The 56,703-nt window shown below is 71.3% G+C and carries 51 protein-coding genes (1 of these 51 only partly in view); 23 read left to right on the top strand and 28 right to left on the bottom strand.

Annotated elements, in window-relative coordinates; genetic code table 11:
- The 4 genes in view from ACTOQ1_RS05280 to ACTOQ1_RS05265 are tightly spaced (each overlapping or abutting the next) and all read right to left on the bottom strand, a layout consistent with a single transcriptional unit that may run on beyond the window.
- Window positions 1-388 carry the start of a branched-chain amino acid ABC transporter permease gene (locus ACTOQ1_RS05280; RefSeq protein WP_440064875.1) on the bottom strand. 749 nt of this gene lie to the left of the window's left edge, so 388 of the gene's 1,137 nt are visible here — the first part of the coding sequence; its start codon is at window positions 386-388; its stop codon lies beyond the left edge, outside the window.
- Window positions 381-1,271 carry a branched-chain amino acid ABC transporter permease gene (locus ACTOQ1_RS05275; RefSeq protein WP_440064874.1) on the bottom strand — a complete coding sequence of 297 codons (891 nt, stop codon included), beginning with the start codon at window positions 1,269-1,271 and terminating at the stop codon, window positions 381-383. The genes ACTOQ1_RS05280 and ACTOQ1_RS05275 overlap by 8 nt, the downstream gene beginning before the upstream one ends.
- Window positions 1,268-2,287 carry an ABC transporter ATP-binding protein gene (locus ACTOQ1_RS05270; protein WP_440064873.1) on the bottom strand — a complete coding sequence of 340 codons (1,020 nt, stop codon included), beginning with the start codon at window positions 2,285-2,287 and terminating at the stop codon, window positions 1,268-1,270. The genes ACTOQ1_RS05275 and ACTOQ1_RS05270 overlap by 4 nt, the downstream gene beginning before the upstream one ends.
- The gene (locus ACTOQ1_RS05265; RefSeq protein ID WP_440064871.1) at window positions 2,284-3,117 is read right to left on the bottom strand and encodes an ABC transporter ATP-binding protein; all 834 of its coding nucleotides are present in this window, start codon (window positions 3,115-3,117) and stop codon (window positions 2,284-2,286) included. The genes ACTOQ1_RS05270 and ACTOQ1_RS05265 overlap by 4 nt, the downstream gene beginning before the upstream one ends.
- A 225-nt stretch (window positions 3,118-3,342) precedes the next feature.
- Between ACTOQ1_RS05265 and ACTOQ1_RS05260 the strand changes: the two genes are divergently transcribed.
- Together ACTOQ1_RS05260 and ACTOQ1_RS05255 are read left to right on the top strand one after the other, a co-directional pair.
- Window positions 3,343-4,500: a PucR family transcriptional regulator gene (locus ACTOQ1_RS05260; protein ID WP_440064870.1), complete on the top strand. Its 1,158-nt coding sequence runs from the start codon at window positions 3,343-3,345 to the stop codon at window positions 4,498-4,500.
- A gap of 94 nt (window positions 4,501-4,594) precedes the next feature.
- Window positions 4,595-5,023 carry a CBS domain-containing protein gene (locus tag ACTOQ1_RS05255; RefSeq protein WP_440064869.1) on the top strand — a complete coding sequence of 143 codons (429 nt, stop codon included), beginning with the start codon at window positions 4,595-4,597 and terminating at the stop codon, window positions 5,021-5,023.
- A gap of 84 nt (window positions 5,024-5,107) precedes the next feature.
- On the opposite strand, the gene ACTOQ1_RS05250 is transcribed toward ACTOQ1_RS05255, so the two are convergent.
- Window positions 5,108-8,452, bottom strand: coding sequence for a S8 family serine peptidase (locus ACTOQ1_RS05250; RefSeq protein ID WP_440064868.1), 3,345 nt, complete (start codon window positions 8,450-8,452; stop codon window positions 5,108-5,110).
- Between the two features lie 417 nt (window positions 8,453-8,869).
- On the opposite strand from ACTOQ1_RS05250, the gene ACTOQ1_RS05245 reads away from it, so the two are divergent.
- Complete coding sequence (locus tag ACTOQ1_RS05245; RefSeq protein ID WP_329093428.1) at window positions 8,870-9,124, top strand: Smr/MutS family protein; 255 nt, start codon at window positions 8,870-8,872, stop codon at window positions 9,122-9,124.
- Window positions 9,125-9,188: 64 nt separating this feature from the next.
- A complete protein-coding gene (locus tag ACTOQ1_RS05240; protein ID WP_440064867.1) occupies window positions 9,189-9,470 on the top strand; it encodes a hypothetical protein in 282 nt (93 codons plus the stop codon).
- A 349-nt stretch (window positions 9,471-9,819) separates the two neighbouring features.
- Here ACTOQ1_RS05240 and ACTOQ1_RS05235 read toward each other — a convergent pair whose 3' ends face one another.
- The 5 genes from ACTOQ1_RS05235 to arfA form a co-directional block, all read right to left on the bottom strand.
- Window positions 9,820-10,608 carry a glycoside hydrolase family 16 protein gene (locus ACTOQ1_RS05235; protein WP_440064865.1) on the bottom strand — a complete coding sequence of 263 codons (789 nt, stop codon included), beginning with the start codon at window positions 10,606-10,608 and terminating at the stop codon, window positions 9,820-9,822.
- A 232-nt stretch (window positions 10,609-10,840) separates the two neighbouring features.
- Window positions 10,841-11,677 carry a carbohydrate ABC transporter permease gene (locus ACTOQ1_RS05230; RefSeq protein WP_440064864.1) on the bottom strand — a complete coding sequence of 279 codons (837 nt, stop codon included), beginning with the start codon at window positions 11,675-11,677 and terminating at the stop codon, window positions 10,841-10,843.
- Entirely contained in the window at window positions 11,674-12,537 is an 864-nt protein-coding gene (locus ACTOQ1_RS05225) for a carbohydrate ABC transporter permease (RefSeq protein WP_440064863.1), read from the bottom strand. Before ACTOQ1_RS05225 ends, ACTOQ1_RS05230 begins: the two co-directional genes overlap by 4 nt.
- A gap of 74 nt (window positions 12,538-12,611) precedes the next feature.
- Window positions 12,612-13,952, bottom strand: coding sequence for an extracellular solute-binding protein (locus ACTOQ1_RS05220; protein ID WP_440064862.1), 1,341 nt, complete (start codon window positions 13,950-13,952; stop codon window positions 12,612-12,614).
- Between the two features lie 4 nt (window positions 13,953-13,956).
- Complete coding sequence (arfA, locus tag ACTOQ1_RS05215; RefSeq protein WP_440064860.1) at window positions 13,957-15,471, bottom strand: arabinosylfuranosidase ArfA; 1,515 nt, start codon at window positions 15,469-15,471, stop codon at window positions 13,957-13,959.
- Window positions 15,472-15,603: 132 nt separating this feature from the next.
- Between arfA and ACTOQ1_RS05210 the strand changes: the two genes are divergently transcribed.
- The 3 genes from ACTOQ1_RS05210 to ACTOQ1_RS05200 all read left to right on the top strand — a co-directional run bounded on the left by ACTOQ1_RS05210 (window position 15,604) and on the right by ACTOQ1_RS05200 (window position 19,113).
- Window positions 15,604-16,659, top strand: coding sequence for a LacI family DNA-binding transcriptional regulator (locus ACTOQ1_RS05210; RefSeq protein WP_440064859.1), 1,056 nt, complete (start codon window positions 15,604-15,606; stop codon window positions 16,657-16,659).
- 384 nt (window positions 16,660-17,043) lie between these two features.
- On the top strand, window positions 17,044-18,171 hold the full coding sequence (locus tag ACTOQ1_RS05205) for a cellulose binding domain-containing protein (RefSeq protein WP_440064858.1): 1,128 nt from the start codon (window positions 17,044-17,046) through the stop codon (window positions 18,169-18,171).
- Window positions 18,172-18,420: 249 nt separating this feature from the next.
- Entirely contained in the window at window positions 18,421-19,113 is a 693-nt protein-coding gene (locus ACTOQ1_RS05200; protein ID WP_440064856.1) for an RraA family protein, read from the top strand.
- A gap of 157 nt (window positions 19,114-19,270) precedes the next feature.
- Here the strand turns inward: ACTOQ1_RS05200 and ACTOQ1_RS05195 are convergent, their stop codons facing one another.
- Window positions 19,271-20,461: a serine hydrolase domain-containing protein gene (locus tag ACTOQ1_RS05195; RefSeq protein ID WP_440064854.1), complete on the bottom strand. Its 1,191-nt coding sequence runs from the start codon at window positions 20,459-20,461 to the stop codon at window positions 19,271-19,273.
- Window positions 20,462-20,500: 39 nt separating this feature from the next.
- On the bottom strand, window positions 20,501-20,878 hold the full coding sequence (locus ACTOQ1_RS05190; protein WP_440064852.1) for a hypothetical protein: 378 nt from the start codon (window positions 20,876-20,878) through the stop codon (window positions 20,501-20,503).
- A 284-nt stretch (window positions 20,879-21,162) separates the two neighbouring features.
- Between ACTOQ1_RS05190 and ACTOQ1_RS05185 the strand changes: the two genes are divergently transcribed.
- Together ACTOQ1_RS05185 and ACTOQ1_RS05180 are read left to right on the top strand one after the other, a co-directional pair.
- The gene (locus ACTOQ1_RS05185; protein ID WP_440064850.1) at window positions 21,163-22,536 is read left to right on the top strand and encodes a hypothetical protein; all 1,374 of its coding nucleotides are present in this window, start codon (window positions 21,163-21,165) and stop codon (window positions 22,534-22,536) included.
- Window positions 22,537-22,841: 305 nt separating this feature from the next.
- The gene (locus ACTOQ1_RS05180) at window positions 22,842-23,204 is read left to right on the top strand and encodes a hypothetical protein (RefSeq protein WP_440064848.1); all 363 of its coding nucleotides are present in this window, start codon (window positions 22,842-22,844) and stop codon (window positions 23,202-23,204) included.
- Between the two features lie 161 nt (window positions 23,205-23,365).
- Here the strand turns inward: ACTOQ1_RS05180 and ACTOQ1_RS05175 are convergent, their stop codons facing one another.
- The 3 genes from ACTOQ1_RS05175 to dhaK form a co-directional block, all read right to left on the bottom strand.
- Window positions 23,366-23,737 carry a PTS-dependent dihydroxyacetone kinase phosphotransferase subunit DhaM gene (locus tag ACTOQ1_RS05175; RefSeq protein WP_440064846.1) on the bottom strand — a complete coding sequence of 124 codons (372 nt, stop codon included), beginning with the start codon at window positions 23,735-23,737 and terminating at the stop codon, window positions 23,366-23,368.
- Between the two features lie 108 nt (window positions 23,738-23,845).
- Entirely contained in the window at window positions 23,846-24,571 is a 726-nt protein-coding gene (dhaL, locus tag ACTOQ1_RS05170) for a dihydroxyacetone kinase subunit DhaL (RefSeq protein ID WP_440064844.1), read from the bottom strand.
- Window positions 24,571-25,563 (bottom strand): dihydroxyacetone kinase subunit DhaK, encoded by a 993-nt coding sequence (gene dhaK / locus ACTOQ1_RS05165; protein WP_440064842.1) that lies wholly within the window; start codon window positions 25,561-25,563, stop codon window positions 24,571-24,573. The genes dhaL and dhaK overlap by 1 nt, the downstream gene beginning before the upstream one ends.
- A 230-nt stretch (window positions 25,564-25,793) precedes the next feature.
- Here dhaK and ACTOQ1_RS05160 point away from each other — a divergent pair, with 230 nt between their 5' ends.
- The 8 genes from ACTOQ1_RS05160 (at window position 25,794) to ACTOQ1_RS05125 (ending at window position 36,920) form a co-directional block, all read left to right on the top strand.
- The gene (locus ACTOQ1_RS05160; RefSeq protein ID WP_440064840.1) at window positions 25,794-26,567 is read left to right on the top strand and encodes a cyclase family protein; all 774 of its coding nucleotides are present in this window, start codon (window positions 25,794-25,796) and stop codon (window positions 26,565-26,567) included.
- Window positions 26,564-28,402, top strand: a complete 1,839-nt coding sequence (locus ACTOQ1_RS05155) for a thiamine pyrophosphate-binding protein (RefSeq protein WP_440064838.1) — start codon at window positions 26,564-26,566, stop codon at window positions 28,400-28,402. The genes ACTOQ1_RS05160 and ACTOQ1_RS05155 overlap by 4 nt, the downstream gene beginning before the upstream one ends.
- Window positions 28,403-28,479: 77 nt before the next feature.
- Entirely contained in the window at window positions 28,480-29,232 is a 753-nt protein-coding gene (locus ACTOQ1_RS05150; RefSeq protein ID WP_440064836.1) for a lysophospholipid acyltransferase family protein, read from the top strand.
- 38 nt (window positions 29,233-29,270) lie between these two features.
- Window positions 29,271-29,822 (top strand): hypothetical protein, encoded by a 552-nt coding sequence (locus tag ACTOQ1_RS05145; RefSeq protein WP_440064834.1) that lies wholly within the window; start codon window positions 29,271-29,273, stop codon window positions 29,820-29,822.
- A gap of 75 nt (window positions 29,823-29,897) precedes the next feature.
- The gene (locus tag ACTOQ1_RS05140; protein WP_440064832.1) at window positions 29,898-30,323 is read left to right on the top strand and encodes a PPOX class F420-dependent oxidoreductase; all 426 of its coding nucleotides are present in this window, start codon (window positions 29,898-29,900) and stop codon (window positions 30,321-30,323) included.
- 310 nt (window positions 30,324-30,633) lie between these two features.
- A complete protein-coding gene (locus ACTOQ1_RS05135) occupies window positions 30,634-31,683 on the top strand; it encodes a hypothetical protein (protein ID WP_440064830.1) in 1,050 nt (349 codons plus the stop codon).
- A 358-nt stretch (window positions 31,684-32,041) separates the two neighbouring features.
- Window positions 32,042-33,013, top strand: a complete 972-nt coding sequence (locus tag ACTOQ1_RS05130) for a glutathione S-transferase family protein (protein WP_440065444.1) — start codon at window positions 32,042-32,044, stop codon at window positions 33,011-33,013.
- 355 nt (window positions 33,014-33,368) lie between these two features.
- A complete protein-coding gene (locus tag ACTOQ1_RS05125; RefSeq protein WP_440064828.1) occupies window positions 33,369-36,920 on the top strand; it encodes a S8 family serine peptidase in 3,552 nt (1,183 codons plus the stop codon).
- A gap of 447 nt (window positions 36,921-37,367) precedes the next feature.
- On the opposite strand, the gene ACTOQ1_RS05120 is transcribed toward ACTOQ1_RS05125, so the two are convergent.
- The 6 genes from ACTOQ1_RS05120 to ACTOQ1_RS05095 form a co-directional block, all read right to left on the bottom strand.
- Window positions 37,368-38,132, bottom strand: coding sequence for an SDR family NAD(P)-dependent oxidoreductase (locus tag ACTOQ1_RS05120; protein WP_440064826.1), 765 nt, complete (start codon window positions 38,130-38,132; stop codon window positions 37,368-37,370).
- A 21-nt stretch (window positions 38,133-38,153) separates the two neighbouring features.
- Window positions 38,154-38,594 carry a MarR family winged helix-turn-helix transcriptional regulator gene (locus ACTOQ1_RS05115; protein WP_440064824.1) on the bottom strand — a complete coding sequence of 147 codons (441 nt, stop codon included), beginning with the start codon at window positions 38,592-38,594 and terminating at the stop codon, window positions 38,154-38,156.
- A complete protein-coding gene (locus tag ACTOQ1_RS05110; protein WP_440064822.1) occupies window positions 38,591-39,160 on the bottom strand; it encodes an NADPH-dependent FMN reductase in 570 nt (189 codons plus the stop codon). The genes ACTOQ1_RS05115 and ACTOQ1_RS05110 overlap by 4 nt, the downstream gene beginning before the upstream one ends.
- Before the next feature lie 330 nt (window positions 39,161-39,490).
- On the bottom strand, window positions 39,491-40,768 hold the full coding sequence (locus tag ACTOQ1_RS05105) for an MFS transporter (RefSeq protein WP_440064820.1): 1,278 nt from the start codon (window positions 40,766-40,768) through the stop codon (window positions 39,491-39,493).
- A gap of 355 nt (window positions 40,769-41,123) precedes the next feature.
- A complete protein-coding gene (locus ACTOQ1_RS05100) occupies window positions 41,124-41,648 on the bottom strand; it encodes a nitroreductase/quinone reductase family protein (RefSeq protein WP_440064818.1) in 525 nt (174 codons plus the stop codon).
- Window positions 41,649-41,787: 139 nt separating this feature from the next.
- A complete protein-coding gene (locus ACTOQ1_RS05095; protein ID WP_440064816.1) occupies window positions 41,788-42,255 on the bottom strand; it encodes a hypothetical protein in 468 nt (155 codons plus the stop codon).
- 216 nt (window positions 42,256-42,471) lie between these two features.
- Here ACTOQ1_RS05095 and ACTOQ1_RS05090 point away from each other — a divergent pair, with 216 nt between their 5' ends.
- Window positions 42,472-43,074: a TetR/AcrR family transcriptional regulator gene (locus ACTOQ1_RS05090; RefSeq protein WP_440064814.1), complete on the top strand. Its 603-nt coding sequence runs from the start codon at window positions 42,472-42,474 to the stop codon at window positions 43,072-43,074.
- 152 nt (window positions 43,075-43,226) lie between these two features.
- On the opposite strand, the gene pruA is transcribed toward ACTOQ1_RS05090, so the two are convergent.
- Entirely contained in the window at window positions 43,227-44,852 is a 1,626-nt protein-coding gene (gene pruA / locus ACTOQ1_RS05085) for an L-glutamate gamma-semialdehyde dehydrogenase (RefSeq protein WP_440064812.1), read from the bottom strand.
- Complete coding sequence (locus ACTOQ1_RS05080) at window positions 44,852-45,778, bottom strand: proline dehydrogenase family protein (RefSeq protein WP_440064811.1); 927 nt, start codon at window positions 45,776-45,778, stop codon at window positions 44,852-44,854. Before ACTOQ1_RS05080 ends, pruA begins: the two co-directional genes overlap by 1 nt.
- A gap of 94 nt (window positions 45,779-45,872) precedes the next feature.
- Between ACTOQ1_RS05080 and ACTOQ1_RS05075 the strand changes: the two genes are divergently transcribed.
- Window positions 45,873-46,943 carry a PucR family transcriptional regulator gene (locus tag ACTOQ1_RS05075; protein ID WP_440064809.1) on the top strand — a complete coding sequence of 357 codons (1,071 nt, stop codon included), beginning with the start codon at window positions 45,873-45,875 and terminating at the stop codon, window positions 46,941-46,943.
- A gap of 80 nt (window positions 46,944-47,023) precedes the next feature.
- Here ACTOQ1_RS05075 and ACTOQ1_RS05070 read toward each other — a convergent pair whose 3' ends face one another.
- Window positions 47,024-47,773 carry a glycoside hydrolase family 16 protein gene (locus ACTOQ1_RS05070; protein ID WP_440064808.1) on the bottom strand — a complete coding sequence of 250 codons (750 nt, stop codon included), beginning with the start codon at window positions 47,771-47,773 and terminating at the stop codon, window positions 47,024-47,026.
- A 112-nt stretch (window positions 47,774-47,885) separates the two neighbouring features.
- Between ACTOQ1_RS05070 and ACTOQ1_RS05065 the strand changes: the two genes are divergently transcribed.
- A complete protein-coding gene (locus tag ACTOQ1_RS05065; RefSeq protein WP_440064806.1) occupies window positions 47,886-48,836 on the top strand; it encodes a hypothetical protein in 951 nt (316 codons plus the stop codon).
- Between the two features lie 284 nt (window positions 48,837-49,120).
- Here ACTOQ1_RS05065 and ACTOQ1_RS05060 read toward each other — a convergent pair whose 3' ends face one another.
- From ACTOQ1_RS05060 to ACTOQ1_RS05050, 3 genes are all read right to left on the bottom strand, one after another.
- Complete coding sequence (locus tag ACTOQ1_RS05060) at window positions 49,121-50,275, bottom strand: glycosyltransferase (protein WP_440064804.1); 1,155 nt, start codon at window positions 50,273-50,275, stop codon at window positions 49,121-49,123.
- 140 nt (window positions 50,276-50,415) lie between these two features.
- Window positions 50,416-51,369: an anti-sigma factor RsbA family regulatory protein gene (locus ACTOQ1_RS05055; RefSeq protein WP_440064803.1), complete on the bottom strand. Its 954-nt coding sequence runs from the start codon at window positions 51,367-51,369 to the stop codon at window positions 50,416-50,418.
- Window positions 51,370-51,556: 187 nt separating this feature from the next.
- Complete coding sequence (locus tag ACTOQ1_RS05050; RefSeq protein ID WP_440064801.1) at window positions 51,557-53,416, bottom strand: SpoIIE family protein phosphatase; 1,860 nt, start codon at window positions 53,414-53,416, stop codon at window positions 51,557-51,559.
- A gap of 125 nt (window positions 53,417-53,541) precedes the next feature.
- On the opposite strand from ACTOQ1_RS05050, the gene ACTOQ1_RS05045 reads away from it, so the two are divergent.
- Entirely contained in the window at window positions 53,542-54,270 is a 729-nt protein-coding gene (locus tag ACTOQ1_RS05045; RefSeq protein WP_440064800.1) for an ANTAR domain-containing protein, read from the top strand.
- Window positions 54,271-54,360: 90 nt separating this feature from the next.
- On the opposite strand, the gene ACTOQ1_RS05040 is transcribed toward ACTOQ1_RS05045, so the two are convergent.
- The gene (locus ACTOQ1_RS05040; RefSeq protein WP_329093567.1) at window positions 54,361-54,732 is read right to left on the bottom strand and encodes an STAS domain-containing protein; all 372 of its coding nucleotides are present in this window, start codon (window positions 54,730-54,732) and stop codon (window positions 54,361-54,363) included.
- Window positions 54,733-54,927: 195 nt separating this feature from the next.
- Between ACTOQ1_RS05040 and ACTOQ1_RS05035 the strand changes: the two genes are divergently transcribed.
- Both ACTOQ1_RS05035 and ACTOQ1_RS05030 read left to right on the top strand, forming a co-directional pair.
- Window positions 54,928-55,704 carry a SigB/SigF/SigG family RNA polymerase sigma factor gene (locus ACTOQ1_RS05035; RefSeq protein ID WP_440064797.1) on the top strand — a complete coding sequence of 259 codons (777 nt, stop codon included), beginning with the start codon at window positions 54,928-54,930 and terminating at the stop codon, window positions 55,702-55,704.
- 74 nt (window positions 55,705-55,778) lie between these two features.
- The gene (locus tag ACTOQ1_RS05030; protein WP_362675950.1) at window positions 55,779-56,279 is read left to right on the top strand and encodes an ATP-binding protein; all 501 of its coding nucleotides are present in this window, start codon (window positions 55,779-55,781) and stop codon (window positions 56,277-56,279) included.
- The last annotated feature ends 424 nt before the right edge of the window (window positions 56,280-56,703 follow it).

Below are 56,703 nucleotides of genomic sequence, written 5' to 3'. Positions count from 1 at the left end.
CGAAGATCAGCGCGAGGGTGGCGATACCGAGGTAGGCGCCTTTCAGGCGACCCGCGATGGGGCTGAACACCCCGCCCGCGACACCCGCCGTGAGCACCGCGAGCAGTGCCGCGACGGGCGTGGGCAGGCCCAGGCCGCCGAGGGCGTGCGCGCCGCCCTCCGGCTCGGAGCCGAAGTAGACGTAGGCGTACGCGCCGACCGCCAGGAAGAACGCGTGGCCCATGGACAGCTGGCCGGTGGCGCCGGTCAGCAGGTTGATGCCGATCGCCCCGATCGCCGCCGACATCGCGAAGAGCCCGGCCTGCAGCCAGAAGCCCTCCAGGTAGAACGGTACGGCGATCGCCGCCGCGACCAGCGCGACGCAGGAGAGGATGACCTTCTTAGACACGTGCCAGCTCCCTCGTCCCGAACAGCCCCGCGGGGCGGATGAGCAGGACAACGATCATCACGAGGAACGGGGCGACGTCGCCGATGCCCCGGCCGAGGAAGGCCAGGTCGTTCTGGTAGCCGCTCATCATGGCCTCGGTGACGCCGATGATCAGCCCTCCGGCCAGCGCACCCGTGGTGGAGTCGAGGCCGCCGAGGATCGCCGCGGGGAACGCCTTCATCGCCGCGAACGTGGTGCTGCGGTCCAGCCCCGGGGTGGGGAAGACGCACAGGAAGAGCGCGGCGACGGCGGCGAGCGCCCCGGCGACCGCCCAGGCCCCCATGGAGACCCGCCCGCGCCGCACGCCCATCAGCGCGGCGGTCTCCGCGTCCTCCGCGGTGGCGCGCATGGCGATGCCCCAGCTCGTGTACTTGAACGCCAGCAGGAACGCGGCGATCAGGGCCGCCGCGACGGCGAACGCGACCACCCGGGTCTGGGCGACGCTGACGGCTCCCAGATGCAGCACCCGGTCGTGCCACGGATCGCCCAGGGCGAGCACGTCGGTGCCGATCTGCCTGGTCAGCTCGGTCGTCAGCACGATGTCGACGCCGATCGTCACGATCGCCAGCACGCTGTGCGAGGCGACGTTCGCCCTGCGGATGATCAGGAACTCGATCAGGGCGCCCACCACGGCCGCCCCGGCGACGCCCAGCAGCAGGGCGGTCCAGAAGCCGACCGACGGGTGCGTCTTGGCCACGATGAAGCCGCCGACCAGCAGCAGCGAGGCGTGCGCGAAGTTCACCACCTCGGTCGCCTTGAAGATGATGACGAAGCCCAGGGCGATCAGCGCGTACACGGCTCCGACGGAGATCCCGTTCACCAGGAGTTCGAGAAAAGTGATCACGAAGCGACCTCCTCGTTCTTGCCGGCCGCGTTCCCGCCCGCGGTGCTCTCGCCCGCGGTGCTCTCGCCCGCGGTGCTCTCGCCCGCGGTGCCCCGGGCCGCCGCGCTCCCGGCTTTCCCGGTGCTTTTCGCGTTCCCGTCGTTCTCGTCGTTCCCGTCCTGGGCGTTCTCGGCCGGCACGTCCTCGACCAGGGTGTCCTTGGCCGGTGTGCTCTCCGCCGCCGCGCCCAGGTAGGCGCGGACCACCTCGGGATCGTTCTGCACCTCGCCGGGGGACCCGTCCGCGATGCGCCTGCCGAAGTCCAGGACCGTCACCGCGTCGGCGAGCCGCATGACGATCCCCATGTCGTGCTCGACCAGCAGGATCGAGATGCCGAGGCTCTCCCGCACCGCGACGATCAGCTCGGCCATGTCGCGGCGCTCGCCGCCGTTCATGCCGGCGACCGGTTCGTCCAGCAGCAGCAGCCGGGGCTCCATGCACAGGGCCCGCGCCAGCTCCACGCGCTTCTGCACGCCGTACGGCAGCAGCCCGACGGGCGTGGCCAGCCGTTCGGTGAGCCCGACGAACGCGGCGATCTCGGTCACCCGCTCGCCGTGCGCGGCCGCCTCACGCCGGGCCGACGGCAACCGCAACCCGGCCGAGACGAACCCGGCGCGGGTCAGCCGGTGGCGGCCGAGCATCAGGTTGTCCCGCACCGACAGGCGCGGCGACAGGGCGATGTTCTGGAAGGTGCGCGCCACGCCCAGGGCGGCGATGCGGTGCGGGGCCAGGGAGGTCAGCTCCGCGTCGCCGAACCGCACGCTGCCCGAGGTGGCCCGGTAGACGCCCGACAGGACGTTGAAGCAGGTCGACTTGCCCGCCCCGTTGGGCCCGATCACCGCGTGGACGCTGCCGGGCTCGACGCTGAAGCCGACCGCGTCCAGCGCGGTGAGCCCGGCGAAGCGCACGGTCACGTCACGCACGTCGAGCCGGGGAATGGAAGTATCCGTACCGTCCGGTTGGTATGTGTCACTCACGCGGACCACCTCGCCAGTGCGGGGCGGGCGGGCGCCGCCTTCCCCGCGGATCCCGGGACGACCGGAACCGGGTCCTCGATGCCCAGGTAGCGGCGGCGCACCTCGTCGCTCGCGGCGAGCTCGGCGGCCGGTCCCGACAGCACCACCTCGCCGACCTCCAGCACGTAGGCGTACGAGGCCAGGGACAGGGCCATCGCGGCGTTCTGCTCCACCAGGAGCACCGTGGTGCCCCCGGCGTTGATCTCGCGAACGGTGTCGGCGATCCTGGCGGCCATCATCGGAGCGAGACCGAGGGTGGGCTCGTCCAGCAGCAGCATCCTCGGCCTGGCCATCAGCGCGCGGCCGATGGCGAGCATCTGCTGCTCGCCGCCGGACAGCAGGCCCGCGCGCTGCCCGGCGCGCTCGGCGAGCACGGGGAAGAGCGCGAGCACGCTCTCCCTCGCCTCGGCCGCCGACCGCCGGTCGGGCGCGCCGAGGGCGCCGGCCCGCAGGTTCTCCTCCACCGTCATCCGCGCGAAGACCCTGCGCCCCTCGGGCACCTGGACGACGCCTCTCGCCACCACGGCCGAGGTGGCGGCACCGGACAGCCGCGTACCGCCGAACCCGACCTCGCCCGCGGTGATCCCGCCCCGGTGGAACCTGAGGGTGCCCGACACGGCGCGCAGCAGGGTCGACTTCCCCGCGCCGTTACCGCCGAGCACCGCGACGACCGAACCGCGCGGGACGTCCAGCGAGACACCCCGCAGGGCCAGGACCGGGCCGTAACTCACCGCCAGATCCCTGACGACCAGCCCGGAATCTCCGGGCGGGCGAGGGTCGTGCACGTCCATGTGTGCCTCCTGACAGCCGATGAACGCACCCAACCGAGGCGCTTCACCGGCGTCCAGAGGGCAGGGTGAAGTCGGGGCGGGCGCCCATGCGGGACGGGTGCCGGTTGTGCGCGCGCACAACCCCGCATCACGAAACAGAACAGAACCTTGTTCGGCTAGGCGCCTTGCTGTCACGATCCCCAGATGGGGACCCGCCCGGTTACGGACGAAGAAGTACGCAGGATCATGCGCCTGGCCGCCCGCAGGCTGCTGCTGAGGCTTCCCGAGCTCACCGACGAACTCGTCGCGAAGATCCGCGACACCGACGAGGCGTACCGGCGGATGGTCCCCACCGACGACCACTGGCAGAGCGTCTACGAGGCGATGCGGGACGGCATCGGCGCCATCCTGCTGCCCCGCTCCGAACGGTGTGACCTGCCGCAGGCGGAGAAGACCGCCCGGCGCAGGGCCGAGCAGGGACTGCCCATGGACTCCCTGCTGCGCAGCTACCGGCTCTCCGCGCAGGTGATGTGGGACGGCCTCATCGACGTGGTCGCCGAAGAGGAGTCAGACAGCCTGCCGGTCCTGCTCCGCAGCGCCACGAAGGTGTGGCACGCCATCGACAGGCAGGCGATCGCCGCCGCCGAGGCCTACCGAAGACGGGAGGCCGAGATGTTCGGCCGTACAGCCGAGAGGGTCCAGGCCCTGCTCGACGCGCTCCTGGAGGACCGGGTCGACGCCGCCCTCGTCCGCAGCGCCGCCGCCGGGCTCGACCTGCCGGAACTGGGCCGGTACGCCGTCGTCATCACCCGGCTGCCCGGCCGCCACGACCACGGGGACGACGCCCCCAGGCCGACCGCCCTGGGCGTGATGCGCCTGCTGTGGCGGATGCGCCCCGACTACGAGGTGTCGGTCGTGCTGCTGCACGACGCGAACATGGACGACCTGGCCGAGGAGCTCCGCCCGCACGTCACCGGGTGCGCGGGGATCAGCCCGGTCGTCGAGGGGCTGGCGGAACTGGGCCGCGCCAGGCGGCTCGCCGAGCTGGCCCTGCGGACCTGCGTGGGCGAGGGCCCGGAGATCGCCAGGCTGGAGGACAGGCTGCCCGCCGCGCTGGTGGTCAGCCAGCCCGAGCTCGCCGGTCACCTCAGCGGCGCTGTGCTGCGGCCCATCCTCGCCCTCGACCAGGCCGACCGGGAGGTGCTCCTGGGCACCCTGGAGGCGTGGCTGCGGTGCGAGGGCTCGGCCATGCGCGCCGCGGGGCAGCTGTACTGCCACCGCAACACGGTCTTCAACCGCATCCGCCGCATCGAGCAGCTCACCGGCCGGTCGCTCGCGCGCCCGCTCGACATCGTGGAACTCACGCTGGCCCTTGACGCGGTACGGCTGCTGCCCGTTACCTGACAGTCACACACTTTGCCCATTTCAGCGCTTAGCGTGTGGCGGAAAGGGGCAAAGGAATGGGATACCCGCGCCAGGCTGAACCGAGGTGGTGTCAATGCTGATCGGTACGATTCTGCAAGGCAAGGGAGCGGAGGTGGCGACCGTCCGCCCGGACGCGACGGTCGCCGCGCTGCTGGCCGTTCTGGCCGAGAAGAACATCGGTGCCGTGGTGGTGTCCGAGGACGGCTCGGCCATCGCGGGCATCGTCTCCGAGCGCGACGTCGTGCGGCGGCTGCACGACCGCGGCGCCCGCGTGCTGGACGAGCCGGTGTCGTCGATCATGACGACCGAGGTCCGCACCTGCCCGCCGGACGCCGACGTCGACGACCTCCGCCAGACCATGACCACGCACCGCATCCGGCACGTGCCGGTCGTGAGCGCCGGCCGGCTGGCCGGGATCGTGAGCATCGGCGACGTGGTCAAGAGTTCCATCGAGGCGCTGGAGACCGAGAAGGCACACCTGGTCGACTATCTCCACCGCTGAGCCCGAGCTCGTGAGCCCGGACGGGCCCGGGCTCACGAGCCAGGACGGGCCCGGCGCGCCGCGCCGGGCCCGTCACGTTTCCCGCTACTGCACGGTGATCCTGTCCACCTCGATCGTCAGGCCCTTGACCTGCGGTGTCGACGTGCCCGTCGTCACCGTCCCGATCCCGGGACTGACGCCCTTGATCTTCATCGTGTAGCTCAGGCTGCCTCCCGGGGCGCCGGGCGTGCTGGACACCCGGAGGTCCTCGGCCGGCGGGCCGCTGATCTGGCCGCCCGCGGTGCCGTCCGCGTTCTCGGCGCCCACGGTGAGGCCGTAGCCCGCCGGAGGATCGCCGGGCAGGTTGGCCGAGTCGTAGGTGTAGGTGATGTCCTCGGTCCCGTTCAGGCCGATCCACTGCTGGAAGACCTTGAGGTCACTCGTGCCGTAGAGGTTGACCCGCCACTCGATGACGAGCCAGTCGCTCACGCCGTCGGTCAGCGTGCCGGCGTAGACGCCCGGCGCGCCGGTGCCGTCCAGGTCGGTCCAGTAGGGGGCGAGCACGTTGTTCGGGCGCGCGGGGTCGGGCAGGGTCTGCGGCTCCAACGAGATGTCGGCCGAACCGGAGGTCCCCCCGGCGACCGCGTAGCCGTTGGAGACGATGCCGAGCCTGGTGTAGGTGTTGCCCGCGTACTGGAACGGGGGCACGGTGAAGTTGATCGCCTGCTCGTCGCCGATCGGCGTCGGCGCGATGCCGAAGGCGTCGAGCGGCAGGTACGGGGCCGGACCGGTGCCCGGGGCGATGCCCGGCCTGTCCGGTTGCCTGGCCGCGAGGGTGGTCTTCGTCGTCGCGATCTGGGAACCGACCTTGGTGGCGCCGGTCACCGAGTTCAGGCGCAGCCTGCCGTCGAGTGTGCTGACCGCCGTGACCTCGGCGTTCTCCAGGGTGTCGTTCTGCACGGTGACCGTGCAGGTGGACTCGCCGGTGTCGCGCGGGATGGTGGCCGGTGCGCAGGTCTGGTCCACCGGGATGGCGCCCTCCTTGCGGACGAACGCGACCGGCAGGTGCAGGTTGCGCGAGCCGCCGACCTGCTTGAGGTTCACCTGGCCGAAGTACTGGCCCTCCGGCAGGTCCGGCGCGGTGATGACCACGCTGAGCTTGACGCTCTTGCCCGCCTTCACGCTGAACAGCGGCGGCAGCACCGTGATGTTCGCGCCGCTCACGGTCGTGCCCGTGGCGGTGAAGGTGAGCGTCTTGTTCGTGACGTTGGTGAACGTCCGCTTGGCGGTGATGAGTCCCGGCATGATCGGGGCGTTCACCGACGGCAGGTTCAGGTCGATGCGGTTGAGCGGGTCGTCGGCCGAGGCCGTGAAGTTCTCGCCGGTCTCGTCCAGGGTCAGGCCGGGGTCGCCGGCCTTGGTCAGGTCCACGCGCCCGCCGCCGGTGTCGAACGGGTCGGCCGGGGTGACGCGGTCCTGCTTGGTGACCGAGGTCTTGGCCGTCGTCTCCAGCGCGGACTTCACCTGGCCCGGCGTCCAGTCCGGGTGCAGGGCGAACAGCAGGGCCGCGGAGCCCGCGACGTGCGGCGACGACATCGAGGTGCCCGAGATGGCCTGGTACAGGTTGCCCTGCGGGCCGCCGGCCGGACCCTCGAGCAGCGGGGTCTGACCGGCCAGGATGTGCAGGCCGGGGGCGGTGACGTCCGGCTTGAGGAAGTCGCCGCCGGGGCCGCGCGAGGAGAACGTGGTGATCGCGTCGCCCTGCCAGGTGGTCTTGGTGCCCTGGGTGAACGAGGCCGTCGCGCCGGGGTTGGCCGACAGGAACGCCAGCAGGGCGTCCCCCTCCGGCTTGTCGACGTGGACGGAGGGGATCCAGTGGTTGTCCGTCATCACGTCGAGCGGGGTGGCGTTGTACAGGATCATCCCGGCCGCGCCGCCCTGCCGGACGTTGAAGCCCTTCAGGACCCGGTCGGGACCGCGCTCACAGACGACGATCTTTCCGGTGAACAGGCCCGGGGGCGCGGGCGAGGTGCAGAGCGGGTTGGAGTACGGCGGGGCCGAGGCCCGCACCACCGGCAGCGGGGAGGCGATGCCCGGGGTGATGGAGGCGCCCTTCACCGTGGCCGTCGCGCCGCCGGAACCGGACAGCGTGACCGTCGACTGGAAGGTCCTGGTCTGCGTGGAGGCCGCCACCGTGGTCACCCACGGGCTGACGTGGTTGACGGTCGCCGCGCCGGGACCGGCGTTGCCCGCCGAGGCCGAGACGAGCACGCCCGCCGAGTACGCGTCGAGGAAGGCGAGCTCCACCGGGTCGCTGTAGGGGGAGGTGCCGCCGGAGATCGAGAAGTTGATCACGCGGACGCCGTCGAGGATGGCCCGGCCGACCGCCTGGGCCGAGTCGGAGGGGTAGCAACCCTCCACGCCGCAGACCTTGTAGACCGACACGTGCGCCGCCGGGGCGATGCCGTGGATCGGTCCCCGGCTGATGCCGAGCGGGTTCGCGTCGGCCACCGGGCCGCCCGCCGAGGTCGTCGCGGTGTGGGTGCCATGGCCGTTGGAGTCGCGGGCGCTGTCCGGGAAGGTCTCGCCGCCGATGTTCGCGTTGTAGGTCTCCAGGAACGGGGCGCCGCCGATGACCTTCCGGTTGCAGACGAACGGGTCGGCCGCCGGGGTGAGCGGGTTGTCGCCGAAGTTACAGACGCGCGGCGTGCCGTCCTTGGTCGCCGGTACGGCGGGCAGCGTGCCGGGGTCGGCGAACTGGGGGTGCTCGGGCCAGGCGCCGGAGTCCAGGATGCCGACGATGACGCCCTTGCCCGACGAGGAACTGCCGCCCAGCTTGCTGTAGATCGCGGGCGCTCCGATGAACGCGGGGCTGGAGTCGGTCAGCAGCTGCTCGGGCTTGTCCTCCTGGACGGCGGCGACACCGGGCAGCTTCAGCAGCGCGGCCGCCTTGTTCGCGGGGACGCGCAGCGCGATGCCGCCGTAGACGGTCCGCAGCCTCTGGCCCGCCTTGGCTCCTGGCACGTTCCTGGCCAGCTCGGCGAGGAAGGTGTTCTCGACGTCCTCGATGTGCTTCTGGTATTTCCGCGCGTCGCCGCTCTTGATGTCAAGAGCCTTTCCGGTCTTCGCCGGGCTCGTCGCGGGAAGTCCTTCGAGACCGCCCTGATAGGCGGCGAAAGAGTCGTAGTCGAGCTTGACCATCACGTTGACCGTGGCGCCCGAGGTCGACTTCAGCAGCCCCTCGTCACTCCGGGCGAGTTTGCCGGTGGGGGACTTCGCGCCCTGGACCGGCTCACCCCCGGTCAGGGGAGTCGCCGTCCATTTGGCGGACGGCGTGGGGGTGGGGGTGGGATCCGCGCTCGCCGGCGGCGCCATCGCCGCGACGAGTCCGACGCCGGCGGCGAGCACCGCCACGCGTCTGATCCTCGGTGAGTAGGGCTTTCTGGCCAACGAGACCTCCCTGTAGGCACGCGTGAACCGCCACGCCACAGGGAGGGAGGCCACCCGCGCGCCCGGGGCAGGGCATGCCGGGGAGGCCGTGACCCTCCCCGGTGGGTGACGCGCGATCGGCCACCCGGTAAAGGCGGCCGATCATGACAGGGAGCCTAACTAGAGGGCATTTGTTTGCCTAGATCATTAAATTGACACAATAATCATGGGAATTGGTCAAATTTGATTGCAGACTGGGCCGATATTCCGGTCTCCCCGAGGTCGGTGGCGTCGGGCTTTCTCCGTACCGGCGCGATGTGAGATCACGGACCGGCGTGATCACGGCGGGAGCGTGCCCGCAGCGAAGGTGAGGCGGACGAGAGGGCGGGGCGGCCCGCCCCGCGTAAACTGGCCTCACCTGACACGCGGGAGGCTCGGTTGAAGCTCAAGCTTGATCTACACCCCCTCTACAACAAGGGCGGAGAGATCGACAAGGCGCTGCGGGGCATCATCGACGAGGCCATCAGGAAGAAGGCCACCGAGGTTGAGATCATCCCCGGTAAGGGCTCGGGCCAGCTGAAGAAGAAGGTCCTGCGCTTCCTGGAGCAGAAGGAGATCAAGGCCCTCTACCACCGCATCGACAAGGACGCCAAGAACCACGGCCGCCTCTTCGTCTACTTCCGCTACAAGTAGACCGGCGAGCGAGACGGCGACCGCCGCCGGGCCGCGGATCCTCATCTCCCCCTCCGACCTCACGGTGCCCGAAGGCGGCACGGCGAGCGTCCAGGTACGGCTCAGCCAGCAGCCCCCGGGCAACGTCATCGTGGGCACCGCGCGGGTCTACGGTGACACGGACCTGTCCGCCGGACCGCCGCTGACCTTCACCCCGGACAACTGGGACGTCCCTCAGCCTCTCACCGTGACGGCGGCCGAGGACGACGACGCGGTGAACGGCTCGGCGACGTTCGACTCCCGCAGCAGCCAGATCACCGGCAGCAGCGCCTTCCTGTGGAACGCCGTCGAGCAGGACGACGACTAGCGCACCCGCCGCCCGCAGCGCCGCACCGCCCTACCGTCATCGATTGGTTCCTGACGAGTCGTGGGAGCTGTCTCAGCGCGTGGTTCCGTCGGCGCCCCTCCGTCCGCAGGCCGGTTGCCGCCACACATCACCTTGACGATCAGCTGTCCAGCAGGCAGTGCTGCGGGATGCAGTCGTCAAAACCGCATCACTACCGGTGTGCGGATTTTTGCCCCTGCTCCTCCCCGGCCCCCGGCTCCCGTGGACAATCAGGGGCGTCTCCGGCCGGCCCCTGTACGACACGCCCGACTGTCCAGTGGAAGGAGAAGCCGCGGTGGCGACGGTTGAGGTGGTGGCGACGCCGACCGGCTCAGCCGGAGGCGACGGGACGGTAGCCCCTGACGTAGTCGACCGTGAACCGCTTGGGATAGGCGTGTCCGGGCCTCGGCGGCCCGTCCGGCTCGGGGAACTCGTAGATGTTCAGCATCAGCTGCATCGGATAGCCCGGCGACTGGTGAACCGTCCGGACATGGCACCCGTCGACGAAAAAGGCGACGTGCTCGGACGTCCACTCGGCGGCGTAGACGTGAAACTCCCTTGCGTCGATGGGCAGGGTCTCCATCGTGAAGTCGTCGGTGATCTCCGGGTCCCCGAACGGGTGAAGCCCCATCCCTACCTTCACACTGTCCGGTCCGACGTCCCGGCCGAAGATCTCGCATACGCATATCTCGGCGGAGCGCTCCGGCTCGTCCTCGTAGCCGATCATCCACAGCGCGACCATGCATCCCGGGTCGTCGATCGCCTTGGCCCGCATCTCGATCAGCCCGTACCTCGGGGTGTAGAGCCGGACGTTGCGCTGGGCCTCACGCACGACGGCCCTGGAACCGCGCCCGTGCTGTCCGATCGTGCTTCCCACCGGACCGGCGAAGACGCCGGTCTGCAGCGACGACACGCGGAGCGACCCCTCGAGCTCGGGTGACCAGGGCGGCTGATCCTCCTCGATCAGCAGGTGCAGACGCCCGCCGTCCAGCTCGTACCGGGCGGCGGAGGCCGCGCTGTCGCTCCACTGGGGCAGATATCGGGGAACCCAGCGATCCTCGTCGAGGCGGTCAGCCTCGAAGGTGTCCTCGAACTCCAGCTCGTAGCCGGCCCACGCCATGGGTCCCCACCTTCCTGCCGCCGTCTTTCCGGAAAGGACCATACGCTGGATCCGGCCGCGAGCACGCCCCGCACGGTCTCAGCCACCCCCGCGGGGTTGGGCGGTGAGCGCGACGGCGACCGCCGCCGGGTCCGGGTGGCGGCACGCGCCGGCGGCGCGGCGCCGGTCGTGGAGGGCTCACGCTACGAGCGGGCGGCGGACGGTGGCGAGAGCCCACCGGCGGCGGGTCCGCTCAACCCTTCAGGCCCGAACGGGAGATGCCCTCGATGACCCAGCGCTGGGCGACGAGGTAGATCAGGATCACCGGGATGCTGGCGATCACCGCCCCGGCCATCAGCAGGTCGTAGCGGATGCTGTTGGCGCTCTGGAAGTTGCCCAGGCCCGCCGGGAGGGTCAGGGACTCGGGGCTGAGCAGCACGAAGATCGGCCACAGGAAGTCGTTCCAGTTGGTCAGGAACGACAGCAGGAACAGCGTGACCAGCGCCGGGCGGGCCAGCGGGAGCGCGATGGTGGTGAAGATCTGCCACCGGTTGCAGCCGTCGAGCTCGGCGGCCTCCTCCAGCTCCCCGGGCAGGGTGATGAAGAACTGCCGCAGGAAGAACACGCCGAACGCCCCCGCCGCCGCCGGGACGATCACCGCGGGCAGGCTGTCCACCCAGGCGAGCTCGTTGATGATCAGGAAGTTGGGGATCAGCAGCACCACCGGCGGCACGAACAGCGTCGCCACGACCGTCGCGAAGATCGTGCTCCGGCCGCGGAAGCGGAGCCGGGCCAGCGCGTACGCGGCCGGCGCGGCGGTCACCAGGACCAGGGCCGCGTGGCCGGTGGCGGCGGCGAGGCTGTTGAGGAACCACGTCATGATCGGGCTGTCGGCGCTGCCGAGCAGCTGCCGGTAGGCGTCCAGCGAGATCGGGTCGGGGATCCACTGCGGCTCGGTGGAGCCGGCCGCCTCGCGGGTCTTGAACGAGGTGACGAACATGTAGACCAGCGGGCTCAGGTACAGCGCCGCGATCACCGCCAGGACCAGGTGCAGCAGGGCGCGCCGCAGCCGCCGGGTGTCGAGGGTCATCGCGTGCTCCTGTCTCTGAAGGCGCCGAATACCAGGGCGCTGGCCACCATCAGGAACGCGGCGAGGATGAAGCTCATCGCGGACGCGGTGCCCATGTCGAACTGGCGCAGGCCGGTCTCGGCGATGAGGTAGATCGCGGTCTTCGTCTGGTCGGCGGGCGCCCCGCGGGTGATGATGTAGGACTGGCCGAACATGTTGGCCGAGGCCAGGATCGTGGCGTTGACCACGAACACCGTGACCGGCCGCAGCCCCGGCAGGGTCACCGAGCGGAACCGGTGCCAGGCGGAGGCGCCGTCGACCATCGCGGCCTCGTGCAGCTCGCGCGGGATGTCCTGGAGCCCGGCGAGGAAGATGACCGAGTTCAGGCCGAGCGTCCACCAGACCGTCACGCCCACGAGGGCGACCCAGGCGGGCGGCACGTCGGTGGTCCACTGCACGTCCAGGCCGAGGTAGTGGTTGACCAGGCCGATGTTGCCGTCCAGCAGGAACTGCCAGACGAACCCGACGACCGCCACGCCCAGCACGTACGGCGCGAAGTAGACGGCGCGGTAGACGTTGCGTCCCGCGAAGCGGCCGTTCATCAGCAGCGCGACCAGCAGGGGCAGCACGATGAGCAGCGGCACCGACGCGACGGTGAAGATGCCGGTGGCCCGCATGGCCGTCCAGAACCGCGAGCCGTCCACACTGGCCGGGTCGAACAGCTCGGCGTAGTTCTCCAGCCCGACGAACGGCTTGTCGGGGAGGTTGATGTCCCACTCGTGCAGGCTGGTCCAGAACCCGAAGCCGATCGGCAGCAGCATGAAGACGGTGAACAGCGCGAGGTAGGGGGCGAGGAAGGCGTACGGCGTCCAGGGCCGCATCCTTGGCGTGGTCCCGGCGGCGGGGGGCCGGTCCCCGGCGGCGGGGGACCGGCCCTTCCGCTCGGCGAGCAGGCTCACTTCTCGTACTTCCGCTTGTTGGCGGCGAGCAGCTTGTCGGCGGACGCCACGCCCTCCTTCAGCGCGTCGGCAGGGGACGCCTGCTTCAGCACGGCCTTGGCCACCGCGAGCTCCAGCGCCTTGGACTGCACGTCCCCGACGCCGGGCAGCGGCGGCAGGAAGCGGAAGATGTTCACGTCGGAGGCCAGCCTGATCTGCGGCAGGTCGGCGATCGCGGGGTCCTGGCGGGCGGAGTTGCGCGCCGGGATCATCCCGGCCTTGGCCCACTCGGTGGACTGGCGGCTGATGTGGTCGATGAAGAACTTGGCCGCCTGGACCTTGTTCGGGTCCTTGCCCGCCTGGGAGGTCATCACGAAGTTGTGCGAGGAGGCCCAGGCCGCGGCCGTGCCGCCGATGTTCGGGATCGGGGACATGCCCCACTTCAGCGACCTGGCGTTGGTCTTCAGGTCGTTGATCTGCCAGATGCCGTCCCAGGTGAAGCTGACCTTGTCGTTCTTGAAGGCGGCGTACTGGCTGTCCTGGGCGACCTTGGCCGGGCTGAAGCCCTTGTCGATCTGCTCGACCATCCAGCCCAGGGCCTTGGCGCCCGCCTCGGAGCCCCAGAGCGCGTTCGCGCCGTCCTCGCTGTAGAGCTCGCCGCCGAACTGCCAGAGCAGGCTCATGAACATCAGGTGGGCCGGCCACTTGCTGGGCATCCAGAACGGGTTCTCGATGCCGGCCTCCTTCAGCCTGCCCAGGGCGTCCTCGTACCCGGCCCTGTCGGCGGGGGCGTCGTCGAGGTCGATCTTCTCCAGGTGGGAGGTGTTCCAGTAGTCGGCCAGGCTGTGCACGTCCAGCGGGACGCTGTAGCGCTTGCCCTCGTAGATCCCGGCGTTCCACACCGCGGGGATGAAGTCGGACTCGCTGAGCTCCAGCGCGCCGACCACGTCGTCCAGCGGGATCAGCGTCTTGCGGGTGGCGAAGGTGCCGATCCAGTCGTTGTGGATGACCGCCACGTCCGGGCCCTTGCCCGCGGTGATGGCCGTCGGCATGGCCGGGTAGAGGTCCTCCCAGCGCCGGGTGACGTTGCGGACCTCGATGCGGCCGGCGTACTCCTTGTTGAACGCCTCCAGCATGGTCCGCATGTGCGGGCCGTCGCCGCCGGTGAAACCGTTCCAGTAGTCCAGGGTCACCTTGGGTCCTGAGTACTCCCCGCCGGCGAAGGTCGGCGCGGCCGGTGCCGGGGAGGAGGCACCGGATCCGAGCTTGGTACCGCCGCCGCAGGCGGCCAGCGCGGCGGTCAGACCGGCGGCGCCGGTCAGGCCCATGAACGAGCGACGGGACAGAGGACTGGTCATGTTCCTACTCCTGGGGGGAAAGGGCGGCGAAGCGGACGATGTTCCACGAGACGGGTGAGAGGTTCAGGAAGGCGCGACGGCCCTCCAGGCGCGGGCCCTCGCCCGGCCGGGGGACGACACGGTCGGGCGCGTCGGCGGAGTTGACCGCCGACAGGTCGTCGTCGGTGAGCTCCAGGTGCTCCACGGGCCGCAGCCCCTCGGGCAGCGTGAGCTCCAGCGCGCAGGGGGCGTTCCGGTCGCGGTTGACCACGAACAGCACCAGCTCGCCGGTCGCCTCGTCGTGCGTGGCGGTCGCCCAGATCGCGGGGGCCTCCCCGTATTTGGCGGTGGGGATCACCTCGCACTCCGGCTCCACCCGCAGCACCTGGCCGCGGGCGTGCCGCGCGGTCAGCGCGAACGGGTGGAAGATGCTCTGCCGCCACGCCGGGCCGCCCGGCTCGGTCCTGATCGGGGCGATCACGTTGGCCAGCTGCGCCTGGCAGGCGACGCCGACCCGGTCGGTGTTGCGCAGCAGCGTGATGAGCAGGCTGCCGACCACCACCGCGTCGGTCACGTCGTAGGTGTCCTCGATCAGCCGCGGGCGCTCCTCCCAGTCCAGCGACGACTCGCCGGAGAAGCGGCTCTGGTACCAGACGTTCCACTCGTCGAAGGAGAGCCTGATCCGCTTGTCGCTGCGCAGCTTCGCGCCCACGTGGTCGGCGGTGGCCGTGATCGAGCGGATCATGTGCTCCATGTCGGCGCCGCTGGCGAGGAAGGAGTCGGCGTCGCCGTCGGAGGGGTCGTAGTAGGCGTGCAGCGAGATGTAGTCGACCATCTCGTACGTCGCCTCCAGCACCTCGGCCTCCCAGGCGCCGAACGTCGGCATGCCGCTGTTGGAGCTGCCGCAGGCCACCAGCGACAGGCCGTCGTCGAAGCGCTTGAGGGCCCGCGCGGTCTCGGCGGCGAGCCGGCCGTACTCGGCGGCGGTCTTGTGACCCATCTGCCACGGGCCGTCCAGCTCGTTGCCCAGGCACCACAGCCGCACGTCGTGCGGCTTGTCGACACCGTGCGAGCGGCGCAGGTCCGACAGGCGTGTGCCGCCGGGGTAGTTGGTGTACTCGACCAGCTCCAGCGCCTCGGCCACCCCCCTGGTGCCGAGGTTGAGCGCCATCATCGGCTCGACCCCGGCCTTGGCGGCCCAGGCCATGAACTCGTTGAGCCCGAAGCGGTTGCCCTCCAGGCTCCGCCAGGCGAGGTCCAGCCGTGCCGGCCGCTCCTCGGCCGGGCCGACGCCGTCCTCCCAGCGGTAGTTGGAGACGAAGTTGCCTCCGGGGTAGCGGACCAGCGTCACCCCGAGCTCGCGGGTCAGCTCCAGCACGTCGGTGCGCAGGCCGTCGGCGTCGGCCAGCGGGTGGCCGGGCTCGAAGACGCCGGTGTAGACGCAGCGGCCCATGTGCTCGACGAAGGAACCGAAGAGCCGGGGCTCCACCGGGCCGATCCGGAAGGCGGGGTCCAGGGTGAGACGGGCGGTGGTCGCCAAGACACGACCTCTCTGTTAACGCGACATTTCGTGGTAGGGGGTTTCTACAACGTTGTTTCAACGTTGTAAACAGTCGCTGCGGAAGTCGATACCGGGGCGTTACGATCGTCGGAATCGGATCTCGTACGGTTCGTGGAGCGTCGGCCGGGCCGGACGGCGGAGACCGCGACGGGAATGGGGGAGCGGGTGGGAGCGAGCCTGCGCGACATCGCGCGCCTGGCGGGGGTGTCGGTGAAGACCGTCTCCAACGTCGTCAACGGGTACGCCCACGTGTCGCCCGTGACACGGGCCAAGGTCGAGGAGGCGCTCTCCCAGCTGGAGTACCGGCCCAACCTGTCGGCCAGGAGCCTGCGTCAGGGACGCACCGGCGTGATCGCCCTGGCGCTGCCCGAGCTCGACGCCCCCTACTTCGCCGAACTGTCCAGGTTCGTCATCGACGCCGCGGCCGAGCTGAGGTGGCTGGTGGTCATCGAGCAGACCGACGGCCGCCTGGAGCGGGAGCGGCGCATCCTGGACGGGGTCCGCGACCACCGGGTGGACGGGGTGATCCTCAGCCCCATCGCCATCGGCGCCGACGAGCTCGCGGCGCGCACCGACGCCACCGCGCTCGTGCTGCTGGGCGAGCGGATCCACGACGGCCCCGCCGACCACGTGGCCATCGACAACGTACGGGCGGCGCGAGACGTCACCGAGCACCTGATCGGGCTCGGCCGCACCCGCGTCGCCGCGCTGGGCGCCGAGGACAACGCCGCCAGCGGCACCGCCCCGCTCCGCCTCGCCGGCTACCGCGAGGCCATGGCCGCCCACGGGCTGCCCGAGACGGTCGCCACGGTCGAGCGCTACCGCAGGGACCAGGGGGCGGCGGCGATGGCCGCGCTGCTGGAGCGCGCCGAACCGCCCGACGCGGTCTTCTGCTTCAACGACCTGCTGGCGCTGGGCGCCATGCGGACCGTTCTCTCCGCCGGCCTGCGAGTGCCCGAGGACGTCGCGCTGGCCGGCCTCGACGACATCGAGGACGGCCGTTTCAGCACCCCGACCCTGACCACGGTCGCCCCCGACAAGGCCCAGCTGGCCCGGACCGCGGTCGACCTGCTCAAGCAGCGGATCGACGGCCCCGCCGACCGCCCCCCGAAGGAGGTGGGCGCGGGCTACCGGCTCATGGTCAGGGAGAGCACCCTCGGGCGGTGACCGGCGTGCCCCTTCCGGGGACCCGGCCGTCCTCGTGACCGCACCCCAGTTAACAAATCTACATCGTAAAGGCCTCGGCCTGTTTTACAAGATCATTTCTGGATGTCCTCCGCGATGAGAATTGGCAGGCAAAAGGCCGGACATGTCAACCGGGAAGATTTGAAGGCGCGAAACACCGGGGACGACAACGGCTGGTTCCCGCCGCGATACACCGAGAGCCCATATGTGGCCATAATGACGCATCCACCCGCGCTCACCTGCGCTTTCGTCGACCGGTGACATGGCGGCTTTACGGGGTGCCGAAGATGATTCACAATTCCTGCGGGGGGTCACACGCCGACGCGGTTCGATAGGGGCATCATGCAACTCGGCAGGCGATCCTTCGTGGCGGTCCTTCTCACCCTCGGACTCCTCTCCCTGGCGTTACTCGCCGCCGCACTGATAATCGGCCCGGCCGGAGAGCCGGCGCTGGCCGCCGCCCCGGCGAGGGGCGCCCCGTACGCGCTCGCTCCGGCGGGGGCGGCCGACGACACCACCCCGCCGACGCGTCCCGCCGACACGCGGCCCTGCCCGGTGCCGGCCGCCTCCACCCCGACCGGCTACGCCTCCATCTGCTGGGACCCCTCGACGGACGACACGGGGGTCGTCGGCTACGACCTGTACCGCCTGGAGGCCGGCGGTTTCGTCCTCGCCACCACCACGACCGGCACGATCGGCGGCTTCTCGGGCGAGCTGAACCGCTCGTACACGATGTACGTCGTGGCCAGGGACGCGGCGGGGAACGTCAGCCCGCCCTCCACCCTGATCACGGTGTCCGCGACGGTCGGCATGACCCCGACCTCCTCACCGACCCCGCTGCCCGGCGACCGGGTGCCCCCGTCCAAGCCGACCGGCCTGAGCGAACCCTGCCTGTGGGACTACCGGGGCGTCGCGTTCTGCTGGCAGCCGTCGAGCGACAACGTGGCGGTGACGGGGTACGACGTCTACCGCGAGACCGCGACGGGTTACGCCAAGGTCGGCACGACCACCTCCACCTCGTACCAGAGCTCCGGGGAACCCGGCGTGGTCATCGGGCAGCGTTACACCTACGTCGTGGTCGCCAGGGACGCGGCCGGCAACCTCAGCGCGCCGTCCGACCCGCTGTCCGTCCTGGCCAGGGAGGGGCTCCCCTCCCCGAGCCCGCTGCCGCCGTCGTGCACGGTGTCGTACCACGCGACGACGTGGGGTTCGGGGCTGACCGCGAACATCACCGTGCGCAACAACGGCACGATCGCGTTCGAGGACTGGACTCTGACGGTCCACTACCCGACGTCGGGCGTGCGCCTCGTCTCGGGCTGGTCGGCGGACTGGAGCCAGGCCGGTTCACGGATCGTCGGCACGAGCAAGCACTGGAACAGGGTCATCGCCCCCGGCTCGACGGTGCAGGTCGGGTTCGTCGCCTCGTCCAGCGGTCCCCCGCCCGCCCCCGCGAGCTTCAACCTCAACGGAAGGGACTGCGCCGTCGGCGGCTGACGGCACCCTGACAGTGCCCTGGCGGTGCCCTGGCGGTGCCCTGGCGGTGCCCTGGCGGTGCCCTGACGGTGCCCTGACGGTGCCGCCCGGACCACGGTCCCGGCCCGAGCGGCACGGCCGGTCGTCCCGGCCGTCAGCGGATCCCGGTGCCGGTCGTGCCGCTCGGTAAGATCGGGGACACCGTCGACGTCCCCCTCGCCGCGTCCGCGCGCCGCCGGCGCCGAGGAGGCCCGAGCAGGGGAGAACGCCATGCTGGAGGCTTTCGCCGACCTGTCCACGCCGCTGGTGGCCGATGCCTGCGTCCGCGGCGGCCTGCCGCTGCGCGCCGCGCCGCCCGGCATCGACCCGGTCGTCCCCGGACGCCGGATCGCGGGACGCGCGCTGCCGGCGCGGCACTACGGCAGCGTGGACGTGTTCCTGGAGGCGTTCGGCCGGGCCGGGCGCGGCGACGTGCTGGTCGTCGACAACGGCGGGCGCTCGGACGAGGCGTGTGTCGGCGATCTGGCGGTGCTGGAGGCCGAGGCGGCGGGGGTGGCGGGCCTGGTGGTGTGGGGGCTGCACCGCGACACGCCGGAGCTGGTGGAGATCGGCCTTCCGGTGTTCAGCTACGGCCGCTACCCGCCCGGTCCGGTGCGGCTGGACGAACGGGAACCCGAGGCGCTGGCCACCGCGCGATTCGGGCCGCACCTGGTGAGCGCCGCCGACGTCGTCTTCGGCGACGACGACGGCGTGTTGTTCGTCGCGGCCGAGCACGTCGAGGAGGTGCTGGCGACGGCGCGCCGGATCGGGCGGACCGAGCGCGAGCAGGCCCGCAGGATCCGGGAGGGCGAGACGCTGCGCCGGCAGACGGCCTTCGACGACTACCTGGCCCGGCGCGACGCCGATCCGTCGTACACCTTCCGGCGGCATCTCCGGCGCGTCGGCGGAGCCATCGAGGAGTAGGCCGTGTCCCGGCCGGCGCGGACGTGACGGCCGGTCACGTCCGGGGGAGTGTCCCGCTCCCCCGGCGGCCCAGGACAGGATCTTCGAGCACGCCGGGAGGACGACCGGCCCCGTACCTCCCCGTCGCCCGCACGCCGGGGTCGTCGTGGCCGGGGTCCTATCGGGCCCCGGCCACGGCCCCGATCGCGTCGTGGACCGCCTCAAGGAGGTCGGCGGCTCTGCGGTCGGGCACGCCTTCCTGGATGTGGTTCATGACGTATCCGAAGGCGAGGCCGGTCGCGGGATCGGCGAAGCCGAGCGATCCGCCGTAGCCGGGAAACCCGAAGGCGGTCGGGCTGTACCAGAAGGCGTCGGAGGTCGGCAGGCCGAAACCGGTGCCGATCCGGACCGGCACCCGCAGGACGCGGTCGACGCCGCTGGTCTGTTCCGCGGTCGCCGCGGCCAGGGTGGCGGGTGTGAGGACGCGATGCCCGTCGACCTCGCCGATGAGCGCGGCGTAGAAGCGGGCCAGCGCGCGGGCCGTGCAGATGCCGTTGGTGGAGGGCATCTCGGCGACCTGCTCGGCGGGGTCGTCGTGGTTCGGCATCGGCGTGATGACGCTCGTCGCCCGCCTGGTCAGCGAGGTGGGATCGGCGTAGGCCCGCATCACCTCGCGCGCGGGCTCGGGCAGGGCGTCCAGGTCGATCCGGGCGAACGCGTCCAGGTCGACGGGGGCGGCGACGATCCGGCTGACCCGGTGCAGTTCGGCTTCCGGCAGCCCGATCCACAGGTCCAGGCCGAGCGGCGCGGCGATCTCCTCGGCGAGGAAGGTGCCGAGGCTGCGGCCGGTCACCCGGCGGACGACCTCTCCGACCAGCCAGCCGTAGGTGTGCGCGTGGTAGCCGTGCTCGGTGCCCGGCTCCCAGGCGGGACGCTGGGCGGCCAGGGCGGTCACCATCGGCTCCCAGGCGATCGCCTCCGCCGGGGTGATCGGGTGGTCGATCACGGGCAGCCCGGCCTGGTGGGTGAGCAGCCAGCGGACCGGGATGTGCTCCTTCCCGTTCGCCGCGAACTCCGGCCAGTACGTGGCGACGGGCGCGTCGAGGTCCAGCTCGCCCCGCTGGGCCAGCAGGTGCGCGCAGGCGGCGGTGACGCCCTTGGTGGTGGAGAACACGACCTGCAGGGTGTCGCGCTCCCAGCGGCGACCGGTCGCGGGATCGGCGATCCCGCCCCACAGGTCGACGACCTTCCGGCCGTGCAGGTAGACGCCGACCGCGGCGCCCACCTCCTGCCCGCCGGCCAGGTTGGCCGCGAACGCCTCGCGCACCCCTTCGAACCCCGGTGCGGTGGTTCCCTCGATTTCGGGCATGCGTCATCGCCTTCCGTTCGGTGTGTGTCGCCGGAGGTGCTAGCCGCGCCATTTCTCGATGAGCCAGGCGCAGATCTCCGGCTCGGTCATCTCGGGGAACTCTTCGGTGAACGTGACGAGTGCGCGCGTCGCCTCGTCCCGGTCCAGGCCACGCGCCGCCGCCGCTCTCAGGTACTCCTGACGCGCGGCGGAAGGACGGCCTCCGCCCGCGCCGCGGCCCGGCAGGCCGTCGCGCCACCGCGCGATCTCCTCCAGCCGATCGGCCCGCCAGCCGGGGGCTCCGTCGACCTCGACGTCGGGTTCGGGAAAGGGGTGACGCGAATCGCGCGGATGGCGGGAGCGCCACTTGTGCACCGCGTGCCGGCTCACCCCCAGCGCCTCGCCGACGCCGAGAACGCCGAGGAAATGCTCGGTCATGGCGCACCAACTTGTCTGTCCGGCCTCCTCCGTGGGTCCCATTACTACCACGCCCGAGGCGGGGTCCCGTGTCCACGGACCCATCTAACATCGTCTCTGGCAGAGACGATGTTAGGGCGGACATGGAAACATCGTCAACATCAGAGACGATGTTATCTCGGCGTTGGAACTTTATGGGCGCTTTATGCGTCGTTCCAGGAAAGCGAGAGGCATCGCCAGGGGGAAAGGCAGGGGTAGCGATAGGGGTGACACGATCGCTCGCCGGGGGCGGGTGTGAGATGCGTGTGGACGAGGACTGTCTCGTCGTCGACGTGCCGGGGCGCCATCCGATCCGGTTGCCGCTCACCGGTGAGGAACGCGCGGCCCGCCTGGTCATGTACCGCCTTCCCCGCGAGAACGGGGTCGTCTACGGGGTCGCGGTCCTGGACGCCGCGGGAAGGGGCATGCTCGACTCCCCGGGAGCCAGGCCCCGTCATCTGGTGGAGGCGTTCGCCGTGCACGCCGGGTTGCGCTTCGAGTATCGGCCCCATGCCTCGGAGCGGGAGGGCTACGCCGACATCGAGACCCGGGCGCGCGGGTGGCGCAACACGGCGGACGTGGGGCTGCCGGTGCGCGGCGACCACTCTCCCTACGAGGTGGCGCTCCGGCTCCGGCCGTACGACGAGGTGTCCGGTGAGCTCCGGCCGTGCGAGGGTGCGCTGGAGGGCACGCCCTGCCCGGCGACCACGCTCAGCTGGGACGGCCGGACGCTGGTCGCGGCGGATCCGGTGGCGGGGCGTTCGCTGCGGCTCGCGTCCGCCTCCCTGTACCACTACCGGTACGAGCGCCGGGTGCTCGTCTCCGGCAAGGAGGAGACGCGCTCCCTCACCGGGCTGGCCGTGCTCGACGCCGATGGGCTGGTGCTCGCCGACCTTCCCGGCGAGTGGCCGGCCCATGAGGTGGCCGCCTTCGCGGCCGGCCGGAGACTTCCCGTGCACGATGCCCTGGTGGCGCCGTCGAGCGTGGTCCGCACCGCGCTGAGCAGGCGGGCCCCCGGCTGGACGCGCCTCACCGGGCTGGAGGTCCCCCGGATGTCCAGGGCCAAGAAGACCGTCGCGGTCTGCGCCGGGGCGGTGGGGCTGTTCGCGATGGCCTATGTCGTCACGACGGGCGGCTGGTTGGCGTGGCGGGGGCTGTCCGCGCTGGGCGGGATGCTGCTGGACCTGCTGGACGCCAAGTGGCTGGCGGTCTTCTTCGCCCCCCTGCTCGTCGTCCTGAAGCCCGTGCGCGAGGCGTGGCACGCCTCGCGCATCCGGCGCGGCGCCGCGCTCGGGCCACCAGGGGGGCCGTACCTCTCCGTCCCGCGCGGGAGGACGGTACGCGTCCCGCGCGGGAGGACGCTGCGCGTCGGGCTCGGCGCGCGGATGGTCCCCGACGACCTGGAGATCGGGCCTGACCTGGGCTGCGCGGCCGACCTGATGGTCTACCGCCACGAGAAGCTGTCCGGGCTCTTCGTGATGGACGGCGAGGGCAGGCCCGTCCGCCACCTGCCCGGCCCGTGGCCGCCGGAGGACGCGCACCGCTTCGCCGCGCGACGCGGACTCGGCTTCGAGGTACGGACGCTGGGCCGCGAGGAGTATCTCGACCTCACCGCCCGGGCTCGCGACGCCGTACCCTGACCCGCCGCTCCCGGGGCGGCCGCCGGGCGGCGGGGGAGACGACGATGCGAAGGGCCGTCTCGATGCCGGATGCCTCTGAGCGGTGATGATTCCCCGAGACGGATCGACGCCGGGCGGGCTCGTACGGCACCATTATGTGACGCATGACGGCAATGTCCTCTCCGGCGATCGGCGAAGCCTACGGCAGCTCGCGGATCGCGGCGTGGTTCTGCCCGGGTGGAGGCCCGATCCTCTCGTGAACGACCTTCGACAGAACGTGCCGCTTCCACCCGCATACCTCTCACCTCCCCTGAAAGGCCCCCCCTATGAGCGACCTCAACGCACTCCTCGCCCAGCGCGCCGAGCTGGACCGCCAGATCGAGGAACTCCAGTCCGGAGACCTGAAGGAGCGCGAGAACACGCTCAGCGACATCCTCGCGGCCGTCGCCGAGTGGGCCACCGTGCGCGGCCACGAGGCGCTCAGGAGGGAACTCAAGAACTGGGAGTACGTCACCTTCGCCGGCATCGAGGTCGGCGTGGGTCACGACGGCGGTGAGCGCTGGGGGCTGCCGCAGAGCTCGGTCAGCGTGATGGACTCCGTCAGCGGGACCGACGTGGAGTTCGGCACCACGCCCCCTCCGGTCCAGGCCGTCCTCGGCCTGCTGGAGGGCCTGCTGGCCACGCGCTAGCCCCGTCTCGCGCGTCCGCCGGAACCGGGACGGTCTCCACCCGGTCACGCGCCGGCCCGTCTCGCGCGTCCGCCGAACCAGGACGATCCCCGCACCACCGCCCCGGCCTCGCGCGCACGCCCGGATCCCCCGCCCTCCGGGGAGGGCGGGGGATCCGGGCGTCAGAGCTTGCGGAAGGTCCTCGCCTCCTCGGCCGCCGCGAGCACGGCCGGCAGCGCACAGCCGGTGCCCGCCGACACGACGGCCGAGATCGCCCCCTCCACGAACGGCACGTCGGCGATGACCACGCGCTCGTCCGCGAAGAGCCGGGCGGTGAGCACCGAGCTTCCCAGGTCGGGGATGAGGATCACCCCGTCTCCCCGGTCCACCTCCTCGATCGCCGCCGCAACCAGGTCGGGACTGGTCCCGAGGCCGCCGTCCTCGGTGCCGCCCGCGGCGGCCAGCGGGACGTTCGTGCCGCCGATCTGCGCGGCCAGCAGCGCCACCTCGGCCGCCAGCGGGCCGCTGTGCGAGATGAGGACGATGCCTACCACGGGCCCACCACGGTTCCGCCGGCCGGTCCGCGACCGGGTGCGAGCCGGCGGCCGCCCGCCTTCGGCCGGAGCGGGGAACGGGTCATCGCGCCACCACCGCGTGCCGGGTCATCGCGCCACCACCGCGTGCAGGGCGGAGAGGACGAGCGCGGTGGAGGCGGCACCGGGGTCCTCGTGGCCCACGCTGCGCGGCCCGAGATAGCTGGCCCGGCCCTTGCGGGCCTGCATCGGGATCGTCGCCTCGGCTCCGGTACGGGCCGCCGCCGCCGCGGCGCCGACCGCCTCCGCCGGGTCCTTCCCGTCCTGTACGGCCGCCTCCAGTGCCCGCACGGCCGGGGCGAGGGCGTCCACCATGGTCTTGTCGCCCTCGGCCGCCGATCCCAGCTTGCGCACCCCCGCGAGCCCGGCCTCCAGGGCGGCGTGGAGCTGTGCGACGGACACCTCGGGGGTGTCGCCCAGCGTCTTGCCCGCCTCGCGGAACGCCGTGCCGTACAGGGGGCCGGACGCTCCGCCGACCTTGCGGATCAAGGTGTTGCCCACCAGCACCAGCAGCGATCCCGGGGTGCCGGGTTCCTTGCCGGCCAGGGCCGTGGTGACCGCGGTGAGGCCCCGATCGAGGTTGATGCCGTGGTCGGCGTCGCCGATCGCGGCGTCCAGGCCGGTCAGCCGCTCCTTTTCCGCGGCGACGGTCCTGGCGGTCTCCTCGATCCAGGCGGCGAAAAGGGCGGTGTCCATCGCGGTGTTCATCTCAGTGTCGTCCGTGTGGGTGTGTGTCTCGGTGTTCGTGCCGGTGTTCGTGCCGGTGCTCGGGGCGGCGTCCGTGCCGGAGGCCATCAGCGGCCCCAGCGCAGCGCGGGGGTCTCGACGGGGGCGTCCCACAACCGGGTGAGCTCCTCGTTCAACCGGCACACCGTGATCGAGAATCCCTGCATGTCGAGGCTCGTCACGTAGTTGCCGACAAGGTTACGCGCCGCCCGCGCCTCCTTCTCCGCCAGGTGCTCCACGACGGCCGCGTAGGCGATGTACAGCTCGATCAACGGGGTGCCGCCCATGCCGTTCACCATCACGAGGGTGTCGCCGGAGATCGGCAAATCCTCGTGGATCGCGTCCATCGCCAGGTGGACCAGCTCGCGCGCCGGGCGCATGGCCGAGCGCGTCCGGCCGGGCTCGCCGTGGATGCCGATGCCCAGCTCGATCTCGGTGTCGGCGAGATCGAAGGTGGGCATGCCCGCCGCGGGTGTGGTGCAGGGGCTCAGCGCGACCCCGAAGGAGCGGCTGCGGGCGTTGACCTCCCTGGCCACCCGCGCGACCTCGGCCAGCGGCGCGCCGGTCTCGGCCATCGCCCCGGCGATCTTCTCGACGAACAGCGTGGCGCCGGTGCCCCTGCGTCCCGCCGTGTAGAGGGAGTCGCGCACGGCCACGTCGTCGTCGACCAGCACGCTCTCCACCCGCACCCCCTCCTCACCGCTCAGCTCGGCGGCCATCTGGAAGTTCAGCACGTCGCCCGTGTAGTTCTTCACGATGTGCAGGACGCCCGCCCCGCCGTCCACCGCCGCGGTGGCCTCGATCATCTGGTCGGGTACCGGGGAGGTGAAGATCTCACCGGCGCAGGCCGCGTCGAGCATGCCGTACCCCACGAATCCGGCGTGCAGCGGCTCGTGTCCCGAGCCGCCGCCGGACACCAGACCCACCTTGCCGGGGCGCGGCCCCGAGGCCCGGAACACGATCTGGTTGTCCACGTCCACCCGCAGCCCTGGATGGGCCGCCGCGACGCCGCGCAGCGCATCGGGAACGACGGACTCGACATCGTTGATGAGCTTTTTCACAGTTCCCAAACTCGCCCTGTTCGCGAGCGATGGCAAGCATCGACCGCGGAAGCCGTCTTCCCGGCCCCGATTCCCGGCCCCGATTCCCGGCCGGACCGGGGCGGGCGGGACCGGCGCGCGGCCGTCGCCGGGCAGGGAGGACCGGCGGGTACGCGAAGGTGGCGGGCGAAGGCGGCGCTGTAGGAGGATCTGCCGAGGTCCTATCCCGTTGGAGTCCCGTCGGAGGCGTCATGTCGGTGTTGCGGAACCTGGTGGAGAGCATCCGGAACGGCGGGATCGAGGTGATCGACCTGACGGCGCCACTGTCGTCGGAGACGCCGATCCTGCGGCTGCCGGAGCCGTTCGGCAACACCGTCCCGTTCGCGCTCAAGGAGATCAGCCGCTACGACGACCGCGGCCCCGCCTGGTACTGGAACGACATCGTGACGGGTGAGCACACCGGCACCCATTTCGACGCTCCCGTCCACTGGGTCACCGGCAAGGACGGCGAGGACGTCTCGCAGGTGCCGGTCGAGCGGCTGATCGCCCCGGCCGTGGTCCTCGACTTCGCCGCGGAGGCGGCCGAGAACGCCGACTTCCTGCTGGAGATCGCGCACGTCAAGGCATGGGAGGAGGCCAACGGGCCGCTGCCGGAGGGCGGATGGCTGCTCTACCGCACCGGCTGGGACGCCCGCTCCCACGACCAGGAGCGCTTCCTGAACGCGAACGAGACGGGCCCGCACACGCCCGGCGTCTCGGTCGAGTGCGCCCGGTGGCTGGCCGAGGAGACCCCGATCGCCGGGCTGGGCGTGGAGACCGTCGGTACCGACGCGGGCGCCGCGCACGGCTTCGACCCCGCCTTCCCGTGCCACTCGTTCCTGCTGGGCGCGGGGAAGTACGGCCTGACCCAGCTGCGCAACCTCGACCGGCTCCCGGTGACCGGCGCCGTGGTCGTCGCCCCGCCGCTGCCCATCGCCGGAGGCTCGGGCAGCCCGCTGCGGGTGCTGGCCCTGGTCGAGAGGTGAACGTCGCCGAGGTCGTGGGGCGGACCCTCGCCTCGCTCGGCGTGGGCACCGCCTTCGGGGTGGTGGGCAGCGGCAACTTCCACGTGACCAACGCCCTGGTCGCGTACGGCGCGCGCTACGTCGCCGCGCGCCACGAGGGCGGCGCGGCGACCATGGCCGACGCCTACGCCCGCCTCAGCGGCGAGGTCGCCGTGCTCAGCGTCCACCAGGGACCGGGGCTCACCAACGCGATGACCGGCATCGCCGAGGCCGCCAAGAGCCGCACCCCGCTCGTCGTGCTGGCCGGAGAGGTGACCGAGCCCCGTTCGAACTTCTTCGTCGACCAGGTCGCGCTGGCGGAGGCGGTGGGCGCCGTCGCGATGCGGATCGGGTCGGCGGAGACCGCCGCCGCCAGCGCGGCCGAGGCGTTCCGCACCGCCCGCGACGGACGCCGTACGGTCCTGCTCAACCTTCCGCTGGAGGTTCAGGGCCTGGCCGTTCCGGACGCGGGCCGGGAGGCTCCGGCGGCCGTCGCGGAGGGGGAGGGGGCAGGGGCGGCCGTACCGGAATCCGGGCAGGCCGTCCGGTGGCCGGGATCCGGTGAGGCCGTCCCGCCGCGGGAACCCGGGGCCGAGCGGGTCGCCCGGCTGGCGGAGATCCTCGCGGCGGCCCGCCGTCCCGTCTTCGTGGCCGGGCGGGGCGCGCGCGGGGCCCGGCGCGAGATCGAGGAACTCGCCGAGCGGACCGGGGCGCTGCTGGCCACCTCCGCCGTGGCGAAGGGGCTCTTCCGGGGCAGTCCGTGGGATCTGGACGTGAGCGGCGGGTTCGCCTCGCCGCTCACCGTCGAGCTCATCCGCGACGCCGACGTGCTCGTGGGCTGGGGCTGCGCCCTCAACATGTGGACCATGCGCCACGGCACGCTGATCGGCCGCGACACCACCGTCGTCCAGGTCGACCTGGACGAGGCCGCGCTCGGTGCTCACCGGCCCGTCCATCTCGGCGTGGCCGGCGACGCCGCCCTCACCGCGCGGGCCGTCACTCGCCTGCTCGGCGAGGGCCACGGCGAGGACGAGGGCCACGGCGAGGACGACGGCGACGGCGACGGCGACGGCGAGGGGGATGGTGACGGCGACGGGGACGGCGTGTCGCGTGACGAGGCGAAAGCCCCGGGCGGTGCGAGCGCCGGCGTCCCGGGCGCCGGGTACCGCTCGGCGGGGCTGGCCGCGCGGATCGCCGGGGAGAACCGCTGGCGGGACGTTCCCTACACCGACGAGAGCGGCGACGGCAGGATCGACCCCCGGACGCTGACGATCGCGCTGGACGACCTGCTTCCCGCGGAACGCGTGGTCTCCATCGACTCCGGAAATTTCATGGGATATCCGTCGATGTTTCTCGATGTCCCTGATGAGCGGGGTTTCTGCTTCACGCAGGCGTTCCAGTCGATCGGCCTCGGCCTTGCCACCGCGATCGGCGCGGCCCTGGCCCAGCCCGACCGGCTCCCGGTGGCCGCGCTGGGTGACGGCGGCGCGCTGATGGGCGTCGCCGAGCTGGAGACGGTCGTACGGCTCGGCCTGCCGATGGTGATCGTCGTGTACGACGACGACGGCTACGGTGCCGAGGTGCACCACTTCGGCCCGGACGGGTACCCCCTGGAGACCGTGACCTTCCCGCCCGCCGACATCGCCGCCGTCGCCCGCGGCTTCGGCTGCGAGGCGGTCACCGTACGGGCCCGGGAGGATCTCGTCGCGGTGGCCCGGTGGCTGGAGGGGGGCCGCGACCGGCCCCTGCTGGTCCACGCCAGGGTCAGCCGCGCGCGCGGATCGTGGTGGCTGGAGGAGGCGTTCAGGGGGCACTGAGGCCCGGCCCCGCGAGGGCGTCCGGGAGAGGATCGGGGGAGGTCGGGCCGGGGGGAGAGCTGAGGTACGGTTCAGCCATGGCTGAGATCGTGTACCCCCCGGTCATCGGGGCGGCGTTGACCTTGTTCCGTGCGCTGGACCTCAAAATCCGCATCGAGGGCGCCGAGCGCATCCCGCGGACCGGCGGGGCCGTGCTGGTCAGCAATCACATCAGCTATCTCGACTTCATCTTCGCCGGTCTGGCCGCGCGTCCCTCCGGGCGCCTGGTGCGTTTCATGGCGAAGAAGGAGGTGTTCGACCACCGGATCTCCGGGCCGCTGATGCGCGGCATGCACCACATCCCGGTCGACCGCGCGGCCGGGGCCGCCGCGTTCGGCGCGGCGCTGAAGTCGCTCAAGGGCGGCGAGGTCGTCGGCGTGTTCGCCGAGGCCACGATCAGCCGGTCCTTCACGATCAAGGAGATCAAGAACGGCGCGGTCCGGATGGCCGTCAGCGCCAAGGTGCCGATGATCCCGGTCTCCCTGTGGGGCACCCAGCGGCTGTGGACCAAGGGTCACCCCAAGAAGCTGCTGCAGCGGCACGTGCCGATCACGATCCAGGTCGGCGAGCCGATGTACCCCCAGCGCGGCGACGACTACGACGCCGTCACCGCGGACCTGCGCGAGCGCATGGCCGAGATGCTCGACAAGGCGCAGCGGAGCTACCCGGAGATCCCGCCGGGCGTCTGGTGGCAGCCCCGCCACCTCGGCGGCACCGCGCCCACCCCCGAGGAGGCCGCCAAGCTGGACGCCGCCGAGGCGGAGGCCAGGGCGACCCGCGACAAGCCATGAACAGGTAGTTCACAAGTGGCGTGCCCCATCCTCTTCCCATGAGCAGCGCATTCGACGACATCGCGAACGCCTTCCAGCCGGTGCCGGCCCCCGGCCCGGGACGCACGCCGGGGAAGGTCGGCATGGCCATCCTGCTGGTCCTCTGGACGGGGCTGGGCGTGCTGCCCTTCGTGGTCGCGGTGCCCGGCCTCAAGCTCGCGACGGGCTCCATCGGCGTCCCCGGCACTCTCACGGTCGTCTCGTGCGAGGACCTGGGCCAGGGCCGCTACGACTGCAAGGGCGCTTTCGCGCCCGACGGCGGCGGCGACGCGATCCCGGTCGCCGCCTCACCCGACTCCACCGCCGGTGACGTCAGGCGGGCCCGGCTCACCCCCGAGGGCGACCGCGCCGTACCGACCGGCATCTCCGGTGTGCTGGCCGCGCTGACCATGCCCTTCCTCGGCGTCGGCGTGCTCGGCTTCCTGCCGTACGTCCTCCTCCACGTCTCCGGGGCACGGCGGGGCCGCCGGGCCGCCGTGGTCCTCGGATGCCTCCTCACGCTCGTCTCGCTCGCCGGTGTGGTCGTCGGGATGGTCGCCGCCTACTCCTGAGCACGCCGAGGCGCGCACGCGCCCGGCGGCGTGTCCCGGTGCTCGTCCGGGAGACGGGCTGACGACAATCGTCGGATGGAGAAGATGACGGACGCCGAATGGCGTGAGTTCGTGATGACGGGGACGCGCACCGGCAAGCTCGGGGTGGTCAGGGCCGACGGCAGGCCGCACGTGACGCCGATCTGGTTCGTGCTCGACGGGGACGACGTGGTGTTCACCACCCACGAGAGCAGCGTCAAGGGCAGGAGCCTGCGGCGCGACCCCAGGGTGGTTCTGTGCGTGGACGACGAGACCCCGCCGTTCTCCTACGTCATGATCGAAGGCCTCGTCACCCTCTCCGCGGACACGGACGAGCTGCTGAGGTGGGCCACCGAGATCGGCGGCCGGTACATGGGCCGCGAGCGCGCCCGCGAGTTCGGCCGGCGCAACGGCGTACCGGGGGAGTGGCTGGTCAGGCTCCGCGTCGGCAGGGTCGTCGCCGGCCGAGACGTGGCGGACTGAGGATCCCGCCGGACATCCCGTACGGGATTCGGGTGACCCCCGGGCGTGAGACCTCCGACGGCACGCGGGGCGCTGCAGGGACGAATCTGGTCGAAATTGGAATTTTTAAACACGGTGGTGAGCTGCTGAAAAGCCCGATTTAGGGTGTCGTGCACTTATTTTTCTTGCATGGGTTCGCGTGAAGCGGGCACTGTTCCCCGCGCCCTGGACGGAGGATCACGACCGGGCGGTGGTCCTCGGTCCCGGCGGCGGGCGTAGGCACCCCTTCGACGCCCCCGCTGGTTTCGGATCAGACCAGATGGAGGACAAGGTGACGCGAACAAACCCCGGCGGTTCCAACGAGGTGTCGTCGAGCGGATCGGGCAGAACACCCTGGCGCATTCCACGCCCGATGGTCTTCGCCACCGCCGTCGTGCTGGCGGCCTCGGGCGGCGTCGGGGTGTCCTCGGCGTCAGCGGCATCGCCGCCGCCCGTTCCCACGCCGCCGGAGACGCCGACTCCCAGCGTGACGGTGACGGTGAGCGAGACACCCACCCCGGATCCCACGCCGACCCCGACCCTGACGCCGACCCCGGCCCCCACCGCCACGACGCCGCCCAAGATACCGCCGGTGGCGTTCCCCGGCGCGCTGCACGGAGAGTTCGTGCTGCCGGCGAAGGACGGCTGCGGCTTCACGGTGTTCGCCCAGACCGGTGAGGCGATCGCCGTGGCGGAGGACTCGATCACGGTGCGAAGCCAGGACGGCTTCGAGAAGGTGTACGCGATCACCGATTCCACCAAGTCCCTCTCGGGACGGCGGGGCAACGTGGTCAGGCAGGGAGACTGGGTCTCGGTGACCGCCACGACGACGGGCGCCACGACCCCGGGTGAGACGATCCCGACGACGCCGCCTGCCCCGACGCCGACCGCCACAACTCCGACCGTCACAACTCCGACCGTCACAACTCCGGGCGAGACGCCGCCGCCTGCCCCGGCGCCCGGTGAGACGACCCCGCCTGCCCCGGCGCCCGGTGAGACGACCCCGACTGCCCCGGCGCCCGGTGAGACGACGCCGGGTGAGACGACCACGGGCGAGACGGCGACGGCCGCCTACGTCTTCGACCTGACGCGGCCCAGCAGGAAGTTCTGGCGCGGCGGCGACTGGTGGTCCCTCAGCAAGTGGCGGATCGGCAAGTGGCGCGAGCCGAGCATCTGCCCCACGCCGCCCGTCGTGACCCCCACGCCGCCGCCTCCCGCGGAGACCCCGCTCCCGCCTACGGAGACCCCGCTGCCTCCCACGGAGACGCCGGTCGTCCCCACTCCCGAGCCGACCCCCACCGTGACGGAAACCCCGACCCCGACCCCCACCCCGACTCCCTGAGCGTCCGGGGACCGGACGCGGCCGTCGCGCGCCCCTGACCCGTGGGGCCGCGCCGAGGATCCCGAGGCCGTCCGGCGCGAGGTGAGGGGCCCCGGGGGCCGATGACGCGCGGCTCGCGAGGGCGACGCCCGGGTCTCCGATCGGAGACCCGGGCGTCGCCGTTCCACGTCGCGACCGCCGCGGTGCCCCGAACCGGGGCGCGGTCGCGGCACCCTCCCGGCGACCACGAATCCGGTCTCCGCGGACTCCTCGAAGTCGTCATGCCCCGGTGCGTGCGGGGAAGGTCGCAACGGAGAGACCGTTCACGATCCCTGGAGGCGAATTGACCGCGAAGCCCGGAGCAGAGTCCGAATCCGTGATGTCTCCCAGCCGCTTCGACGCCCGGATCACCGCGGATCCGGACTCGGCCTGGCCGGCGGAACCGCGTCGTTACCGGCTGGTCGCGAGCCGCGCGTGCCCGTTCGCGAGCAGGGCCGTGGTGAGCCGCAGGCTGCTCGGACTGGAGGACGCGATCTCGCTGGCCGTCGTCGACCCCATCCAGGACGACCGCGGCTGGAGCTTCGCCCTCGGCCCTGACGGCAGGGACCCCGTCCTCGGCTACCGCCACCTCAGCGAGGCGTACCTGGCCGCCGACCCGGAATACGACGGCGGGTTCAGCGTTCCCGCGATGGTCGACACGGCCACCGGGCGCCTGGTCACCAACGACTTCGACGCGATGACCCTGGACCTGGCGACCCAGTGGACGGCCCTCGCCCGCCCCGGCGCCCCGGACCTGTACCCCGAGCCGCTGCGCGCGGAGATCGACGAGCTGAACGAGCGGATCTTCCAGGACGTCAACATCGGGGTGTACGAGGCGGGCATGGCCACCACCCAGGAGGCGTACTCGCGGGCCTACGACGCGCTGTTCGCCCGTCTGGACGCGCTGGAGGAGCGGCTGCGGACCCGCCGCTACCTGGTCGGCGACACGATCACCGAGGCCGACATCCGGCTGTTCACCTCGCTGGTGCGCTTCGACGTGGTCTACCACGGGCACTTCCGGTGCAACCGCTCCAAGCTGACGGAGATGCCGGCGCTGTGGGCGTACGCGCGTGACCTGTTCCAGACCCCCGGCTTCGGCGACACGGTCGACTTCGACCACATCAAGCGTCACTACCACCTCGTTCTGGACGAGAGCAATCCCCATCACATCGTGCCCGGAGGCCCGGACCTGTCCGGGTGGCTCGCCCCGCACGGCCGCGAGGGTCTCGGCGGCAGGCCGTTCGGGGACGGCACCCCGCCGGGCCCGCCGCCCGCCGCGGAGGTCGTGCCGCCACGGGGACGGGCGGCCTGACGCCACCGCCGGTGGACCTCGGCGGCGTCGTGGCGCTGCTGGAGTCTCTCGTGCTCCCTCGTGTCGTGTTCCGTCAGATGGCGGAAACACGCCACCCCTGAGAAGGCTCCCCGCCTCCGGGCCCCGGCCCCCGGCCGGGACGGTTGAAGTCCCAGGTCATCGTCTGTCTCGCCGAGCCGGGACCGCGCGGATTCCCTCGCCTCACGCGGGCGCAAATTAAACCCTCGTAAATTTTTCTGTCCCTTATTGCAAGCAAATGCAACATTTATTCATTACCCTCCCCCGAGGTTAGGGAGATCCCTTATCGCCCATTTTGCTTCCCCCGCGGGCATCCCCTGCCCGTGAAGGAGATCGTGTGTTCACAGCCCGCCCCTGGCGAGTGGTCCTGATCGGGACCATCACCCTCGCCTCACTGATCCAGCAGAGCGTGGCGTACAGCGCCGCACAGGCCGCACCTGAATCCGACAAGATCGACCGGGTGGTCCAGGCCGACCTGTCCAAGGACGACAAGGCCACCTTCTGGGTGCGCCTGAAGGACGACGCCGACCTGCGGGCGGCGCGTACGGCGAAGACCAAGGCCGAGAAGGGCAAGGAGGTCTACCGGGCGAAGACGGAGACCGCCGCCGCCTCGCAGACGAACCTGCGCAAGCTCCTCAAGGCCGCACGCGCCGACTTCACCCCGTTCTGGATCGTCAACACCGTCAAGGTGACCGGCGACGCGAAACTGGCGGACGAGATCGCCAAGCTCCCCGAGGTGACGGCGATCGAGCCGCCCCAGGTCGTCCAGCTGCCCGACCCGGAGCCGGCCAAGGAGGTCAAGGCCACCGCGGCCTCCGTCGAGTGGAACGTCGACCGTATCAACGCCACCAAGGTGTGGGACGAACTCGGCGACCACGGCGAGGGCATCGTCATCGGGAGCATCGACAGCGGCGTGCAGTGGGACCACCCGGCGCTGGTCTCCGCCTATCGCGGCACGAAGGCCGACGGCAGCGTCGACCACAGCTACAACTGGGTCGACACGACAGGCGTATGCTCGGCCGGCGTGCCCTGTGACGACCTCGGCCACGGCACCCACACGATGGGCACCATGGTCGGTGGCGACGGCGGCGCCAACAACATCGGTGTCGCCCCCGGCGCCAAGTGGATCACCGCGAAGGCCTGCACGGTGAAGCCGAGGAGCTGCCCGAGCGACTCGCTGCTCGCCGCCGGCCAGTGGATGCTCGCGCCCACCGATCTGAACCACCAGAACCCGCGGCCCGACCTCGCGCCCGACGTCGTCAACAACTCCTGGGGCGGCGCCGGCCTCGATCTCTGGTACGACGAGATGGTCCGCGCCTGGGTCGCCGCCGGCATCTTCCCCACCTTCTCCAACGGGAACGAGGCCCTGAGGGCGCCCGTCACCTGTGAGAGCACCGGCAACCCCGGCGGGAACATCGCCGCCTACAGCGCCGGAGCGTTCGACTCCGACGGGCGCATCGGGGAGTTCTCCTCGCGCGGTCCCGGCGAGAACGGCGAGATCAAGCCGAACATCACCGCACCGGGCGTGAACATCCGCTCGTCCTGGAACGACGGCGGCTACCGCCCCAACTCCGGCACGTCGATGGCCAGCCCGCACGTCGCCGCCACGGTGGCGCTGATGTGGTCGATGTCGCCCAGCCTGAAGAACGACGTCGAGAACACCCGCGCCCTGCTCGACGGGACCGCGGCCGACGTCGACGACACGAGCTGCGGCGGCACCGCCGCCGACAACCATGTCTGGGGCGAGGGCATGCTCGACGCCTACGCCGCGGTCAAGTCGACCCCGCTCGGGGAACTGGGCACGCTGACCGGCACGGTCACCTCGGGCGGGTCCCCCCTGGCCGGCGCGACCATCAGCGTCTCCGGACCGGTGAGCCGTACGGTCACCACCGCGCAGGACGGGTCCTACACGCTGCCCCGTCTCCTGAGCGGCGACTACGAGATCACCTTCAGGAAGTTCACCTACGACGATGTCACCGCGACCGTCACCGTCACGACCGACCAGACGGTCACCCGGGACGCGTCGCTGGTGGCGCAGGCCCTGAGCACGGTGTCCGGGACGGTCACCAGCGTCGGCCTGCCCCAGGCCGGCGCCACGGTCACCGCGGCGGGCACGCCGGCCGGCGCGGTCACCGACGCCCAGGGCCACTACGAGCTCACACTGCCCCTCCGGGGCTTCGACCTGAAGGTCGCCGCGGGCTCGCGGTGCACGCAGGACGCCACCGTGCCCGTCACGGTGACCGGCGACCTGGTCAAGGACATCGAACTGGCGAGCCACACCGACTCCTTCGGCTACACCTGCAGGAGCGGCACCGAGCCGTACATCGAGGGCACCACCAAGGAGCAGCTCGGCGGCGACGACGAGAGCCAGATGATCACGCTGCCGTTCGCCTTCCCGTTCTACGGCAAGACCTACACCCGCGGCGCGGTCGCCACCAACGGGTTCCTGACCTTCGGTGCCAACACCTACGCCTTCCCGAGCAACACCTCCCTGCCCACCACCGGCGATTCCAACGCCTCCATCTACCCGTACTGGGAAGACCTGGCGATGTGGGACGACAGCGGGCTCTACACCGCCACCGTCGGCACCGCGCCGCACCGCACCTTCGTCGTGGAGTGGCGCAACGTGCAGTTCTACGACAGCGACGACCACTTCTCGTTCGAGGCGTTGCTCGGTGAGGACGGCTCGATCGGGTTCCGTTACCGCGGAATCGACGCCCCCATCGAGGCGGGCACGACCGCGACGATCGGCGTCGAGAACGCGGAGGGCACCGACGCCCTGCAGTACTCCTTCAAGACCGATCCTCTCCCCGCCATCGCCGACGGCCAGAGCCTGTCCTTCGCCGCCCGGCGGCACGGGCTGGTGACCGGCACCGTCACCGACGCCAACGACGGCAAGCCGCTGGCGGACGCGACGGTGCAGGTGGGCGACGTGGCCACCTTCACCACCGGAACCGACGGCACCTTCTTCGGGCAGGCCCCCGCCGGTGACCACCAGGTCGAGGTCTCCGAGGAGAACTACGGCACTCTCACCAAGCAGGTCACCGTCAAGGCCGGTGAGCGCAACCTGCTCGACACGGCCCTGGCCACCGGCCGGGTGACGGCGTCGACCGACGAGGTCACTTTCGTGATGCCGGCCTCCTCCACCAGGAAGGACACGGTCGAGCTGTCCAACCTGGGGGCCGACGCGGCGTACACCGTCGAGATCGCCTCCGGCCAGAGCTGGCTGGGCGTGACCCCGGCCAGTGGGCAGATCGCGGCCCGCGGGTCCGTGACGCTGCAGGTCACCGCGTCCAGCGAGGGTGTCCAGCCCGGCAGCGTCCGCACCGGAGTGCTGGTCGTGCGCTCGGCGAGCGGCCGCAACCCGGCGTTCCCGATCAGCGTGTCCGTCGTGGTGCCGAAGTTCCAGGTCGCCATCGAGGCCGGCGGTTCCAGGAAGGTCGTCGACGCCGTCGGCGACGTCTGGGCGGCCGACCGGAAGTACACACCGGGCGGCTACGGCTACGTGGGCAACGGCGACAAGACGAGCACCTCGAGCAAGACCGTCAAGGGCACCACCGAGCAGGCGCTCTACAGGAGCGCCCGCGAGGACATGCGGGAGTACCGGTTCGACAAGGTGCCCACGGGGGTCTACACCATCGAACTGGGCTTCGCCGAGACCCGGAACAAGCGTCCGGGCAAGCGGGTCTTCGACGTCGGCATCGAGGGCAAGCTCGCGATCTCGGCGCTCGACCTCGCCCGGGAGGCGGGGGAGAACACCGCGGTCAGCCGCCAGTACACGGTGAAGGTCACCGACGGCCAGATCAACGTGGGCTTCACCGCGCGGACCGGCGATCCCATCGTCAACTCCATCCGTGTCAGCGAGCGTCCCGACAGGGCCGCCCAGTAGGCGCGATCCACACCCTCGACCGGCCCGTCCCGCTCGGCGGGACGGGCCGGTTCCATGATCGCCGGCTCGATCGCGGCAGCGCTGGTCTCCCCGGCGTCCTGCGGCCTCCGCCTCGACGACCCCGGCCACCCGGCCGTCCGCGACGGCCGGGATCCGAACGCGGTGGCGGTCGGCTCAGGCCGGTTTCTCGATCACCACGGTCTGGCCGGGTCCGACGCGTCGAGGATGGATCGTGGATGAGCGGCGCCGTAGCCGACAGGACCGATGCCCGAGCCTCTCGATTCGAGACCCGGGCATCGCTTCGCCGTGAGGCGGTCACTCGGAAAAGCCCGGCGACTTGAGGCCGGGCCGCCGCCGTCCCGTCCGCGGAACGTCAGCCCATGTACGGGTAGCGGTGGTCGACCGGAGAGACGGCCGCCTCCTCTACCGCGCCGGGGGGGCGGAGGGTCAGCCGGGGGTGAGGAAGTGGCCGTCGGTTCTGATGGCCTCGCCGGTGGTGTTGGTGTTGGCGGCCGAGCACAGGTAGACGATCATGCGTGCGGCGTCGTCGGGGTGGCTGACACGCTTGGTCGCGGCGGCCTCGCTCGCCTTGTCGAGCAGGTGCTGCGGCATGGATTTGTCCGCGGGGGTGAAGCCCGGCATGACGACGTTGGTGAGGATGCCGGCGGAGGCGAGTTCCCTGGACATCACCCGGGTGAGGCCGTGCAGACCCGCCTTGGCGGCCACGTAGGAGACGCTGCCGGGGAGACCGTCCTCGACCAGTCCTGTGGAGACGTTGACGATGCGGCCCCATCCGTTCGCCCGCATGTCGGCCAGCACGGCGCGGGCCAGCAGGTAGGGGCCGACCAGGTTCGCGCTCACCGACGTGGTGAACCGCTCGGGCGGCGCGGTCTCGAACAGTTCGCCCGGCTCGGGCCAGTCCGGCCAGCGAACGGCGTTGTTGACCAGGACGTCGACCGGTCCGAGCCGGTCGCGGGCGTGCGTGACCGCGGCCTGCAGCGAGTCGGGGCGGCCGAGGTCGAGCCGCCAGGCGATCGCCCGGGTTCCGCGCTGTTCGGCCATGGCGACGGTCTCCTCCGCGGCCTGGAGGTTGGTGTGGTAACCGACGGCGATGTGTGCCTTCTCCTCGGCGAAGGCCAGCGCGGTGGCCCTGCCGATGGCCGTGCTCGCGCCGGTCACCAGGACGACTTTTCCTGCGAGTCCGAGTTCCATGCGTTCTCCTGCGGGTGGTGGTCAGGTGAGGTTGTCGCGGACGCTGTGCAGCAGCCGGATGAGACGCATGGCGTCAGCCTCGCCGAGCCCGGCGCTCGCCCGGCTTTCCACCTGCGCCCACGCGGTCACGACGGCGTCGACCACGGCCTCGCCGCGTCCGGTCAGCCGCAACCGGGTCACCCGGCGATCGCCGGGGTCGGGAGCGCGCTCGACGAACCCGGCCCGCTCCATGCGGGTGATCGCTTTGGCGATGGTGGGCTGCTCGATGCCGATGCGCTGGACGAGGTCCGCCTGGGTGGTCTCGGGATTGTGGTGAAGGTCGACGATGAGAAGCTCCTGGCCCAGGTGCAGGCCGAGCTCGGCCATCCGGCGCTGCATCTCGGCGCGGTGCGCCCGGGTGACCTCGGCGAGGGCGTAGCCGATCGGCCCCTGTTCGGCCGCGACCTGCCGTCCGGCGGTCACGCCGGCACCGCCGGCCGGTCATCCGCGACGCGGGCGAGGACACGCTGCCACAGCCGGGTGATGTCGTGTCGCGCCTCCTCCTCCGTCAGGACTCCGTCGGCGTCGAGGTGACGGTGGGCGAAGCCGACCGCCACGTCGAAGTCGGAGAGCACCTCGGCGCCGACCCGCCGCAGCATGTCGCCGAGCTGCAACTGGGCGAAGACTCCGCCGAACCGGTTGGTTGACGCGCTCATCAGCACCACCGGCTTGCCCGCCAGCGGGCGCGGGGGCGCGAGGATCGACAGCCAGTCGAGGAGGTCCTTCAGCTGCCCCGGGATGCCGCGGCTCAGCTCCGGCGTCACCAGCAGCAGCACATCGGCCGCCGCCACGCGCTCGCGCAGAGCGCTGACGGCCTGGGGGAAGGGACGGCCACGGGTGGCGTCCAGGCGGGGAACCCGGGCGTGGTCGTCCCACACCTCCACCCGCAACGGGGCGTCCGCCAGCTGCTGCGCGGCGCGGAGGAGCGATCGGTTGTGCGATCCCTCCCGGGTGCTCCCGCAGATCGCCAGCACGTCGATGATTTCCATAGTCGGCTATCTTATAGTCGGCTATATAAATACCGCAAATCTGCGGCGGTCCGAAGGTGACGCCTCCCCGATCGGCTGGTCGCCGGGTGGTCGTCGCCCGTCTCCGGAACGAACCGTGCCGGCGCACGGCGGTGGTGCGCCTCCAGCCCGGTCGCGACCGGATCGCAGATCGTCGGCCATGCCGGACCGGGCATGTACAGACATGCGACCGAGACCGGGGCGCGCCGGTAGCCGGCCGACTCGAAGTGGGGCAGCCGGGCCGCGGCCTGATCGTCGGAGCGACCGGAATCACGCCGATCACGAAGACCGCTCCGGCGCCGAACACCTGGGTCAGCCCTTCATGTGCTCCGTGTCCCTGCCAAGAGTGTTCCTGCGCAGCACTCCCGGCAGGGTCAGCGCGACGAGTACGGTGGCGAGCGCGCCGCCGCCGCCCGCGATGATGAGGGTCACCGGCGCGGAGGTGGCATCGAGCAGGAAACCACCGGCGACATAGGACAGCGCGGCGGCCACCCCGACGGCTCCGTAGAGGTTGCCGAAGACCCTGCCGAGCATTTTTGGCGGGACCAGCCGCTGCAGCATGGTGTTGGCGGCCACGTCCATCGCCGCGATGCCTAATCCACGGACGAACTGGGTGGCGAACGCGGCCGCGACGGCCCAGGCCAGCCCGGTGAGCAGGTTGCCCACGCTGCTCACCGCGAAGCCCGCGATCAGCAGGACCACCAGCGGCACGCGAGTGCTGTAACGGATCATCAGGGCGTACCCGAGGAGCAGCCCTATGCCGACCGCCGCCAGAAGCAACCCCACCGCCGAGTCGCCGGAGGCGAAGGTCACCTTGGCCAGGAGCACCAGCGCGACGTCGTCGACTCCGTTGAACGCGACGACGGCACAGAAACCCAGGGCGATGATCCGCACCACCTTGGCCGACCAGATGTAACCCAGCCCGGACTTCGCGTCCTGCAGGAGCGAGGACTTCTCGCCGCCCTCGGCGGGGATCGGGGGGAGAGACTTCAGCCGGAGCAGAAGCGCCCCCGCCAGCAGGAAGGAGGCCGCGTCGACCAGGAGAACGCCGCGGACGCCGATGAAGGGGAACAGCACCGCCGCGATCAGTGGCCCGAGAGTCTCGGCGGCGTTGGTCCCGAATCCGAGCGTGGAGTTGGCGGTCTCCAAGTCCCTGTCTCGCACCAGCCCCGGTATCGCCGCCCGTGAGGCCGGCAGGAACACCTGCCCCGCGATCGCGCGGAGACCCACCAGCACCAGCAACAGAGGCAGCGGCGGCAGCGAGAGCGCGATGAGCAGAAGGATCGTGCCCTGAGCGACCTCGCAGACGATCATCACCCGCCTGAGGTCGAAGCGGTCGCTGATCGCGCCGGCGATCGGACTGAGCAGGGAAGGAACGAAATCCCCGACGAGCAGAAGTAAGGAGACCGCGATCGCCTGCCCCGTCGTGTCGGCCACGTGAAGCATCAGCGCGACGAGGCTGAGTGCGTCACCGCCGACGGAGATGACTCGCGACGACCACAGAGGCAGGAACCTTGGGTTGTCGCGCAGCATGCTCAGTGCGCCCGTCCCCTCAGCCCCGGTTCCCGTGCCGGCATCAGAGGCTGACATGCTCTCCTCTCTCCTCCGCTTGGGGGCGGGGCACGACCTTACAGGGATGTTCGTCTTCGATGAGCGACTCGACTCCCTTTCTTTTGATGGCGTTGTCTATCGCTGCTCGCATTCCTGTTGGCGAGGAGTGGCACGTCATCGGGAGTCGTGGTTCGGCGGTGGCCGGATCCAAAGAGCCGTCACCGCCCGGGTCGAGCGCCGCGAGTCCGCCGCGTGGGCCCTTCTCGGTGATGAGGAAGTTGACGCGTCGTAAGACATGGGCCCGGTGGTCTCCGGTACGGCCGTGACCGACGACCGTGCCGTCGTGTTTTTGTTTCGCTGCACTCCGAGTCCCGTCATACCGCGTCGAGGCGGGTCAGGCGTGTCCGGCCGTGCGCGATGAGCCGATCCGGAAGACGGGATGTGCTTCGGCGATCGCCGCGAAGGCCTCCAGCGGGGAATCTCGGGTGACCGGCAGATGCGGCCGGGCACCGGGCGCCAACGCCAGGTAACGGCGCAGGATCGGGGCACGCGCACCGGGATCGACCTCCTGAAGCAGGATCGGTCGGCGTCGGCCCCGGTGCAGGACCGCCCGGCCGCCGGCGGCGCGGACGTTGCGGACCCAGTTGGCGTCGTTGCCGAGCATGGACACGAGGTACTTCTGGCCTTCGTGGTCGGCCACCACCACCGGGACCGCGATCGTCCGGCCGCTGGAGCGGCCGCGTACCTCGAGCGTGACCGCCCGGCGGGGCGCGAGCAGCCCGGTCGAGTGCTGCAGGGCGGCCAGGCGGTTCAGCACCCGTGCCGCCAGATGGGGGCGGCCTCCGCGGTACATCCACCGTTTGACCGCGTACAGTCGGCCGAGGATGCCCGGTCTCGGGTGGTTCGGCATGGCTGCCATCGTTTCCCTCTTGTCATCATCAGGAGCGCTTTCGTGGTTTCCCCGCGAGAGGCGAGGCGTTTTCAGGACCGGCGTGTCTCGAGCAGTACGTCCGGATGGCCCGGCGCGGGGCCGTCCAGCAGAGGTGCCGGGAGGTTTCTCAGATGCCGGTCGAAGAACGCCAGACTGTAGGCGTTGAGGATGGCGTGCGCCCGCTTCGCGGGGACCGAGCCGGTGACCCCGAAACGGGCTCGACCTGGAAGGTGTTCATCTGGCGAAAGCCCGTCGCCCCCTCCAAAAAGACCAGCACCGGATAGCGAGACCGCTGCGCGGCCACGGGTGCGGACTCGACGGCGTTCGTCGTCACGTGACGCAGATGCCCGAAGGTGGAATCCAGCACCCGCGCCAGGCGCGCCATGGCCACGAAGACGTCGTCGTCCTGCACGTAGGCGGCACGGGGAGCGGACGGCGCACCGGCCGCGGGATACCAGATCTGCACCATCAGCTCGCGGCGGGCACGTGGGTCCGCGGCGAGGACTTGGTGCCCTGCGAGGGCGTGGGCGGGCATTGTCATCCTCGATTCCTCGGACAGGGTCCGCACCCGGGAGGGGCGGGCCACCGCGTTCATACGGTGAAGATCGGATGCTGCGCGGGGAGACGACCGCGCGCCGGCGCGGGACGGGTGCCGGAGCAGCGCCGTTCGGTAGCCGGGAGCGGGAGGGAGAGGGCGGCCGCCGCCCGGTGGTGGCGGATGGCCCCATCCTTCAACTAGTGGCATATGATGTCAAGATGGCATGCACTGCCATATAGCGGGTCCGGGTCATATGGGCGGTACGCTTGGGCGGTGCCTCCGACCCTTCGCCAGCGCAACCGGCTGGCCGCGATGCACCACATCATCGAAACCGCGATCGATCTGTTCGACGAACACGGCTACAGCGCGGTCACCGTCGAGCAGGTGGCCGCGGCCGCCGGAGTGTCGCCGCGCACCTTCTACCGTTACTTCGGCACCAAGGAAGGCCTGTTCACCACCGACACCCACGCCGCCGTCGGCCATGACCTGCTGGAGGAGCAGCTCGACCTGGACGATCTTCCGGGCACCCTTCAGCGGATCGTCGCGAGCGTTCACGCGGCCGCGGCGCCGTCCGGCGAGGCGGCGGGGTACACCCCCTGGCGCGGCATGCGTTACGTGCTGGAGGAGCCGGCGGTACGGGAAGCCGTGTACACCGCCCTGGACGACCTCGCCGAACGACTTGTCCCCGCGCTGCTGTCCAAGGGCGTCACCCCGACGCGGGCACGCGTCACCGTCCGCGCCTACCTGTTCGGTGTCTATTTCGGGGCCCTGGAGCAGTGGCACCTCGACGGCCGGGTGCGCCCCCTGCCGGACTACGTCCACGAGGGCTCGGCGGTCCTCGCCCGTCCGCTCGCGGCCTCGGACTCCTCCCAGTGATCACAAGCCGGTTCGGCCGTACCTCGGCTGTGGCCGGAAACGAGTGGCGCCTGGACTTCGCATACGAAGTCCAGGCGCCACTCGTTTCCGGCCTGTCCGGGAAAGCCGAACTTCTTGAGATCAGGCTGCCGCGTCGCCCGACCCGAGGAACCTCACCCCATGTGCGGGTAGCGGTGGTCGACCGGAGGCACGAAGGTCTCCTTGATGGTCCTGGCGCTGACCCAGCGGGTCAGGTTGAGGATCGACCCGGCCTTGTCGTTGGTCCCCGACGCGCGGCCCCCGCCGAAGGGCTGCTGGCCGACGACCGCGCCGGTCGGCTTGTCGTTGATGTAGAAGTTGCCCGCCGCGAAGCGCAGCCGCTCCGACGCCGAGGTGATCGCGTAGCGGTCCCTGGCGATGATCGAGCCGGTCAGCGCGTACGGCGAGACGCTCTCCATCTGGTCCAGGACCGTGTCGAAGTCCGCGTCGTCGTAGACGTGCACGCCGAGGATCGGCCCGAAGTACTCCTTGACGAAGATCTCGTCGGTGGGGTCGGCGGACTCCAGGATGGTCGGCCGCACGAAGTAGCCGGTCGAGTCGTCGTACGAGCCGGTCAGCACGTTGATCGAGTCGAGCGAGCGGGCCCGGTCGATCGCGGCCCTGTTCTTGGCGAACGCCCGCTCGTCGATGACCGCGCCCATGAAGGTCGACAGGTCCGCGGCCACGTCCCCGACGGTGAGCGACTCGGCGGTGCTCACGAGCTCGTCGCGGATCACCGACCAGACCGAGCGCGGCACGTACGCGCGGGAGGCGGCCGAGCACTTCTGCCCCTGGTACTCGAACGCGCCGCGGATCAGCGCGGTGGTGAGCGCCGCGGGGTCGGCCGAGGGGTGGGCGAGCACGAAGTCCTTGCCGCCGGTCTCACCGACCAGGCGCGGGTAGGACCGGTACGAGGCGATGTTGGCGCCGACCGTGGACCACAGGTGCTGGAAGGTCGGCGTGGAGCCGGTGAAGTGGATGGCCGCCAGCTCCGGGTGGGTCGTCGCGACCTCGGAGACGGCCGCGCCGTTGCCGGTCACCATGTTGATGACGCCCGGCGGCAGCCCCGCCTCCTCCAGCAGGCGCATGGTGAAGTGCGCGGAGAACTGCTGGGTGGGGGAGGGCTTCCAGACGACGACGTTGCCCATCAGGGCCGGCGCCGACGGCAGGTTCGCGGCGATGGCGGTGAAGTTGAACGGCGTGATCGCCAGGACGAAGCCCTCCAGCGGCCGGTACTCCATCCGGTTCCACACCCCGGGCGAGGAGACCGGCTGGTCGCTGAGCAGCCGCCGCGCGAAGTCCACGTTGAAGCGCAGGAAGTCGATCAGCTCGCAGGCGGCGTCGATCTCCGCCTGCTGCGCGGACTTGGACTGGCCCAGGATCGTCGCGCCGTTCAGCGTCTGCCGGTACGGGCCGGCCAGCAGGTCCGCGGCCCGCAGGAAGATCGCGGCCCGCTCGTCGAACGGCATGGCGCGCCACGCGGGCGCCGCCCCCAGCGCCGCGTCGATCGCCGAGCGCACGTCGTCGGCGTTCGCGTCCGCCGTGCGGCCCAGCACCGAGGCGTGGTTGTGCGGCTGGACCACCTCGATCGAGGCGCCGCCGCCCATCCGCTGCTCGCCGCCGATCGTCATCGTCAGGTCGAGCTGTGCCCCGGCCAGCTCCTTGACGCGGTTCTCCAGCGCCGCGCGCTCGGCACTGCCGGGCGCGTAGCCGAGCACCGGCTCGTTGGACGGGGCGGGAACGGTGGAGATGGCATCCATTACTTGCCTCCAAGGGCACGAAGAAAGAAGGCGACGTTCGCCGGGCGCTCGGCCAGCCGGCGCATGAAGTAGCCGTACCAGTCGTCCCCGTACGGGATGTAGACGCGCACGGTGTGACCCGCTCCCGCCAGGGCCTGCTGCTTGTCGGCCCTGATCCCGTAGAGCATCTGGTACTCGTAGTCACCCTGCGACCTGGCGAACCGGTCGGCGAGCGTCTCGGTGATCGCGATCAGCCGGTCGTCGTGCGTGGCCACCATCGGGTAGCCCGCGCCCGACATGAGGATGCGCAGGCAGCGTACGTAGGCCTTGTCGACCTCGTTCTTGTTCTGGTGCGCCACCGAGGCGGGCTCGGCGTAGGCGCCCTTGACCAGGCGCACCCGCGACCCCTCGTACGCCAGGTCACGGCAGTCGGCCTCGCTGCGGAAGAGGTAGGACTGCACGGCGACACCGGTGGAGGGGAAGTCCGCGCGCAGCGCCCGCAGGATCGCGAGCGTCGAGTCGACCGTGGTGTGGTCCTCCATGTCGAGGGTCACGCTCGCCCCGGAGGCGGCGGCCGCCTCGCAGATCTGCAGCGCGTTCTCCAGAGCGATCTTGTCGCCGTCGGCGCCGAGCGCCTGGCCGACCGCGGAGAGCTTCACCGACACCTCGGCCCGGTCCCCGAGCCCCAGCCCGTCCAGCGCGCCGAGCAGCGTGACGTACGCCCCGGCCGTCTGGATGGCGGCGGCGGAGTCCCGCGTCTCCTCACCCAGGTGGTCGACGGTGACGGCCAGGCCGGCGGCGGCGAGCCCGCGGATCGCCTCGACCGCCTCCTGGGGCGTCTCGCCCGCGACGAAGCGATCGACGACCTTGCGCGTCAGCGGCACGCCGGAGACCGTGCGCCGTACCAACGGCAACCGGGATGCGCCGAGAAGGAGAGAACCGAGCATGTTCTCAGCCTAAAACCTCGGCTCGCGCGGCCATCATGTGCATCTGCCACGACCAACGGGTGGGGCGTTCATACATATGTACGACAATGGTGGGGTGTTGCAGGAGACGGTAGACGAGATCGCCGCCAGGCTGGGCGCCTCGGCCACCCTGGAGGACCGGGCCTTCCAGCTCCTGGCCTACGCCGCGCAGAGCGGCGACATCGACGTGGTGCGCCAGGAGTCCATCCTGCGGCGCCGCGCGACGGACCAGGTGCGCGCCTACTTCGAGGGGTACGGCATCGCCGGGGCCCGCGGGCCGGTCCGCATCCCAGCCGACGCCGACCTGGGCGTGCTCGCGCGGGTGTGCGTGCCGCTGCGGCACCACGAGGTGACCTACGGCTACCTGTGGCTCCTCGACGACGGCACGCTCGGCGACGACGCCCTCGCCTCGGTCGGCGACCTGGTCTCCCGGGCCGCCACCGCCCTGGCGCAGGAGGCCCGCAGCCGCCAGGACCTGGGCGCGAACCTGCGGGAGCTGTTCTCCTCCGACGCAGAGGAGCGCTCCCGGGCGCTGGCGCGGCTGGAGGACGTGCGCGGCCCGGTGGCGGCGATCGCCGCCCGCACCTCCCCGGACCGGGTCGCCGCCCTGTGGACGCTCCCGCGCGCCGTGCTCGCCGACCCCGCGTTCCCGGTACGGGGCGAGCCACTGGTCGCCCTCCTGGTCCCGGCGGGCCAGGCGGAGGAGCTGGCCGACCGGATCCAGGGCATGTACGCGACGGTGGTGGGCGTCGGCGCCCCCAGGGAAGAACCCGCGCAGGCCTGGCGAAGCTGGCGGGAGGCCGTGCACGCGCTCGGCGTCGCCGGCCGGGTGCCCGCGCTGGCCCCCGTCGCCACCTGGCCGGGGCTGGGCGTCTACCGGCTGCTCGCCCGGATGTCCCCGGCGGGGCTGCGGGAGCTGGCGGAGGAGATCGCCGGGCTGGCCGAGGACACGGAGCTGGCCAGGACCGTGGAGGGCTACCTCGACCGCGCCGGCCACGTCCAGGAGACCGCCGGCGCGCTCGGCGTGCACCGCCAGACGCTCTACTACCGGCTGGCCAAGGCGGAACGGCTCACCGGCAGGAACCTGGCCGACGGCGAGGACCGCCTGCTCATCCACCTCGCCCTCAAGGCGGCCCACCTGCTCTGACCAACCGGCCTCACCGGCCCCACCGGCTCCCGCCAGACGGCGGCTCAGACGGCGGCTCAGGCTGTGGCTCAGACGAGGGCTCAGACGGGGGCCCGGTAGACCTTCACCCAGTCCACGTACATGCTGACCGTCGGGGGAGTGGAGCGGTTGCGGCACGGCGACCACTCGTTGCACGTCACGTCGTTCTGGAGCGTCAGGTGCATGGAGCGGCTCCTCGGCACGTTCGGCCCCCGGTAGTCCCACACCTTCCTGCCGTCCAGCCAGAACGTCAGCCGGCCGGGCAGCCAGTCGACCGCGACCGTGTGCCACCGGGTGAAGTCGGCCCGCATCTGCCGCTGGGCCTGGGGCCGGTCGCCGCGGTGCACGAAGATCCCGCCCGACCTGCGGCTCGGGTCGATGATCTCGGCGAAGTCGACCTCCGCGTACTCCCCGCCGCCCTGGTCGGACGGCCAGAGCAGCGCCACCGGGGTGTAGCCCGCGCCGCGCTCGGCCCGCAGCCGCACCTCCCAGCGCCCGTACCGCTGCGCGCTGCGGGTCGCGATGCCCCCCGACAGGTCCCTGCCGCCGTAGAACCCGCCCTTGAGCCGCAGGACGCCGCCGCCCACGCTCGTGGCCCGCCCGGTGCGCGGGTTGGTCTCGGCGCCGGGGGAGTGGTAGACGACCCACCTGCGGCCGTCGACGCGGGTGCCGTTGAAGTTCTCCACCAGGACCGGGGCGCCCCACCCGGGAGCGGCGGACGGGCTCGCCTGCGCGGACGCGCCCGGCGCGGTCAGCGAGGAGAACGCGAGGGAGGCGGCCAGAACGCCCAGGAACGCGCCACGAATCGACATGGGAACATCAAAGCAACGATCGCACTCCAGTAACAGAGGTATCCCGTTTTCGCATACGTCCCACGGGTTCGGGGGGGTGCTCTCCCTGCCCGGCTGTGCCACGATTTCGCACATGGACGACGTTGACGCCGTACGACGGGCGCTGGCCCGGCTGGTGGAGTCCGGTGAGCTCCGCGCCGAGCAGGTGGAGCCGGTCGCCCTCGCCGTCGGCGAGGCGCTGCGCGAGCCGGGAGCGGGAGACCGGGTCAGGTGGAGCGAGATCCTCGCGTACGTCGGCGGGGGGCTCGTCCTGGCCGGTGCCGCGGCCTTCGTCGGCCTGGGCTGGGACCGGATGACCCAGCCGGCGAGGATCACGGTCCTCGCCGTGGTCACGTTCCTCCTGCTGGCGGTGGCCGCGGGGCTCGGCGCGGCGGCGCGGTCGGCGACCGGCAGGACGGCCGCCGTGCAGGGCAGGGTCGCCGCCACGCTCGCCGCGCTGGGCTCGGGCACGGCGGCCCTGTGCGCCGGAGTGGCGGTCGACCGCCAGGAGGTGCTCGTCGCCGGCGTGGCCGGGCTGCTGGTCGCGGCGGCGGCCTACGCGCTGCTGCCCACCGCGATCGGCCTGCTGGCCTGCGGCGGTTTCGCCCTGCTCACGGTGACCGGCCTGATGGACGCCTCCGCCGAGGAGGGCGCCGGCTGGGGCCTGGCCTACGTCGCGCTGGGCGTGCTCATCCTGGTGGCCGCCCTCGCCGGGTTGCTCATCCCTCGCGACCTGGGGCTGGGCATGGGCGCCGCCATCGCGATCTTCGGCGGCCAGTGGCCCGTCCTGTGGGACGGAGGCGCCTGGGGATACTGGCTGACCGCGGTGATCGCGCTGGCCTGCCTGGCGCTGTACGGGCGCCGGCGCACCTGGGTGCTGATCGTCAGTGGCGTGGCCGGGCTGACGCTCGCCGTCCCCGAGGCCGTCTGGGACTGGACGGACGGGGCCGTGGGCGGCGCGGTGATCCTGGTCGTGGCCGGGGTCGTCCTGCTGGCCGCCAGCGGTCTCGGCGTCGTCCTGCACCGCCGCGCGACCCGGTCGTAGACGTCGCGGGACCGTGCGGCCCGGTCCCAGGCGTCGCGGAAGCCGGTCGCGGGACCGTGCGGCCCGGTTCCAGGCGGCGCGGAAGCCGGTCGCGGGACCGTGCGGCCCGGTTCCAGGCGGCGCGGAAGCCGGTCGCGGGTGTCACGCGATTCGGTCGTGGGGCCCCGCGCGAACCGGTCACCACGCGTTCCGTACGCGAAAGACCGGGGGCCCTTCTCAGGACCCCCGGTCTCGGAGTGCGTTCCCCGCGCGGCCCGCGGTGCCGACCGGCGCGGCGGGCGCGGTCAGCGGGCGGAGCCGGACAGCGCGTTCTCGTAGACGTGGACGAGCTCCTGGCTGATCCGCTCCCACGAGTAGCGGGACCGGGCGCGGTCGGCACCGGCGAAGCCGAGCGCGGTGCGACGGGTCGGGTCGGCGAGCAGCTCGCGGGTCAGGCGGGAGGTCTGCGCCGGACGGTCGGCGGGCACCAGCAGGCCGGTCACCCCGTCCACCACGGAGTCGAGGTGGGCTCCCACCGCGGAGGCGATGACGGGAACGCCGCAGGCCATGGCCTCCAGCGCCACAACGCCCGCCGGCGCCTCCCTGGGCAGCGAGACGACCACGTCGGCGCTGCGCATCAGCTTGGCGACCGAGGAGTGCGGGATGTGACCGAGAACCGTGATCCGGTCGTCGACGCCGATCTCCTTGGCCAGCAGCATCATGCGGTGCGCGTCGGCGTCGTGCTCCAGGTCCACGGACGCGGGACCACCGGCGATGATCAGCTCGGCCTCGGGGATGCCCTCCAGCGCGCGGATCGCGGTGTGCACGCCCTTGTCGGCCGTGAGCGGGCCGACGTGCAGCAGGCGGGGCCGGGTGCCGCGGGCGGCGGCCGGACCCTGGCGGCGGAACCGCTCGACGTCGACGCCGCACGGGATGACCGAGATGTTGCGGCGCGGCACGCCCAGCCGGATCAGCGAGCTCTCCTCGTCGCCGCACCCGGCGATCACCGCGCTGGCCCGGCGCCCGATGGCCCGCTGCAGCCGGACCTTCTTGGCGTCGCGGGTGTTCTCGCTGCTGAAGGTCTGGGTGAACGGCACGTTGAGGCCGTTCGCTCCGGCGATCGCGGCCAGCCCGCCGGTCCAGGAGTGCGCGTGGATGACGTCCGGGCGCTCCTGCCCCCAGCGGTGCATCAGCTGGTCGCCGAGGTCGGACAGGTAGGGCAGGACGCCGTCCTCGGGAAGGTTCTGCGCGGGCCCGGCGGTCAGGTTCTCCAGCGTGACGCCCTGCGACACGCGGACCTTGGACTTCTCCGAGTCGGAGTTCCTCCGGCTGTAGATCGTGACCTTGTGCTCGCGGCCGAGCTCACGGGCGACTGCCATCAGGTGAGCCCGCTGGGCGGCGAGGTCGGACTCGTCCTGGGTGGAGGAGAGAGCCTCGGAGGAGACGAATGCAATGTTCACGGCACACCTCTGGGAGGAGATTAGGCATGGAAAGCCTGTGATTCCTTCAGGGGTGCCTGCGTCTTAGGCACACGTCTGTATGAGGTCAACCATACCCCGATCTCCGCCAAAGCCAAACCCTCGACAGGGAACCGGGCTCGCTAATAGGACCTGCTCTGCCGCGACTCCTCGGCCCTGGCACTCGGGACGTGCAGCTGGATCACGCATCCGCGCCGGTCATTGTGGATGTCGAGGCGGTCGCACAGCTGCCTGGCGATCCACAGGCCGTCGCCGGGGCCGGCCACCGAACCCGGCGGGAGGAAGCCGGCGACCGGATCGGCGACACGCCCGCCCCGGCGGTCGACGTGACAGGTGATCGCGCCCAGCCGCTCCCACATCCGCACCGTCACGGGCGGCCCCAGCAGGGCGGCCACCTCGCAGGCGGCGACCGAGAGCAGCTTCGCGCGGTCGTGGCTCAGCCCCATGAAGGACGCGTGGCCGGTGACGAACACCCGCAGGGCGTGGAGCGTCTCCACGTGCGCGGCGGCCGAGTCACCCGGTGGTTCGAGGGGCGGGAAGGAGTCGCACTCGCCGATGAAGTCCGCGGGCTCGGCGTACTCGGGGCAGGGTGTCATCGAGACGCCGTCCTCGGAGAGCGTGGGGTGGGTACGACGCGCGGTCGCCACCACCCCCGGATCCGCCGTCCTCTCGTCGTACGGGCAGATCATCCACACGTTGGTGGCGCGCAGCAGCAGGTTCAGGCCCGACTCCATGCGCTGCCAGGCCCGTACGTCGGCGGGCGAGCGTCCGGCCCACACCGGCTCGGCGAGGATCCGCACGTGCCCGCCGCGCGGGGCCTCGGCGCCGCGCCGCTGCCAGTAGCGGTGGAAGGCGGTGGCACGTTCCACCGTCCGGCGGCCCAGGAACGCCGTCTCCGCGTAGTCGACCAGCCTGCCGTCCCTGCCCAGGGCACCCCCGAGAAGCTCCAGATTGGCCGAGGTGGTCGCGACCATCACCGGGTCGCCCTTGGCCAGCCCGTCCCGGACGAAGGGCAGCGCCATCGCCAGGAAACGCCCGTCGGAGCCGTACACCGCGGCCTGGTGGATGGAGGTCATCCGAGCATCCCGGACCCGGCCAGGCCGGAGAAGGAGGGACGGGTCCCCTCGCCCGGTTCGACCCGACCCGAAGAGGGCCGATCCTGAAGCGATCCCATACCCCGCCCCACTTCGTCGGACACGGGCGCCGCCGGGCGCGGCCCCTCGTCGCTCGGCGGAACCGACGGGTCACACCGAGTTAGTCAAGCTATACGACACGGAGGGCGAGTATCACGATCTCATCCCAAACTCTCCCGCCGGAGAAAGCGTGCCGGTCCTCCTCCACGGTTTTGACGATCTCGGCGGGAGACTGCGCCACGCAACGCGCCAGCACGTCCGCCAGCCTGGTCTCGCCGTAGGACTCGCCCAGCTCGTTCTGCGAGGCCACCAGGCCGTCGGAGTAGAAGACCAGGGTCTGGCCGGAGGTCAGCGTGACCTCCTCGGTGAACATCTCCGCCTCGGGGGCGATGCCCAGCGGAACGCCGCCCCCGGCGGTGAACCGCACCCCGCCGTCGGGCAGCAGCAGCGCGGCGGGGTGGTGCCCCGCGCTGGCCAGCCTGATCTTGCGCGCCTTGATGAACCCGGTCACCGCCATCACGAACATGCCGTTGTGCTGGGCGGTCAGGGCCTGGTTCAGCTTGCGCATCACCTCGCCGGGGTCGGTCTCCCAGACGCTGAGCACGCGCAGGCCGTTGCGCACCATGGCGCTGACCGACGCGGCCTCCTCACCCTTGCCCGCGGCGCCCCCGAGGGCGAACCCCCACCCCTCGCCGGCGCGGAAGACGTCGTAGAACTCGGCGCCGACCGGGCTGGAGCCCGCGTTGTAGATGGCCGCCGCCTCGAATCCCGGGATGTCCGGCAGGCTCCGGGGCACCACGCTGGTACGCAGTGCGTCGGCCGCCCGCGAGCGGGTCTGGAAGCTGCGCCGCGCGCGCAGCGCGAGCCCCAGATGGACGCCGATCTCCTCCATCAGCCCGAGATCGGCCAGCGAGAACGGCTCGCGGTCGCGCAGCCGCACCAGGGTCAGCGAGCCCAGCACACCCTCCTCACCGCCGATCGGCACGATCAGCACCGAGGCGGCCCCCATCACCCGCAGCAGCGGCGGGCCACCGGGGACGTCGCCGAGCAGCCCGTCGTCCTCCAGCATCTCGTGCACCACGCCAGAACCGCCGGTCAGCACGTGCGCGACGGCCGGCGCGGTCAGCGGGTTCATCCCCTCGGCGAGGCGGACCAGCTGGGTCACCGGCTTGTCGCTCGGGCCGAGCACGCAGGCCCGCCTGGGCATGCCGTCGCGGACCACGTCGGCGATCACCCAGTCGGCCCACTCGGCGGCCAGCAGCCGGGAGGCCCTGGTGACGGTCACCGGCTGGCGCAGGCTCTCCTCGTCGAGCAGCAGGCGGGTCATCCTGGCCAGCAGCTCCTGCCGGCGCGCCGCGGCCATGACCAGGGCGGCGTCCGAGCGGTCGGCCGGGCCGTGGGGCGGCCCGGCCACCTGCGCCTCCAGCGGCAGGATCATGACCGCGACCATCTCCTGCGGCTCGCCCGGCATCGTGAGCCGGGTGACGGCCAGCTGCACCGTGTGCGCGCGGCCCTGGTGGGCCAGCCGCGTCTGGAGGGTCGCGGTCTGGCCGCCCTGCTGGACCGCCGTCAGGTGCGAGCGGAACGCCGCCCGCCGGGAGACGTCGACGAACAGCGGGAACGAGCGGCCGATCAGGTATCCCGCGGGACTGCCGAGCATCCGGGAGGTCTCGGCGCTGATCCGCCGCACCACCCCCGAGGCGTCCAGCACCACCACCGGGATGGGGAAGGTACGGAACACCTGCCGCAGCAGCTTGAGCTCCCGCTGCGACCCGCTCTCCCGCTCGCCCGAGCGTTTGGGCGCCTTGCGCAGCTCGCGCACCGAGGCGTCCAGCAGCTCGCGGGCGGTGTCGAGCTCCGCGAGCGCCGCGTCGAGTGTGGACCGGGGGTCGGCGGGGTAGGCGGACTTCGCCTCGCGCAGGGAGGAGACCCTGGTGGTCAGCGCGTTCAGCGCCTGCTCCAGGGTCTGAAGGCCAATGGCGTCGGTCAATGCTCGTCCTCGTCAGGGGCCGGAGTGGGCTGGTCCCGTCGTAGACGGTACGCCACCCGGTAGGTCGAATCGATGCGTGGTCGGATAGTGGTTAAGTTAGCGACACAGACAAGGGGAGTCGCGAGATGGACATGGTCACCCCCGTTCTCGCCCGGGACCTCGCGGTCCTTGGCAGGGTCAGTGAGGAAACGTCGACCGAGAGCGTGCTGCGCGGGCTCACGGCCACCCTCGCGGGCGGTGTGCCCGGTTGCGCGGGCGGCTCCGCCGAGCTCTGGCGCCGGGAGCGTATGGTCGTCTCAGCCTCCCACAGCGAGCTCATCGTGCTTCTCGACAGCGAGGAGGAACTCGGCGAGGGCCCCTCGTCCGAGGCCCGCGCCACCGGGCGCCACGTGATCGTCCAGGACGTCCTGCGCGAGCCCCGCTGGCCGGCGTACACCGGCATGGCCGTCCGCTGCGGCGTCCGCTCGGTCCTGGCGATGCCCATCGTCATCGAGCACGCCGTCCTGGTCCTCGGCATGTACGGGGTGCGCCCCGGCGTCTTCGCGGCCAGGAACGTCCCGCCGCTGGCCGAGATGCTCGCCGAGCAGGTGGGGGTGGCCCTCGCCAACATGTGGGACTACGACGAGGTCCGCACCGACGCGGCCCAGATGCAGGAGGCCCTCGCCGGCCGGGCGATCATCGACCAGGCCAAGGGCATCATCATGAAGTCCAGCGGCTGCTCGGCCGAGGCGGCCTTCGACGAGCTGCGCCGCATCTCGCAGCACCACCAGGTGAAGGTCGCCGACCTGGCCAAGCTGCTGGTCGAGGAGCACCAGCGCAACCGCGAGGCGAAGAAAGAGAACAAAGAGGGCTGAAACCCCTGCCGGTGGCCCCGCCCTCGGTGATCGGTACTTGATCGTCTCGGCCGGCCGGGGTGGTCCCCGGCCGGCCGAGACGATCGGCCGCTAGCCGAAGGCGGCGATCGCGTCGTCGATCGTGTCGTACAGGGGCAGACGCTGGGCCAGACCGGTGATCCACATCACCTTGGTCTTGGCGTACTCCACTCCGATGAGGGCGAACTTGGCGCCCGCGGTGGTGCTGACCTGCCAGTGGTGGACGATGAGTCCCAGCGCGCGTGAGTCCATGAAGGTCACCCCGCTCAGATCCAGCGCCATGTCGAGACCGTGCTCGCCGGTCTCCGCCGCCAGGTAGTCGGCGAACTGATCTCTCGTCGTCGCGTCCAGCAGACCCGTCACCCGGATCACGTTGATCCCACTGACGAGCGCCGACGTGAGAGTCAGGGCTGCCGATCTCTCGCCGTTCTCCGACACCGTCACTCAGGGCCTCCTCGTGCCATTCGATTAGCAACCTTACTGTTACCTGGGGGCGAGTAATACTCCAGGATTCCGGGCAATAATGGAACCAGAGGTCCAGCAGAGGGCCTCGCCTCGAAAAACAGGTCGAGGCGATGCCGTCTGCCCGGATGTTGCTTCCGTGGTCGGCTCGCCCGACAGTAATACCAGGGAGCAGCAATGTCTGTTCAGGCACTCGCACTCACCGACATGACCGCCGAGGAACTCCTCGCCGAGATGTCCCTGCCTGAGATCTCCGAATACCGCGCCGAGCGTCTGCGTGAGCGCATCGTCGAGATGCACCGCCACCTCGCCATGGAGATCGCCCGCCGCTACCGCTACCGCGGCGAGCCGCTGGAGGACCTCCTGCAGGCCGCGTACGTGGGGCTGATGAAGGCCATCAACGGCTTCGACCCGACTCTCGGGCACCCCTTCCGCGGCTACGCCGTGGTCACCATGACCGGTGAGGTCAAGCGCCACTTCCGCGACCGCACCTGGGCCATCCGCGTCCCCCGCGTCTACCAGGAGCGCAGAGCCGAGCTGAACCGCCTGGTCTCCGACCTCAGCCAGGACCTCGGCCGCGCCCCCACGGTCGCCGAGCTGGCCAAGAAGATGCACATCTCCGAAGAGGACGTCCTGCTCACCCTCGACGCCTCCGCCGCCTACAGCGCCCTCTCGCTGGACGCCCCGCTCGGCGCCGACGACGACGCCGCCGCGCTGGGCGACGTCATCCCCGACGAGGACGACGCGCTGGGCACGCTCGTGGACCGCGAGGCGGTCAAGCCGTTGATCGACAAGCTGCCGGAGCGGGAGAAGAACATCCTCCTGCTGCGCTTCTTCGGCAACATGACCCAGGCCGAGATAGCGGCGGAATTCGGGATCTCCCAGATGCACGTCTCCCGTATCCTGCGGAAGGTGCTTGACCAGCTCCGCGAGGAACTTGTCGCCGAATGCTGAATACACCGCTCGTTACAGGGCACCCAAGTCGGCGACAACGGACGTGGCGTAAGGTGCGTTTGAATGGATCCCGGATGCTGAGGACAACGGCGGACTGGGACAGGGGAGGCGGATCTCGGGTGAACGAGGACGGTGTTCGTCCCGCTCGCTTCACGGCGAGCGGCGGCCGTTCCCCGATGATCCCGGCCGGAGCCGCTGTCGCCGAGCTCGCCTTCTGCCTCCCTGACCTTCCCGACGTGCGCGACTTCGCCTCCGCCCAGGCCGTGCGGAGCGGCATGTCCCAGGAGGGCCTCGCCGACTTCCTGGTGGCGCTGAACGAGGTGGCCACCAACGCGGTCACCCACGGTCACACCACCGCCAAGGCCGTGCTGCGGATGTGGACGGTCGGCCGGACCCTCGTCGTGGAGATCCACGACGAGGGTCAGTGGGACCCCGGCCCCAACCCGGGGGAGACACCCCCCGGGCCGCACGCGACCAGCGGCATGGGCCTGTGGGTGGCCCGGATGGTCAGCTCCGACATCAAGTTCGAGACCGGGGCCTCGGGGACGTTCATCACCATGTCGTTCAAGGTCTGAATGTCGGTCGAGGTCTGAACCCGCCTCTCCGGGACACGCCCGGACCCGTGCGGGGATCGTGGGCGGCGCTACGTGGCCACGTACGCCGCCCCCCGATCTTCCCCTGCCTTCCTCCCCTTCGCCGGCGCGAGGCGCGTACATCGCCCTCGACGCCGGTTTTCTCATGCCCTGCGGGGTCTCCGCCGGAAACGCCGGACGGCACCGCCGGGGCTTCGCGCGTTCTTCGCATGTCCTTCGCGTTTCCTTCGCCCGCACCGCCCAGCCTGCCCGGCTTCCGGCCTCCCGAGGAACGGGAGCGAACGGACGAACGGGAGACGGGCGGAGCAAACGGGAAGGGCCCCGTCCGTGTGGACGCTGTTGGTAAATCCCGGGCTTGCGTGATGATGGCCTGCGCGACCCTGTTTGGGTTGCGCAGGCCGTCGTC

The organism is Streptosporangium sp. OZ121, assembly GCF_051918885.1.
Lineage (GTDB): Bacteria > Actinomycetota > Actinomycetes > Streptosporangiales > Streptosporangiaceae > Streptosporangium.
Note: the sequence above shows the minus strand (reverse complement) of the source record. Positions and strands in the feature narration are given on the sequence as shown.

Excerpts from the sequence above, each read along its gene's own strand:
- ACTOQ1_RS05265 (WP_440064871.1), bottom strand. The coding sequence starts at position 3,117 with ATGGACGTGCACGACCCTCGCCCGCCCGGAGATTCCGGGCTGGTCGTC.
- ACTOQ1_RS05260 (WP_440064870.1), top strand. The coding sequence starts at position 3,343 with ATGCGCCTGGCCGCCCGCAGGCTGCTGCTGAGGCTTCCCGAGCTCACC.
- ACTOQ1_RS05255 (WP_440064869.1), top strand. The coding sequence starts at position 4,595 with ATGCTGATCGGTACGATTCTGCAAGGCAAGGGAGCGGAGGTGGCGACC.
- ACTOQ1_RS05235 (WP_440064865.1), bottom strand. The coding sequence starts at position 10,608 with ATGGCGTGGGCCGGCTACGAGCTGGAGTTCGAGGACACCTTCGAGGCT.
- ACTOQ1_RS05230 (WP_440064864.1), bottom strand. The coding sequence starts at position 11,677 with ATGACCCTCGACACCCGGCGGCTGCGGCGCGCCCTGCTGCACCTGGTC.
- ACTOQ1_RS05225 (WP_440064863.1), bottom strand. The coding sequence starts at position 12,537 with ATGCGGCCCTGGACGCCGTACGCCTTCCTCGCCCCCTACCTCGCGCTG.
- ACTOQ1_RS05220 (WP_440064862.1), bottom strand. The coding sequence starts at position 13,952 with ATGACCAGTCCTCTGTCCCGTCGCTCGTTCATGGGCCTGACCGGCGCC.
- ACTOQ1_RS05200 (WP_440064856.1), top strand. The coding sequence starts at position 18,421 with ATGCTGGAGGCTTTCGCCGACCTGTCCACGCCGCTGGTGGCCGATGCC.
- ACTOQ1_RS05195 (WP_440064854.1), bottom strand. The coding sequence starts at position 20,461 with ATGCCCGAAATCGAGGGAACCACCGCACCGGGGTTCGAAGGGGTGCGC.
- ACTOQ1_RS05190 (WP_440064852.1), bottom strand. The coding sequence starts at position 20,878 with ATGACCGAGCATTTCCTCGGCGTTCTCGGCGTCGGCGAGGCGCTGGGG.
- ACTOQ1_RS05180 (WP_440064848.1), top strand. The coding sequence starts at position 22,842 with ATGAGCGACCTCAACGCACTCCTCGCCCAGCGCGCCGAGCTGGACCGC.
- dhaL (WP_440064844.1), bottom strand. The coding sequence starts at position 24,571 with ATGGCCTCCGGCACGGACGCCGCCCCGAGCACCGGCACGAACACCGGC.
- ACTOQ1_RS05160 (WP_440064840.1), top strand. The coding sequence starts at position 25,794 with ATGTCGGTGTTGCGGAACCTGGTGGAGAGCATCCGGAACGGCGGGATC.
- ACTOQ1_RS05150 (WP_440064836.1), top strand. The coding sequence starts at position 28,480 with ATGGCTGAGATCGTGTACCCCCCGGTCATCGGGGCGGCGTTGACCTTG.
- ACTOQ1_RS05145 (WP_440064834.1), top strand. The coding sequence starts at position 29,271 with ATGAGCAGCGCATTCGACGACATCGCGAACGCCTTCCAGCCGGTGCCG.
- ACTOQ1_RS05140 (WP_440064832.1), top strand. The coding sequence starts at position 29,898 with ATGGAGAAGATGACGGACGCCGAATGGCGTGAGTTCGTGATGACGGGG.
- ACTOQ1_RS05130 (WP_440065444.1), top strand. The coding sequence starts at position 32,042 with ATGTCTCCCAGCCGCTTCGACGCCCGGATCACCGCGGATCCGGACTCG.
- ACTOQ1_RS05120 (WP_440064826.1), bottom strand. The coding sequence starts at position 38,132 with ATGGAACTCGGACTCGCAGGAAAAGTCGTCCTGGTGACCGGCGCGAGC.
- ACTOQ1_RS05110 (WP_440064822.1), bottom strand. The coding sequence starts at position 39,160 with ATGGAAATCATCGACGTGCTGGCGATCTGCGGGAGCACCCGGGAGGGA.
- ACTOQ1_RS05105 (WP_440064820.1), bottom strand. The coding sequence starts at position 40,768 with ATGTCAGCCTCTGATGCCGGCACGGGAACCGGGGCTGAGGGGACGGGC.
- ACTOQ1_RS05100 (WP_440064818.1), bottom strand. The coding sequence starts at position 41,648 with ATGGCAGCCATGCCGAACCACCCGAGACCGGGCATCCTCGGCCGACTG.
- ACTOQ1_RS05095 (WP_440064816.1), bottom strand. The coding sequence starts at position 42,255 with ATGAACGCGGTGGCCCGCCCCTCCCGGGTGCGGACCCTGTCCGAGGAA.
- pruA (WP_440064812.1), bottom strand. The coding sequence starts at position 44,852 with ATGGATGCCATCTCCACCGTTCCCGCCCCGTCCAACGAGCCGGTGCTC.
- ACTOQ1_RS05080 (WP_440064811.1), bottom strand. The coding sequence starts at position 45,778 with ATGCTCGGTTCTCTCCTTCTCGGCGCATCCCGGTTGCCGTTGGTACGG.
- ACTOQ1_RS05070 (WP_440064808.1), bottom strand. The coding sequence starts at position 47,773 with ATGTCGATTCGTGGCGCGTTCCTGGGCGTTCTGGCCGCCTCCCTCGCG.
- ACTOQ1_RS05065 (WP_440064806.1), top strand. The coding sequence starts at position 47,886 with ATGGACGACGTTGACGCCGTACGACGGGCGCTGGCCCGGCTGGTGGAG.
- ACTOQ1_RS05055 (WP_440064803.1), bottom strand. The coding sequence starts at position 51,369 with ATGACCTCCATCCACCAGGCCGCGGTGTACGGCTCCGACGGGCGTTTC.
- ACTOQ1_RS05045 (WP_440064800.1), top strand. The coding sequence starts at position 53,542 with ATGGACATGGTCACCCCCGTTCTCGCCCGGGACCTCGCGGTCCTTGGC.
- ACTOQ1_RS05035 (WP_440064797.1), top strand. The coding sequence starts at position 54,928 with ATGTCTGTTCAGGCACTCGCACTCACCGACATGACCGCCGAGGAACTC.
- ACTOQ1_RS05030 (WP_362675950.1), top strand. The coding sequence starts at position 55,779 with ATGCTGAGGACAACGGCGGACTGGGACAGGGGAGGCGGATCTCGGGTG.